At 69.2% G+C, this 57671-nt stretch carries 50 protein-coding genes (2 of these 50 running past the window's edge); 26 read left to right on the top strand and 24 right to left on the bottom strand.

Annotated features, from left to right (window positions below; all coding sequences use genetic code 11):
• On the top strand, positions 1–748 hold the 3' portion of the coding sequence (locus tag G6N51_RS12310) for an MFS transporter (protein WP_167528609.1). 548 nt of this gene lie to the left of the window's left edge; the window shows 748 of its 1296 coding nt (coding positions 549–1296); the start codon falls outside the window, past its left edge; it ends in the stop codon at positions 746–748.
• A 7-nt stretch (positions 749–755) separates the two neighbouring features.
• Here G6N51_RS12310 and dapD read toward each other — a convergent pair whose 3' ends face one another.
• Positions 756–1709: a 2,3,4,5-tetrahydropyridine-2,6-dicarboxylate N-succinyltransferase gene (gene dapD, locus G6N51_RS12305; protein ID WP_142275050.1), complete on the bottom strand. Its 954-nt coding sequence runs from the start codon at positions 1707–1709 to the stop codon at positions 756–758.
• A gap of 36 nt (positions 1710–1745) precedes the next feature.
• Between dapD and dapE the strand changes: the two genes are divergently transcribed.
• Complete coding sequence (gene dapE / locus G6N51_RS12300; protein WP_083173011.1) at positions 1746–2810, top strand: succinyl-diaminopimelate desuccinylase; 1065 nt, start codon at positions 1746–1748, stop codon at positions 2808–2810.
• Positions 2811–2820: 10 nt separating this feature from the next.
• On the opposite strand, the gene G6N51_RS12295 is transcribed toward dapE, so the two are convergent.
• The gene (locus G6N51_RS12295; RefSeq protein ID WP_167528582.1) at positions 2821–4932 is read right to left on the bottom strand and encodes an AAA family ATPase; all 2112 of its coding nucleotides are present in this window, start codon (positions 4930–4932) and stop codon (positions 2821–2823) included.
• 60 nt (positions 4933–4992) lie between these two features.
• Between G6N51_RS12295 and G6N51_RS12290 the strand changes: the two genes are divergently transcribed.
• From G6N51_RS12290 to G6N51_RS12260, 7 genes are all read left to right on the top strand, one after another.
• On the top strand, positions 4993–5556 hold the full coding sequence (locus G6N51_RS12290) for an LOG family protein (RefSeq protein WP_083173012.1): 564 nt from the start codon (positions 4993–4995) through the stop codon (positions 5554–5556).
• A 69-nt stretch (positions 5557–5625) separates the two neighbouring features.
• Positions 5626–7410: a long-chain-acyl-CoA synthetase FadD6 gene (fadD6, locus tag G6N51_RS12285; RefSeq protein ID WP_083173013.1), complete on the top strand. Its 1785-nt coding sequence runs from the start codon at positions 5626–5628 to the stop codon at positions 7408–7410.
• On the top strand, positions 7407–8384 hold the full coding sequence (gene folP / locus G6N51_RS12280) for a dihydropteroate synthase (RefSeq protein ID WP_372510155.1): 978 nt from the start codon (positions 7407–7409) through the stop codon (positions 8382–8384). Before fadD6 ends, folP begins: the two co-directional genes overlap by 4 nt.
• Entirely contained in the window at positions 8381–9358 is a 978-nt protein-coding gene (locus tag G6N51_RS12275) for a glucosyl-3-phosphoglycerate synthase (RefSeq protein ID WP_163750704.1), read from the top strand. The genes folP and G6N51_RS12275 overlap by 4 nt, the downstream gene beginning before the upstream one ends.
• Before the next feature lie 50 nt (positions 9359–9408).
• Positions 9409–9762 (top strand): DivIVA domain-containing protein, encoded by a 354-nt coding sequence (locus G6N51_RS12270; protein WP_083176646.1) that lies wholly within the window; start codon positions 9409–9411, stop codon positions 9760–9762.
• The gene (locus G6N51_RS12265) at positions 9759–10337 is read left to right on the top strand and encodes a DNA-3-methyladenine glycosylase I (protein WP_083176643.1); all 579 of its coding nucleotides are present in this window, start codon (positions 9759–9761) and stop codon (positions 10335–10337) included. The genes G6N51_RS12270 and G6N51_RS12265 overlap by 4 nt, the downstream gene beginning before the upstream one ends.
• 261 nt (positions 10338–10598) lie before the next feature.
• Positions 10599–10772, top strand: a complete 174-nt coding sequence (locus G6N51_RS12260; protein WP_003878471.1) for a DUF3117 domain-containing protein — start codon at positions 10599–10601, stop codon at positions 10770–10772.
• Positions 10773–10802: 30 nt separating this feature from the next.
• On the opposite strand, the gene glgA is transcribed toward G6N51_RS12260, so the two are convergent.
• Positions 10803–11966 (bottom strand): glycogen synthase, encoded by a 1164-nt coding sequence (gene glgA, locus G6N51_RS12255; RefSeq protein ID WP_083176641.1) that lies wholly within the window; start codon positions 11964–11966, stop codon positions 10803–10805.
• 329 nt (positions 11967–12295) lie between these two features.
• Between glgA and glgC the strand changes: the two genes are divergently transcribed.
• A complete protein-coding gene (glgC, locus tag G6N51_RS12250) occupies positions 12296–13510 on the top strand; it encodes a glucose-1-phosphate adenylyltransferase (protein WP_083176638.1) in 1215 nt (404 codons plus the stop codon).
• On the opposite strand, the gene G6N51_RS12245 is transcribed toward glgC, so the two are convergent.
• From G6N51_RS12245 to G6N51_RS12220, 6 genes are all read right to left on the bottom strand, one after another.
• Positions 13507–15213 carry a CocE/NonD family hydrolase gene (locus tag G6N51_RS12245; RefSeq protein WP_083176635.1) on the bottom strand — a complete coding sequence of 569 codons (1707 nt, stop codon included), beginning with the start codon at positions 15211–15213 and terminating at the stop codon, positions 13507–13509. The two genes, glgC and G6N51_RS12245, sit on opposite strands and share 4 nt — an antisense overlap.
• Positions 15214–15242: 29 nt before the next feature.
• Positions 15243–15917, bottom strand: a complete 675-nt coding sequence (locus tag G6N51_RS12240) for a methyltransferase family protein (RefSeq protein WP_083176632.1) — start codon at positions 15915–15917, stop codon at positions 15243–15245.
• Positions 15918–15924: 7 nt separating this feature from the next.
• Entirely contained in the window at positions 15925–17568 is a 1644-nt protein-coding gene (locus tag G6N51_RS12235) for an ABC transporter permease (protein WP_163750701.1), read from the bottom strand.
• Positions 17565–18479, bottom strand: coding sequence for an ABC transporter ATP-binding protein (locus G6N51_RS12230; RefSeq protein WP_083176548.1), 915 nt, complete (start codon positions 18477–18479; stop codon positions 17565–17567). The genes G6N51_RS12235 and G6N51_RS12230 overlap by 4 nt, the downstream gene beginning before the upstream one ends.
• Positions 18469–19119 (bottom strand): TetR/AcrR family transcriptional regulator, encoded by a 651-nt coding sequence (locus G6N51_RS12225; protein WP_083176542.1) that lies wholly within the window; start codon positions 19117–19119, stop codon positions 18469–18471. The genes G6N51_RS12230 and G6N51_RS12225 overlap by 11 nt, the downstream gene beginning before the upstream one ends.
• A gap of 72 nt (positions 19120–19191) precedes the next feature.
• The gene (locus G6N51_RS12220; RefSeq protein ID WP_083176546.1) at positions 19192–19860 is read right to left on the bottom strand and encodes an O-methyltransferase; all 669 of its coding nucleotides are present in this window, start codon (positions 19858–19860) and stop codon (positions 19192–19194) included.
• 202 nt (positions 19861–20062) lie between these two features.
• Between G6N51_RS12220 and sigE the strand changes: the two genes are divergently transcribed.
• The 4 genes from sigE (at position 20063) to tatB (ending at position 23478) form a co-directional block, all read left to right on the top strand.
• Positions 20063–20830 (top strand): RNA polymerase sigma factor SigE, encoded by a 768-nt coding sequence (sigE, locus tag G6N51_RS12215; RefSeq protein ID WP_083176540.1) that lies wholly within the window; start codon positions 20063–20065, stop codon positions 20828–20830.
• A gap of 133 nt (positions 20831–20963) precedes the next feature.
• Positions 20964–21356, top strand: coding sequence for an anti-sigma E factor RseA (gene rseA, locus G6N51_RS12210; RefSeq protein WP_083176538.1), 393 nt, complete (start codon positions 20964–20966; stop codon positions 21354–21356).
• Between the two features lie 187 nt (positions 21357–21543).
• Entirely contained in the window at positions 21544–23070 is a 1527-nt protein-coding gene (gene htrA, locus G6N51_RS12205) for a serine protease HtrA (protein ID WP_083176536.1), read from the top strand.
• Positions 23071–23478, top strand: a complete 408-nt coding sequence (tatB, locus tag G6N51_RS12200) for a Sec-independent protein translocase protein TatB (RefSeq protein ID WP_083176534.1) — start codon at positions 23071–23073, stop codon at positions 23476–23478.
• 112 nt (positions 23479–23590) lie between these two features.
• On the opposite strand, the gene G6N51_RS12190 is transcribed toward tatB, so the two are convergent.
• From G6N51_RS12190 to G6N51_RS12170, 5 genes are all read right to left on the bottom strand, one after another.
• On the bottom strand, positions 23591–24736 hold the full coding sequence (locus G6N51_RS12190; RefSeq protein ID WP_142275278.1) for an Mrp/NBP35 family ATP-binding protein: 1146 nt from the start codon (positions 24734–24736) through the stop codon (positions 23591–23593).
• 68 nt (positions 24737–24804) lie between these two features.
• Positions 24805–26070 (bottom strand): lytic transglycosylase domain-containing protein, encoded by a 1266-nt coding sequence (locus tag G6N51_RS12185; RefSeq protein WP_083176532.1) that lies wholly within the window; start codon positions 26068–26070, stop codon positions 24805–24807.
• Between the two features lie 106 nt (positions 26071–26176).
• Positions 26177–26719 (bottom strand): DUF1003 domain-containing protein, encoded by a 543-nt coding sequence (locus tag G6N51_RS12180; RefSeq protein ID WP_083176530.1) that lies wholly within the window; start codon positions 26717–26719, stop codon positions 26177–26179.
• The gene (locus G6N51_RS12175; RefSeq protein ID WP_083176528.1) at positions 26716–28023 is read right to left on the bottom strand and encodes a magnesium transporter MgtE N-terminal domain-containing protein; all 1308 of its coding nucleotides are present in this window, start codon (positions 28021–28023) and stop codon (positions 26716–26718) included. The genes G6N51_RS12180 and G6N51_RS12175 overlap by 4 nt, the downstream gene beginning before the upstream one ends.
• Before the next feature lie 70 nt (positions 28024–28093).
• Positions 28094–28711 carry a DUF4190 domain-containing protein gene (locus G6N51_RS12170; RefSeq protein ID WP_167528581.1) on the bottom strand — a complete coding sequence of 206 codons (618 nt, stop codon included), beginning with the start codon at positions 28709–28711 and terminating at the stop codon, positions 28094–28096.
• A gap of 172 nt (positions 28712–28883) precedes the next feature.
• Here G6N51_RS12170 and G6N51_RS12165 point away from each other — a divergent pair, with 172 nt between their 5' ends.
• The 6 genes from G6N51_RS12165 (at position 28884) to G6N51_RS12140 (ending at position 34348) form a co-directional block, all read left to right on the top strand.
• Positions 28884–29411 (top strand): general stress protein, encoded by a 528-nt coding sequence (locus G6N51_RS12165; protein WP_083174928.1) that lies wholly within the window; start codon positions 28884–28886, stop codon positions 29409–29411.
• Positions 29412–29485: 74 nt separating this feature from the next.
• Positions 29486–30844 (top strand): extracellular solute-binding protein, encoded by a 1359-nt coding sequence (locus G6N51_RS12160; protein WP_142275193.1) that lies wholly within the window; start codon positions 29486–29488, stop codon positions 30842–30844.
• Positions 30841–31752 carry a carbohydrate ABC transporter permease gene (locus tag G6N51_RS12155; protein ID WP_142275189.1) on the top strand — a complete coding sequence of 304 codons (912 nt, stop codon included), beginning with the start codon at positions 30841–30843 and terminating at the stop codon, positions 31750–31752. The genes G6N51_RS12160 and G6N51_RS12155 overlap by 4 nt, the downstream gene beginning before the upstream one ends.
• A gap of 4 nt (positions 31753–31756) precedes the next feature.
• Entirely contained in the window at positions 31757–32581 is an 825-nt protein-coding gene (locus tag G6N51_RS12150; RefSeq protein WP_142275192.1) for a carbohydrate ABC transporter permease, read from the top strand.
• Between the two features lie 4 nt (positions 32582–32585).
• The gene (locus G6N51_RS12145; protein WP_083174920.1) at positions 32586–33758 is read left to right on the top strand and encodes an ABC transporter ATP-binding protein; all 1173 of its coding nucleotides are present in this window, start codon (positions 32586–32588) and stop codon (positions 33756–33758) included.
• Entirely contained in the window at positions 33755–34348 is a 594-nt protein-coding gene (locus G6N51_RS12140) for a suppressor of fused domain protein (RefSeq protein WP_083174917.1), read from the top strand. The genes G6N51_RS12145 and G6N51_RS12140 overlap by 4 nt, the downstream gene beginning before the upstream one ends.
• 16 nt (positions 34349–34364) lie before the next feature.
• On the opposite strand, the gene corA is transcribed toward G6N51_RS12140, so the two are convergent.
• Positions 34365–35468, bottom strand: a complete 1104-nt coding sequence (corA, locus tag G6N51_RS12135; protein WP_083174934.1) for a magnesium/cobalt transporter CorA — start codon at positions 35466–35468, stop codon at positions 34365–34367.
• 192 nt (positions 35469–35660) lie between these two features.
• Between corA and G6N51_RS12130 the strand changes: the two genes are divergently transcribed.
• The 3 genes from G6N51_RS12130 to G6N51_RS12120 all read left to right on the top strand — a co-directional run bounded on the left by G6N51_RS12130 (position 35661) and on the right by G6N51_RS12120 (position 38786).
• Positions 35661–36650, top strand: a complete 990-nt coding sequence (locus G6N51_RS12130; RefSeq protein WP_083174914.1) for a malate dehydrogenase — start codon at positions 35661–35663, stop codon at positions 36648–36650.
• Positions 36651–36720: 70 nt separating this feature from the next.
• Complete coding sequence (locus tag G6N51_RS12125; RefSeq protein ID WP_083174912.1) at positions 36721–37920, top strand: NAD(P)-dependent malic enzyme; 1200 nt, start codon at positions 36721–36723, stop codon at positions 37918–37920.
• Complete coding sequence (locus G6N51_RS12120) at positions 37917–38786, top strand: glycine betaine ABC transporter substrate-binding protein (protein WP_083174909.1); 870 nt, start codon at positions 37917–37919, stop codon at positions 38784–38786. The genes G6N51_RS12125 and G6N51_RS12120 overlap by 4 nt, the downstream gene beginning before the upstream one ends.
• A 4-nt stretch (positions 38787–38790) precedes the next feature.
• Here the strand turns inward: G6N51_RS12120 and G6N51_RS12115 are convergent, their stop codons facing one another.
• The 4 genes from G6N51_RS12115 to G6N51_RS12100 form a co-directional block, all read right to left on the bottom strand.
• Positions 38791–39642 carry an SDR family NAD(P)-dependent oxidoreductase gene (locus tag G6N51_RS12115; protein ID WP_083174907.1) on the bottom strand — a complete coding sequence of 284 codons (852 nt, stop codon included), beginning with the start codon at positions 39640–39642 and terminating at the stop codon, positions 38791–38793.
• Between the two features lie 69 nt (positions 39643–39711).
• Positions 39712–40539 (bottom strand): SDR family NAD(P)-dependent oxidoreductase, encoded by an 828-nt coding sequence (locus G6N51_RS12110; protein WP_083174905.1) that lies wholly within the window; start codon positions 40537–40539, stop codon positions 39712–39714.
• Between the two features lie 83 nt (positions 40540–40622).
• Positions 40623–44351 (bottom strand): multifunctional oxoglutarate decarboxylase/oxoglutarate dehydrogenase thiamine pyrophosphate-binding subunit/dihydrolipoyllysine-residue succinyltransferase subunit, encoded by a 3729-nt coding sequence (locus tag G6N51_RS12105; protein WP_083174902.1) that lies wholly within the window; start codon positions 44349–44351, stop codon positions 40623–40625.
• A gap of 192 nt (positions 44352–44543) precedes the next feature.
• Positions 44544–45320, bottom strand: coding sequence for a hypothetical protein (locus tag G6N51_RS12100; RefSeq protein WP_083174900.1), 777 nt, complete (start codon positions 45318–45320; stop codon positions 44544–44546).
• Positions 45321–45536: 216 nt separating this feature from the next.
• Between G6N51_RS12100 and G6N51_RS12095 the strand changes: the two genes are divergently transcribed.
• Positions 45537–47519 carry an MFS transporter gene (locus G6N51_RS12095; protein WP_083174897.1) on the top strand — a complete coding sequence of 661 codons (1983 nt, stop codon included), beginning with the start codon at positions 45537–45539 and terminating at the stop codon, positions 47517–47519.
• 18 nt (positions 47520–47537) lie between these two features.
• On the opposite strand, the gene G6N51_RS12090 is transcribed toward G6N51_RS12095, so the two are convergent.
• Both G6N51_RS12090 and G6N51_RS12085 read right to left on the bottom strand, forming a co-directional pair.
• The gene (locus tag G6N51_RS12090) at positions 47538–50945 is read right to left on the bottom strand and encodes a TM0106 family RecB-like putative nuclease (RefSeq protein ID WP_083174890.1); all 3408 of its coding nucleotides are present in this window, start codon (positions 50943–50945) and stop codon (positions 47538–47540) included.
• A 52-nt stretch (positions 50946–50997) separates the two neighbouring features.
• A complete protein-coding gene (locus tag G6N51_RS12085) occupies positions 50998–51597 on the bottom strand; it encodes an LppP/LprE family lipoprotein (RefSeq protein ID WP_083174931.1) in 600 nt (199 codons plus the stop codon).
• Positions 51598–51905: 308 nt separating this feature from the next.
• Between G6N51_RS12085 and G6N51_RS12080 the strand changes: the two genes are divergently transcribed.
• Together G6N51_RS12080 and G6N51_RS12075 are read left to right on the top strand one after the other, a co-directional pair.
• Positions 51906–53606, top strand: coding sequence for a DEAD/DEAH box helicase (locus G6N51_RS12080; protein ID WP_083174887.1), 1701 nt, complete (start codon positions 51906–51908; stop codon positions 53604–53606).
• On the top strand, positions 53603–54742 hold the full coding sequence (locus G6N51_RS12075) for an acyltransferase family protein (RefSeq protein WP_083174884.1): 1140 nt from the start codon (positions 53603–53605) through the stop codon (positions 54740–54742). The genes G6N51_RS12080 and G6N51_RS12075 overlap by 4 nt, the downstream gene beginning before the upstream one ends.
• A 38-nt stretch (positions 54743–54780) precedes the next feature.
• Here G6N51_RS12075 and G6N51_RS12070 read toward each other — a convergent pair whose 3' ends face one another.
• The 3 genes in view from G6N51_RS12070 to G6N51_RS12060 are tightly spaced (at most 41 nt apart) and all read right to left on the bottom strand, a layout consistent with a single transcriptional unit that may run on beyond the window.
• Entirely contained in the window at positions 54781–55359 is a 579-nt protein-coding gene (locus G6N51_RS12070; RefSeq protein ID WP_083174881.1) for a TetR/AcrR family transcriptional regulator, read from the bottom strand.
• Entirely contained in the window at positions 55359–56612 is a 1254-nt protein-coding gene (locus tag G6N51_RS12065; RefSeq protein ID WP_083174878.1) for a cytochrome P450, read from the bottom strand. The genes G6N51_RS12070 and G6N51_RS12065 overlap by 1 nt, the downstream gene beginning before the upstream one ends.
• Positions 56613–56653: 41 nt before the next feature.
• Positions 56654–57671, bottom strand: partial view of an FAD-binding oxidoreductase gene (locus G6N51_RS12060; RefSeq protein ID WP_083174875.1) — the 3' portion only. It continues 350 nt past the right edge of the window; 1018 of the gene's 1368 nt are visible here — the last part of the coding sequence; its start codon lies off the right edge, out of view; the stop codon is at positions 56654–56656.

Here is a 57671-nt window from a genome sequence, read left to right as displayed (position 1 = left end):
GCCCTTCCTGATCAGCAGCGGTCTCATCGGCATCGCCCTGTATGTGCGGCTGAACATCGACGAAACCCCGCTCTTCGTGGAGGAGCAGGCCCGCGAGCAGGTGCCCAAGGCGCCGCTCGCGGAGCTGTTGCGGTTCCAGCGGCGTGAGATCGTGCTCGTCGCGGGCTGCTTCCTGGGCGGCATGGCCTTCGTCTACCTGGGCAACACCTTTCTCGTCATGTACGCCCACAACCACCTGGGTTACTCGCGTAGCTTCATCTGGGGCGTCGGCGCCCTGGGCGGGCTCACCAGCATGATGTTTGTGTCGTTCGGAGCCTGGATCTCCGATCGGGTCGGGCGGCGCCGGGTGATGCTATGGGGGCTGGCCGCGTGCCTGCCGTGGGCGTTCGCGGTCATCCCGCTGATGGACACCGGCGAGCCGGTGTTGTACGCGGTCGCCGTGCTCGGCATGTTCGCCGCCGCGGCGGTGGCCCACGGGCCCACGGGCGCCTTCGTTCCCGAGCTGTTCGCCACGCGCTACCGCTACAGCGGCGCGGCGGTCGCGATGAACCTTGCCGGTGTCCTCGGCGCCGCCGTGCCGCCGTTGATCGCCGGCACGTTGCTGGCGACGTACGGCAGCTGGGCGATCGGGCTCATGATGGCCACTCTCGTGGTGGCCAGCTTGGTCTCCGTCTACCTGCTGCCCGAAACGAAAGGCACCGCGCTGCGGGCCGCCCCGGCGGCCGAGGAAGTCGCCGCCGACCGGTAAGCGCGCCTCAGTTGGCGTGCAGGTCCTCGTTGAGGGCGATGCCCTGACCGCCGCGGGCCACCACCTCGACGGCGCCGCTGACCGAATTGCGGCGGAACAACAGGTTGTTGCCGCCGGACAGCTCCGCGGCCTTGAGCACCTGGCCGTCGGGCGTGGCGACCTTGGTGCCCGCGGTCACGTACAGGCCGGCCTCGACGACGCAGTCGTCGCCCAGCGAGATGCCCAGCCCCGCATTGGCGCCCAGCAGGCAGCGTTTGCCGATCGAAATGACCTCCGTGCCCCCGCCGGACAGCGTGCCCATGATGGACGCGCCGCCGCCGATGTCCGACCCGTCGCCCACCACCACGCCGGCCGAGATGCGGCCCTCGACCATCGACGCGCCCAGCGTGCCGGCGTTGTAGTTGACGAAGCCCTCGTGCATCACCGTCGTCCCGGGCGCCAAGTGGGCGCCCAGCCGCACCCGATCGGCGTCGGCGATGCGCACCCCGGCGGGCACGACGTAGTCGACCATGCGCGGGAACTTGTCGATGCCGTAGACGGTCACCGGCCCGTGCCGGCGCAGCCGCGCCCGGACCGCCTCGAACCCCTCGATCGCGCACGGCCCGCGGTTAGTCCACACGACATTGGTCAATACCCCGAACAGGCCGCCGGCGTTCAGCCCATGCGGCGCCACCAACCGGTGCGACAGCAGATGCAGTCGCAGGTAGGCGTCGTAGGCGTCGGCGGCCACGTCCTCGAGCGAACCGATCACCGTGCGCACGGCGATCGTCTCGGTGCCGCGGTCGTCGTCCCGGCCGACGAGCGCGGCCAGCTCCGAAGGCACATCCGACAGGGCGAGGCGCGACGTGCCGCCGGTGCCCGACTCGGTCAGTTCCGGTGCGGGAAACCACGTGTCGAGGATCGATCCGTCGGCGGCCAGCGTCGCCAGGCCGATGCCTACAGCTCCAGTCACGGCGGTCAGGTTACTTGCCGCTCGGCAGCGGATAACCTGGGACCCGTGCTGGACTTGCGCGCGGACCCGATAGAGCTGACCGCGGCGTTGGTCGACATCCCCAGCGAATCGCGAGACGAGGCGCGCCTGGCCGACGAGGTGGAGGCCGCGCTGCGCGCCCAGACGTCCGGCTTCGAGATCGTGCGCAACGGCAACGCCGTGCTGGCGCGCACCCGGCGCCGGCGGCCGTCCCGGGTGCTGCTGGCCGGACACCTGGACACCGTCCCGGTAGCCGGCAACCTGCCCAGCCGTCGGGAGAACGGCGACCTGTATGGATGCGGCGCCGCGGACATGAAATCGGGTGACGCGGTCTTCCTGCACCTGGCCGCCACCGTGGCCGAGCCGGTGCACGATCTGACGCTGGTGTTCTATGACTGCGAGGAAATCGACGCGGCGGCAAACGGTTTGGGCCGCATCGAGCGCGAGTTGCCGGACTGGCTGTCCGCCGACGTGGCCATCCTGGGCGAACCGACCGGCGGCTACATCGAAGCAGGCTGCCAGGGTACGCTGCGCGTCGTGGTCTCGGCCACCGGGACCCGCGCCCACTCGGCGCGGCCGTGGCTGGGCGACAACGCCATTCACAAGCTGGGCGCCGTGCTGGACCGGCTGGCCGGCTACTCCGCCCGCACCGTCGACATCGACGGCTGCGAGTATCGCGAGGGCCTGTCCGCGGTACGCATCGACGGCGGCGTCGCGGGCAACGTGATCCCCGACGCGGCGGCGGTGACGGTCAACTTCCGGTTTGCCCCCGACCGGTCGGTGACCGCCGCGCTCGAGCACGTGCACGAGGTGTTCGACGGGCTCGACGTGCGCATCGAGCAGACCGACGCCGCCGCGGGCGCGATGCCCGGGCTGTCGCAGCCCGCGGCCAAGGCCCTGGTCGAGGCAGCCGGGGGACGGGTCCGGGCGAAGTACGGGTGGACCGACGTCGCGCGCTTCGCCGCGCTGGGCATCCCGGCGCTCAACTTCGGCCCCGGCGATCCCAACCTCGCGCACCGGCGCGACGAGAGCGTCCCGGTCGCCAACATCACCGCCGCGGTGGCCATGCTGCGCGGTTACCTCACCGGCTGACGGCGGCTGATCAGGACCCGCACCGCTGCGCCTGCGCGGCGGCGTCGGCCGCCGCCGCGCGCATCCCCACCGCCGCCAGGTCGTCCGACACTGCGAGCAGCGCCGCCTCGTCGTGGGCCGCAAGGGCCTGCGCATGGGCGAGCGCGAGTTTTCCCGCAGCACAGTCGATTTCGGCGCCCAGCCGGGACAACGGATCGGCCGCGCGGGTGTCGCCGAGCCGCACGGCGTCGTGCCACACCCGCACCGCCACCGCCCGCTGGCCGCCACGTTCGGCCATCCGGGCGGCGTCACGGGCGGCGGCAACCGCACCGTGCGCGTCGCGCATCGAGGCCAGCCGCCACGCCCGGGCGACGCCCAGCTCCGGTGCGAACAGCGCCGACTTGGTTCCGTGCCGGGATTCGGCCCGCCCCAATGTCTTTCCCGCGGCGGCGATATCGCCCTGCTGGGCCAGCGCGCTGGCCAGCAGCGTCAACGACAGCGGCCCCCACGAATAGCCGGTGCGTTCCAACGTCGCGGCCGCCGGGCCGAGTAGCGCCGCCGCTTTGGCGAATTCACCGTCGGCGAGCAGCACGTGGGCCAGCAGCACCTCACCGATCGCACGGCCCGGCTGTTGCAGCTCGGCGAAATCGGTGAACTGCTGCGCGAGTTGGCGTGCCTCGTCGAGGCGGCCCGCCATCAACAAGGCTGTGGTCTGCCCAAGCCCGATCGTGAAGCGCAACAACCCCGGATGTTCGGCGGCCAGGGCGCGTTGGGCCAGCGGCTCGACGTCGTCGAAACGCCCCTGCCGGGCCGCGCACAGTGCCGCCGCGCTGGCCGCCCAGGCCACCGCCTGGTCGTCGGCGTCCGGCGTGGCCAGCACCTCGTCCGCGACCTTCACGGCGTGCCCGACGTTGCCGGCGTTCATCGCGAACGTGGCGCTCAGCGCGTCGAGCGTCGTGCGTGCGCCCGCGTCCGAGACGCGGCCGCGGATGGTGCGCAAGAACGCGGTTGCCCGCTCGGGCTCGCTGAGCATCCAGAACTGGTTGGCGGCGCGCAGCAGCGCCCAGTCCATCAGGGCGGCCTCGGTCAACCCGGAGGGGTCCACGCCGGCCAGCACCGCGTCGGCCTCGCGGCCGCGGCCCTGCCACGCCAGCGCGTGTGCGAGCGCCAGCCGCGCCGCCAACCCGCCGGACCGCACCAGCGCGGCGGAGGCCAGCCGTTCGCCGAGGGCGAGATCGCCCAGCCGCAGCGCCTGTTGCGCCGCGGACACCACCTCGGCCGTCGGCTGCGGGGCGTCGCTGTCCAGGGCCAGGACCGCCAACCGCAGCCGGTCGCTGAGGTGCTCCGACGGATGCTGGGACAGCAGCCGGACCACATCGGTGCGCCGTTGCCGCGCGCCGTCGCCGCCGAGCGCGGCGTGCGCCCGCTCGGCAAACAGCGGGTGGGCCGTGTAGACCACCGGTTCGTCCGAGGACCCGCCGCGCGCCCGCGTCTCCACCGCCCCGGCATCGGCCGCCTGCGCAACCGCGTCCGCGCCGGCGAGGGCGTCGAGGTCGGCGAGCGACAGCGGCTCGGCGACGGCGAGGTAGTCCAGCACCGCGCGGGCCGCGGTGGGTAGTTCGCCGAGGAACGCGTCGACTTCGCCCGGTGTGGTCGTCCCGCCGGGCGCTTCGATGTCGATGCGGGGGAGCAGGCCGTCGCTCCACAGCGCCGCGATGGCCTCGGGAGACGAATCGGCGCGGCCGGTGACGATCATCCTGGCCGCGCCGGAAAGCGCCGACTGGTACACCAGCGTGGCCGACAGGATGTCCAGGTCGTGGGCGTCGTCGACCACGAGCAGCAGGTCGTCACCGTCGAGCGAGGACCGGGCGGCGCGCAACAGCGCGGCCGGCTTGCCGACGTCGGCGATCTCGACGAGGTGGCTGAAGGCGCCGAAGGGAACCGCGCGTTCGGTCGGGGTGCCGGTGACCCAGCGGATGCGCGTGCCGGGATGCCGGCGGGCGAAGCCCTCGGCGGCCAACCGGGCCAACGTGGACTTGCCGCACCCGTCCGGTCCGAGCACGACGGCGCCGCGCGACGACAGCGCCGCCTCCAGCCGCTCGAGAGCCGACGCGTGCTGGGGGACGTTCCATCGAATCGGCATCGCCGGATTTTATGGCGCGCGGCGTGCCGCCCGCAGCAGGCTTGGTCTACCTTTCGTTGTATGCGCCCTGAACGCGAGCCGTCAGGCGACTGGGCGGTGTGTGTGTACTGCGCGTCCGGCCCGCAGCATCCCGAATTGCTCGCCGTCGCTGCCGAACTCGGCGAGGCGATCGCCGAGCGCGGTTGGACACTGGTGTGGGGCGGCGGCCGGGTGTCGGCGATGGGCGCGGTGGCGACCGCGGCGCGCGCCCGCGGGGGCCGGACCGTCGGCGTCATCCCCCAGGTCCTGATGCGCGTCGAGATCGCCGACATCGAAGCCGACGAACTGATCGTCACCGAGACCATGCACGAGCGAAAGAACGTCATGGAGGAGCGCGCCGACGCGTTCATCGTGCTCCCCGGCGGCGTCGGCACCCTGGACGAGCTGCTGGACTCGTGGACCACCGGCTACCTCGGCCTGCACCGCAAACCCATCGTCATGCTCGATCCGCTGGGGCATTACGAAGGCCTGTGGACCTGGCTGCGTGGATTGGTCGACAGCGGGTACGTCTCGCAGCCCGCGATGGACCGGTTGTTGCTGGTCGACAAGGTGAGCGCCGCCGTGAAGGCGTGTGCGCCCGACTGAGGGCGCCGGCGGTCTCGTCACCCCTACTAGGCTGTCCGCCGAGTTGTTTACGCAGAATCGAGGGATGACGTGGCCGACCACGACGGGGGAGCGCGCCCGGCGGTCAAACTGACCGATATCGCATCGCGGGCGCCGGGGCTGCTGGCCGATATCCCGGTGATCGTGCGCGGGGCGATGACCGGGCTGTTGGCCCAGCCGGGTTCGAAGAAGTCGATCGGCACGGTGTTCCAGGAACGCGCCGCCCGCTACGGCGACCGGATCTTCCTGCGGTTCGGCGACCAGCAACTGACCTACGGCGAGGCCAACGCCGCCGCCAACAGGTACGCCGCGGTGCTGGCCGCGCACGGTGTCGGCCACGGCGACGTCGTGGCGATCATGCTGCGCAACTCGCCCAACGCGGTGCTGGCGATGCTGGCCGCGGTCAAGTGCGGCGCCGTCGCCGGGATGCTCAACTACCACCAGCGCGGTGAGGTGCTGGCGCACAGCCTGGGCCTGCTGAAGGCCAAGGTGTTGATCGCGGAGACCGACCTGGTCAGCGCGGTCGCCGAGTGCGGCGGCTCGGGCGACACCGAGACCATGACGGTCGACGACCTGGAGCGATCGGCCGCCAGCGCCCCGGCCACCAACCCGGCGTCGGTGTCGGCCGTGCAGGCCAGGGACACCGCGTTCTACATCTTCACTTCGGGCACGACGGGATTCCCGAAGGCCAGCGTGATGACCCACCTGCGGTGGCTGAAGGCACTGGCGGCGTTCGGCGGCATCGGCCTGCGGCTGAAGAGCTCCGACACCCTGTACAGCTGCCTGCCGCTGTACCACAACAACGCGCTGACCGTCGCGTTGTCGTCGGTGATCAACTCCGGGGCGACGCTGGCGCTGGGCAAGTCGTTCTCGGCGTCGAAGTTCTGGGACGAGGTGATCGCCACTGAAGCCACCGCGTTCATTTACATCGGCGAGATCTGCCGGTACCTGCTCAACCAGCCGCGCAAGGCCACCGACCGTGCGCACCGGGTGCGGGTGATCGCCGGCAACGGGCTGCGCCCGGAGATCTGGGACGAGTTCACCGACCGGTTCGACATCGCCCGGGTCTGCGAGTTCTACGCCTCCAGCGAGGGCAACACCGCGTTCATCAACATCTTCAACGTGCCCAGGACCACCGGCGTCTTCCCGATGCCGCTGGCCTACGTGGAGTACGACCCCGACACCGGGGCCCCGCTGCGCGACGACAACGGGCGGGTGCGCCGGGTTCCCCCCGGCGAGCCCGGCCTGCTGCTGAGCCGGGTCAACCGGCTCCAGCCGTTCGACGGCTACACCGACAAGGAGTCGAGCGAAAAGAAGTTGGTGCGCAACGCGTTCCGCGAGGGCGACGTGTGGTTCAACTCCGGTGACGTGATGAGCCCGCAGGGCATGGGCCACGCCGCGTTCGTCGACCGCCTCGGCGACACGTTCCGGTGGAAGGGGGAGAACGTCGCCACCACGCAGGTGGAGGCGGCGCTGGCGTCCGACGAGTCCGTGGAGGAATGCACGGTTTTCGGCGTGGAGATTCCCCGCACCGGCGGCCGCGCCGGGATGGCCGCGGTCAAGCTGCGCGACGGCGCGGAGTTCGACGGCAAGTCGCTGGCCCGCGCGGTGTACGGCCAGCTGCCCGTCTACGCGCTGCCGCTGTTCGTGCGGGTGGTCAAATCCCTGGAGCACACCACGACGTTCAAGAGCCGCAAGGTGGAGCTGCGCGAGCAGGCCTACTGCTCCGACGTGCGCGACCCGCTGTACGTATTGGCCGGCCGCGACGAGGGCTACGTGCCGTACTACGACGAATACCCCGACGAAGTGGCCGACGGGAAGCGACCGCGGGGCTGAGTGCCCGCCCAGCCGCACGTGCGGCGCTCACCGTGCGGCCCGCCCGGGCACGGGATCCCCGGCCCGCGCCCGGCGCGGGGACCGGGCACCATAGACGTGTGCAATCCACCTGGTGCGGCCGTCCGGTCGCCGGCGATCGCCCGCTGATCATGGCGATCGTCAACCGCACCCCCGACTCGTTCTACGACAAGGGCGCGACCTTCAGCGACGAGGCCGCCAGGGCTGCCGCGCACCGGGCCGTCGCCGAGGGCGCCGACGTCATCGACGTTGGGGGGGTCAAGGCCGGCCCCGGCCAGGAGGTCGACGCGCAGACCGAGCTCGCCCGGCTCATCCCCTTCATCGAATGGCTGCGCGGCGCCTATCCGGACCAGCTGATCAGCGTCGACACCTGGCGGTCCGAGGTGGCCAGGGTGGCGTGCGCGGCGGGGGCGGACCTGATCAACGACACCTGGGGCGGCATCGACCCGGCCCTGGCCGAGGTCGCCGCCGAGTACGGCGCGGGCCTGGTGTGCTCGCACACCGGCGGTGCGCTGCCCCGCACGCGTCCGTTCCGGGTGAGCTATGGAACAAGCGCGCGCGGCGTGGTCGACGACGTCATCCGCCAGGTCACGGCGGCGGCCGAGGGCGCGATCGCCCGTGGGGTGGCCCGCGACCGCGTGCTGATCGACCCGGCCCACGATTTCGGCAAGAACACCTTCCACGGGCTGCTGTTGTTGCGTCACGTGGGTGATCTCGTTAAGACCGGGTGGCCCGTGCTCATGGCTTTGAGCAACAAGGACTTCGTCGGGGAGACTTTGGGTGTGGAACTGACCGAGCGGCTCGAGGGGACGCTGGCGGCCACCGCGCTGGCGGCGGCGGCCGGCATCCGGATGTTTCGCGTGCACGAGGTCGCCGCGACCCGGCGGGTGCTGGAAATGGTGGCCTCCATCCAGGGAGTGCGCCCGCCGGCGCGCACGGTGAGGGGGCTGGCATGACGGAGCTGGTAGACCTCGCCGGCGCGGGGGTGCTCGCCGCGCAGCCCGGCGACGTCTGGCTGTCCGACCGCAATTGGAACCGTCCGAGCTGGACCGTCGCCGAACTCGAGGCCGCGAAGGCGGGGCGAACCATCTCGGTGGTCCTGCCGGCGCTCGACGAGGAAGAAACCATCGAATCCGTGGTCGACAGCATCTCCCCGCTGGTCGACGGCCTTGTCGACGAGCTGATCGTGCTGGACTCCGGCTCGACCGACGACACCGAGATCCGCGCCGTCGCCGCCGGCGCCCGCGTCGTCAGCCGTGAGCAGGCCCTGCCCGAGGTGCCGATCCGGCCCGGCAAAGGGGAGGCGCTGTGGCGCTCGCTCGCGGCCACCAGCGGCGACATCGTCGTGTTCGTCGACTCCGACCTGATCAACCCGCACCCGATGTTCGTGCCGTGGCTGGTCGGCCCGCTGCTCACGGGCGACGGCATTCATCTGGTCAAGAGCTTCTACCGGCGGCCGCTGCAGGTTGGCGACGTGGGTGGCGCCGCGGGCGCCACCGGGGGCGGGCGGGTCACCGAGCTGGTGGCCCGGCCCCTGCTCGCGGCGCTGCGGCCGGAGTTGGGCGGCATCCTGCAGCCGCTCGGCGGGGAATACGCGGCCACCCGTGAACTGCTGACGTCGGTGCCGTTCGCGCCGGGCTACGGGGTGGAGATCGGCCTGCTGCTGGACACCTTCGACCGGCTGGGCGCCGACGCGATCGCCCAGGTCAACCTCGGCGTGCGCGCGCACCGCAACCGGCCGCTCGCCGAGCTCGGGGCGATGAGCCGCCAGGTCATCGCGACCCTGCTCTCCCGTTGCGGGGTTTCCGACTCCGGGGTCGGGCTGACGCAGTTCTTCGCCGACGGACCGGACGGGCAGGGCTACACCCAGCACACGTCGCCGGTGTCGCTGGCGGACCGCCCGCCCATGAAGGTCCTGCGGCCGCGCTGAGGCCCCGCTGCTTCATCGCGGTGTCGGCCTGATAGGGCAGTATCGACGACGTGGCGTTGGTGTTGCTCTACCTGGTAGTGCTGGTGCTGGTGGCGATCGTGCTGTTCGGCGCGGCGAGTCTGTTGTTCGGTCGCGGTGAGCAGCTGCCGCCCCTGCCGCGGGGGACCACCGCGACGGTGTTGCCGGCTTACGGGGTGACCGGTGCGGACGTCGATGCCGTCAAATTCACCCAGGTGCTGCGCGGCTACAAGACCAGCGAGGTGGACTGGGTGCTGGACCGGCTGGCCCGCGAACTCGAGGCGCTGCGCGGCCAGCTGGCCGCGGTTCACGCGCCCGTGCCCGCCGCGGAGGAGCCGGCAGCCGTGGAACCCGAGGACGGCGAGAACCGTCAGGACCAGATGTGAGCGATGACGGACTGATTCGGTGTGGGTGGGCGGTCATTCGGCCCGGGGCCGACTTCGAGATGTACCGCGACTACCACGACCAGGAGTGGGGCCGCCCGGTGCACGACGGGGTGGCGCTGTTCGAGCGGATGAGCCTGGAGGCCTTCCAGAGCGGGCTGTCGTGGCTGATCATCCTGCGCAAACGGGAGAACTTCCGGCGCGCCTTCGACGGATTCGACTTCGAGCGGGTCGCCGGCTACACCGATGCCGACGTGCAGCGGTTGATGGCGGATGCCGGGATCGTGCGCAACCGCGCCAAGATCGAGGCGACCATCGCCAACGCGCGCGCCGCCGCCGAGCTGGGCACGGCGGCGGACCTGTCGAAGCTGCTGTGGTCGTTTGCGCCGGAACCGCGTCCCCGGCCCGCCGACGGGTCCGAAATTCCGTCGGCCAGCGCCGAATCCAAGGCCATGGCCCGCGAGCTCAAGCGGCGCGGTTTCCGCTTCGTCGGTCCGACCACCGCCTATGCGCTGATGCAGGCGACCGGCATGGTCGACGACCATATCCGCGGTTGTTGGGTGCCTTCCGCCCGGTGACGATGCGGGCCGCGAGCGGCCCGCTGAGGAAACGGGCAATCAGGTCCCGCCCGGTGACCACCCTGGCGGGTATTCGGGGTTTGTCGGCCCGCTAAACCCGGAGAACCGGGTCTTTGTACAACTCGCGACCTGGATAGGGAACAATGGGGGGGTGATTTGGCAGTTCGATGTCGGGTATGGCTGGAAAATCGCTGGCGGGGCATGCTCGGCGCCGACCAGGTCCGCAAAGGCGGGCCAGCTCGAACCTGGAGGGAGCACTCGATGGCGGCGATGAAGCCCCGGACCGGCGACGGTCCTCTGGAAGCAACCAAGGAGGGGCGCGGCATCGTGATGCGGGTACCACTTGAGGGAGGCGGTCGACTGGTCGTTGAGCTGACGCCCGACGAAGCCGCGGCCCTCGGTGACGAACTCAAGGGTGTCACGAGCTCCAGCTAAGACCTGCCGGCGGACCGACCGCCGGACGCGCTACGCACACACCTTTCGATAGATCTCCAGGGTCTGCTCGGCGACGCGGGCCCAGGAGAATTCCTCGACGCAGCGCCGGCGTCCCGCCTCGCCGTAGCGCTTCGCCTTCTCGGGCTCGGCGACGAGATCGTTGACCGCGTCGGCCAGCCGGGTCCGGTAACCGGCCTGGTCGTCGGGGTCGTAATGCACCAGCGAACCGGTCACCCCGTCGACGACCACCTCGGGTATCCCCCCGACGTCGGATGCCACCACAGCCGTCGCGCACGCCATCGCCTCGAGGTTCACGATGCCCAGCGGCTCGTACACCGAGGGGCACACGAAAACTGTTGCCGCGGATAAGATTTCGCGCAACTCGCCGATGGGAAGCATCTCCCTGATCCAGACCACGCCCTGCCGGCTGTCGGCCAGCCGCGCCACCGCGGACTTCATCTCGTCGGCGATCTCCGGGGTGTCGGGGGCGCCGGCGCACAGCACCACCTGCACCGCGGGGTCGAACTGGTGCGCCGCCGCCACCAGGTGAGCGACGCCCTTCTGCCGGGTGATCCGGCCGACGAATGCCACGATCGGCCGGTGCGGGTCGACCCCGAGTTCGGCCAGCACCGACCCGGTTTGCATCGGGCCGGCCGGATGCCAGACGTCGGCGTCGACCCCGTTGCGGATGACGTGCACCAGGCTGGGATCGAGGGTGGGGTAGACCCGCAGGATGTCTTCGCGCATCGCGGCGCTGACCGCGATGACGGCGTCGGCGGCCTGGACCGCGGTGCGCTCCACCCACGTCGACACGCGGTAGCCGCCGCCGAGCTGTTCGGCCTTCCACGGGCGCAGCGGCTCGAGCGAGTGCGCGGTCAGCACGTGGGGGACGTCGTAGAGCAGTGCGGCCAGATGCCCGGCCATGCCGGTGTACCAGGTGTGCGAATGCACGACGTCGGCCGCCGACGCGGCGTTGGCCATGATCAGGTCCGCGGACAACGTCGACAACGCCGCATTGGCTCCGCCCAAGCGCGGATCGGGCTGGTGCACGAAGGCGTTCGGTCGCGGTGCGCCCATGCAGTGCACGTCGACCGCGCACAGTCGGCGCAGTTGGGCGACCAGTTCAGTGACATGTACACCGGCTCCCCCGTAGACCTCCGGTGGGTACTCCCGCGTCATCATCGCCACCCGCATACCCGCACCGTAGTTCGCCGACGACGAGGTCCGCGAGTCGGGCCGAGGAGGAGTCGAATCATTGAACTTGGGTGCCGACGACGAGGTCCGCGAGTCGGGCCGAGGAGGAGTCGAACCATTGAACTTGGGCGCCGACGACGAGGTCCGCGAGTCGGGCCGAGGAGGAGTCGAATCATTGAACTTGGGTGCCGACGACGAGGTCCGCGAGTCGGGCCGGGCGATCGGTGACCGGGCCGCGGAACCAAATACCTTGACGGACAGCCGCACAGAACACCGCCAATAGCGTCGTCCCCCTGGCAGCGTTTCCCGACGGCCGATAGGTTTGAACCATGAGGGAAGCGCCACACGTGCTGGGCATTGTCCTGGCCGGCGGTGAGGGCAAGCGGCTGTATCCGCTGACCGCGGACCGGGCCAAGCCCGCGGTTCCCTTCGGCGGCGCCTACCGACTGATCGACTTTGTGCTGTCCAACCTTGTCAATGCGCGCTATTTGCGGATCTGCGTTCTCACTCAGTACAAGTCGCATTCACTCGACCGTCACATTTCGCAGAATTGGCGGTTGTCCGGCCTGGCCGGTGAGTACATCACCCCGGTGCCGGCGCAGCAGCGGCTGGGTCCGCGCTGGTATACCGGCTCCGCCGACGCGATCTATCAGTCGCTCAACCTGATCTACGACGAAGACCCCGACTACATAGTCGTTTTCGGCGCCGACCACGTGTATCGGATGGACCCCGAGCAGATGGTCCAGTTCCACATCGAAAGCGGGGCGGGCGCAACGGTGGCCGGCATCCGGGTGCCGCGCAGCGAGGCCACCGCGTTCGGATGCATTGACGCCGACGACTCGGGCCGCATCCGCGATTTCGTGGAGAAGCCGCTGGATCCGCCGGGCACCCCGGACGATCCCGAGGCGACGTTCGTGTCGATGGGCAACTACATCTTCACCACCAAGGTGCTCATCGACGCGATACGTGCCGACGCCGACGACGACCACTCCGACCACGATATGGGCGGTGACATCATCCCGCGCCTGGTGGGCGACGGCATGGCCGCGGTCTACGACTTCAAGGACAACGAGGTACCGGGCGCCACCGATCGTGACCGAGGCTACTGGCGGGACGTGGGGACGCTGGACGCGTTCTATGACGCCCACATGGACCTGGTCTCGGTGCATCCGGTGTTCAACCTCTACAACAAGCGTTGGCCGATTCGCGGCGAGTCGGAAAACCTGGCACCGGCCAAGTTCGTCAACGGCGGCTCGGCCCAGGAATCGGTCGTGGGCGCCGGCAGCATCATCTCGGCAGCCTCGGTGCGCAACTCGGTGCTGTCGTCCAACGTCGTGGTCGACGACGGCGCGATCGTCGAGGGCAGCGTCATCATGCCGGGCGCCCGGGTCGGTCGGGGCGCGGTGGTGCGCCACGCCATCCTGGACAAGAACGTCGTCGTGGGCCCCGGCGAGATGGTCGGCGTGGACCTGGAGAAGGACCGGGAGCGCTTCGCCATCAGCGCCGGCGGCGTGGTCGCGGTGGGCAAAGGCGTCTGGATCTAGCCGGGGCGCTCCGCGCTCGCGCCGGGAATCTCCGGGATCAGCAGGTGCGCGTCGTGCTGCGGGCCCCAGTGCAGCGTGATCCGACCGCGCGGCGACCCGGCGTAGGCGCTGGGGAGCTGACCGGTGAGCGGGTTTCTGGGGCACAACCAGCGCCCCGCGACCACCAACCGCAGGCGATCACCGGCGCGGAACAAGGTCGCCGACGGGCCCAGCGCGACGTTGACCTCGACGACCTCCTGCGCGCGGACGGGCTGCGGGTCGGTGCACGCCGCGACGGGTTCCCACGGCCGCGAGAGGTCGGGATCCAGCGCGCGCAACGCGACCCGCTGCCAGCCGGTGCTCACCCGGTCGCGCCCGTAGCCGTACGACCCCTCGAACGCGACAAACCTTCCGTCGCGCCACTTCTCCACACCGACGAACAGGTTGGCGTCGCCGCACCCGTCCAGTCCGACCCACAACCGCGCGGCCATCGGGCCGGTCAACTCGACGTCGGCGGGGATCGTCCAGCTGAAAGATGCTGCCCCAGAACGTGATTCGAAGGCAACGCGGCCGCCCATGGGTGGCCGCCCAGCGATCAGCGCGCCGTCCCCGGCCAGATACAGCGGCCGCCAGCGGGTGCGCGCCAGCGGCCATTCGCCCTCTTCGCGGACCGCGGCGACGGTGTCGCGGTCTTCGCGGACCTCGAGTCGAACGCTGCGGGAGCCGGGCGACCCGTCCAGCACGGCACGGAAAAACCTCAGCTGCTCGGCCAGGGCGGGGCCGGAGTAGAACGTCGCCCACTTGCCGGCGCGGTGGGTGTAGAGGCGGGCGTGGCCCGAGCCGGTGTCCATGAACGCGCGCAGAGAGCCGCGGCCGTGCAGATTGTTGTCCGAGAAGCTGCCGCACACCAGCATGGGCACATTGATCGCCGAGAGGTCAGGGACCAGCGAGCGCCAGAACTCGTCGTGCAGCGGATGGGCGTCCTGCATCCGCTCCAGGTCGTAGGCCTGCCGCGTGCGGCGTCGCACGAGCCGAGACCACATCCGGGTGAAGCCCCGCTCCCGGACGCCGCCCGGGAAAGTCAGGTCGCGGTAGGCGTCGGTGAAGCCTTCCCAGGGGCAGATGGCCCGCAGGGCCGGCGGCTGCAAAGCCGCGACGGCGTACTGGCTGATGGCCAGGTACGACACCCCGAGCATGACGACCCGTCCGTCGCTCCACGGCTGGTCGGCGATCCACTGCACCACGTCATAGGTGTCCTCGGCCTCCTGGCGCGACAACAGCTTTCCGGTGCCCTCGGAGTGGCCGCAGCCCCGCGCGTCGGCGTTCACCACGACGAACCCCTGCGCGGCCCACCACGCCGGATCGGGTGCCTCCCAGCCGGTCAGCGCCGAGAAGGTCACCGGTTGCGGCTGGCGCAGTATCCGGTACTGCGCCGAAAAGGTCCACCTGTTGCGGCGCCGCTTCGGCAGATTGTCCTTGCCGTAGGGGTGGATGCTCAGAATGACCGGCCGGCCGGTGCCTCCGGCCTCTCGGAAGACGTTGAGCCGCAGGACTGTTCCGTCACGGGTCGGCACACCTACGTCGCGTTCGATGTGCAGGCCGGCCGGCGGATCGGTCACCGTGACGGGCGGCTTGGCGACGCCGCGCAGCCGGCCCGCTGCATACCGAAGCGCCCCGGGCCGCCGCCACGGCCGGTCCCGAATGGGCGCGGGATTGCGGGCCACGCGAACACCCTAGGCGGGCCGCCCGGGCGTCACCAGAGGTAGGGCACCAACCGATAGCGCACCCGTTGCCGATATTCCTGGTATCCGGGCAGCTCCTGGGTGAGCAGCTTCTCCTCGTCGAGGATGCGCAGCGCGAGCATGAGGCCACCGGGAATGATGAACAGCAGCCCCCAGTAGGAGCCGAGCGCCAAGGGCATGCCGACCATCATGATCACGTTGCCGACGTACATGGGGTGGCGCACGAACCGATAGAGACCGTCGGACACCAGCGTCTGGCCCGACTCCACGGTGACGGTGGCTGCGGCATAACCGTTTTGGACGATCACCAGCATGGCGACCCCGAGTCCCGTCGCCACCAGGACGTCGCCGACGATGGACAGCCACGCCGGCACCGGCGACCAGCCGAACCGGTGGTCGAGCGCGCTGACCACCATCGTTGCGAACAGGGTCAGGAATGAGCCGGTGATGATGAACTTCTGCGCGGGCCGGGGTTCGGCGCGCGGGCCGGCGTTCATGCGTCGCTGCAGGGCGGCCGGGTTGTTGCGCGCCAGGTAGATCACCGGGACGAGCGTTGCCGCCATGAACACGGCGATGAAAACCCATGCCTGCCAATAACGGAACGTGCCGGCCGGTAGAAAGAGGATCAATCCGAAAGAGAGGATCCCCCAGACAGATGTCGCCGTCACGCGAATACCGGTTTTCACGACGCTCCTAGCTACGCAGATCGCGGCGTCGGAAAGCCATGACACCGAGCGTAACCAGTCCGGTGTCAATGGCCAACAACCAAAGCAGTGGGACACCGGTGAAACTCGCGCCGACCCGGGGAATGTGCGCGAATGGTTCCAGGTCGAGCACCCACTGCGGGAACCCGGCCAACGAGCCGATCAGGTACAAGGCGATGAAGCCGACCAGCACGCCCCAGGCCACCGGCGTGAATCGCGGTGCGAGACCGAACAACGCGACCGTCACCGCGGAGAGCAGCCAGACTGCGGGCAGTTGGACGGCCGCGCTTCCCACCACGACGGCCACCTTGCCGCCCACGTCGCCGGCGGCGGCGCCGTAGACGAGTCCGCCGGCCAGGCCGCTGACCAGCATCGCCGCCGCGGATCCGAGCAGCGCCGCCAGCAGGTGGCTCGCCAGCCAACGGGTTCTGGAGACCGCGCCGGCCAGGGTCGTTTCGGCCCGCTGGCCCGCTTCCTCCTGGTGCGACCGCAGTGTCAGCGAGATGGCGAAGGCTGCAGCCGCCATGCCCATCATGCTGAACGCGACGGCGATGAACGCCTCCGCCAACGCGCTGGTGCCGCCCATCCGGACGACGATGTCGCGCGCGGCGTTGCTGTTGCCGAGCTCGGCACCGATGCCGTTCACCACGCTGCCCATCAGGACGCCATAGAGGCAGAGCCCCACCGTCCAGAGCAGGAGGGCGCCGCGATCCAGCCGCCACGCCAGCCCGGACACGTGGCCCAGCGCCGGCGCGGCGGAGCCGGGGCCGGGACGTTCGGCGAAGAGCCCGGCGCCGACGTCGCGGCCGGCCAGCAGCCGATACGCGACCGCGGTGAGCGCGACGGTCGTCGCCAGATGCAGCGCCAGCACCGCCCAGTGGTCACCAGCGTAGGGCCGGACTTGCAGCGACCATCCCAGCGGCGAGAGCCACGACAGCGCGCCGGAACCCGCGTCACCGAGGGCGCGCAGTGTGAACGCGGCCGCCAGGACCGCGAATGCGGCACCGCGGGCAGATCGCGCGCTCGGCGACAACTGCGCGGTCACCGCGGCGACGGCGGTGAACACCAGGCCGGAGCAGGCCAGCGCGGCGCCGAAGGCGAGCGACCCGGCCGGGGCGACGTCGGTGGTGAGCAGCCCCGCCGCGCCGATGACGCCGGTGGCGATGCTGGCGCCGAAGGACAACAGCAGCGCGGCGCTGAGGCTGGCGTAGCGGCCGACCGCCGTCGAGTCCAGGAGTTCGGTCCGCCCGGCTTCCTCGTCAGCGCGGGTGTGGCGGATGACGGTCAGGATGACGGCCACCGAGATCAGCAAGTGGAACATGCCGGCTTTCCAAATTCCAACGGCCCCAAGGCTGTCGTTGTAGACGTGCCCGTAGAGCGCGCGCTGTGCGGGGCTCGCCATGATGGAGGCGGCGAACCCGGCGCGGGCGGCCTGCGTGGGGTAGACCTTTTCGATGCTGCCGACGTACACCGTTGCCAGCGGTACCGACAGCAGCAACACCCACAGCGGCAGCGAGATCCGGTCGCGGCGCACGTAGAGCCGCAACATCCCGAGCGTTCCCGCGAAGTTCGGCCGGCGGGGCGGGGCGGGGTGGGCCGGACGGTGTGACCGGTCCAAGGTTGCGGTGCTCATGATGCCGACACCTTCTCCGTCGTGTCGTAGTGGCGCAGGAAGAGTTCCTCGAGCGTCGGGGGCTGGCTGACGAGGCTGCGCACGCCGGCGTCGCCGAGGGCCCGGATCAGTTCCCCCAGGCTTTCGCCGTCGACCTGGGCGCGCACCGTGTTGCCCTCCACGCTGACGTCCTCCACGCCTTTGATCCGGGTGAGATCGCCGGGGTCGCCGGTCATTTCGGCCTTGATCGAAGTGCGGCTGAGATGCCGCATCGAGTCCAGCGAACCGCTCTCGATGGTCTTGCCGGCGCGGATGATGGTCACCCTTTCGCACAGCGCTTCGGTCTCGGCCAGGATGTGACTGGACAACAAGACCGTCGCACCCCGGTCGCGCGACTCGGCGACGCACTGCTGAAACACGTTCTCCATCAACGGGTCCAGGCCGCTGCTGGGCTCGTCCAAGAGCAGCAGGCGGGCCCGCGACGAGAAGGCGGAGATCAGGGAGACTTTCTGCCGGTTGCCCTTGGAATAGGTCCGTGCCTTTTTGTGCGGGTCGAGGTCGAAGCGCTCGATCAGCTCGGCGCGACGCCGAAGGTCGATGCCACCGCGCATGCGGGCCAGCATGTCGATGGTCTCGCCGCCGGTCAGCGTCGGCCACAGTGTGACATCGCCTGGCACGTAGGCGATCTGGCGGTGCAGTTCCACCGCGTCGGTCCACGGGTCGCCGCCCAAGAGCCGCACGCTGCCGCCGTCCGCCTTGACCAGACCCAGCAGGATGCGGATGGTCGTCGACTTCCCGGCGCCGTTGGGGCCGAGGAAGCCGTGCACTTCACCTTCGCGCACGGTGAGGTCGAGACCGTCCAACGCACGGACCGTCCCGAAGTTCTTTGTCAAGCATCGGATTTCGATGGGCGCGACATTGTCAACCGGCATGGGTTTCTCCTTGATCTTCTGCGGCATCTTCTGCGGCCAGGAATGCGTCGTACATGGTGCGGTCGACCATCAGTCCTTCGGTGTAGATCTCCAGCGCGGGCAGCACCATCTCGCGGGCGTAATCGCGCAGGACCGCCCGGACATCCGTTGGCGTGTCGTGCATCTGCAGATAGAGCAGAAAGCCGCCGCCGCCGGTGATGCCCAGATACCGGGCCCGGGCGCGCGGGTCCCGACTCGGCTTTATCGTGCCGGCGCGCACGCCCTCGTCGAGGTACTCCTCGGCGTTGTCGATCATCCTGCGCCACAACATGTTCGCCAGCTCGCCGCCGGACTGCATGCTGCGAACCAGGTAGGCCATCATCGGCGCGTACGACTCGATCTCTGCCATCTGCGCGAACCACGTGGCGGGGTCATTGGACTTGAGCGCCTCGGACTTGCTGGTGCGGATCTCTTCGGCGATGTAGTCGTCGCACGCCTTGCGCAGGCCGTCCTTGGAGCCGAAGTGGTGGATCACCAGCGCGGCGCTCACCCCCGCCGCTTCGGCGATCGCGCGCAGCCCCACGCCGAACCCGTGCTCGCCGAACTGCTCGATGGCCGCGTCCCGGATCCGGGCGGCGGCGGTCAGGTCGGCTGAACGCATGTTCAGGACACTAAACGTGTGTTCAGTCGCAAGTCAAGGAGGTGCCGCGTCAAGAATTCGTAAAGGCCCGAACTAGTCGCGGACCGCGGCCAAAATGCCGTCGCCGAGCGGCACCAGCGCCGGGGTGAGCCGCTCGTCCTCGGCGATCAGTCGTGCCGCTTCCCGCACCGCGACCACCTCGGCGTCGCGGGCGGCGGGGTCGCCGGCGCGGCCGCCGAGGGCGGCCCGGTGCACGACGATGACGCCGCCGGGTCGCAGCAACCGCACGCCCTCCACGACGTAGTTGGGCTGGTCAACGGGGTCGGCGTCGACGAACACGAGGTCGTAGGACGCGTCTGCCAGCCGGGTGAGGACCTCTTGGGCCCGGCCGCTGATCAGCCTGGTGCGCGACTGCCCGATCCCGGCTTCGGAGAACGCCTGCTTGGCGAGCCGCAGATACTCCGGCTCGATGTCGATCGTCGTCAAGACGCCGTCGTCGCTCATGCCGGACAAGAGCCATAGCCCGCTGACCCCGGCGCCGGTACCCACCTCGGCGACGGCTTTGCCGCCGCTCAGCTTGGTCAGCAGGCTCAGCAGCGCACCCACCGCCGGCGTCACCGCTCCCGCGCCGATGTCCATCGCACGCTCGCGGGCAGCCGCCAGCAGCGCGTCCTCTGAAATCGACGCCTCGGCGTGCGCGAAGAGGGATTCGGCTCGACTGGGCGCCGGCTGGCCGGGGGTTTCTGCGTCGGTGCCGTCCATGCCCGCAGCGTATTCCACTTCGTTGCGCACCCCCGCGTGGCGCGCCTAAGCTGCAGCGTCACGACACGCCCGGCGACACCGCTGCGTTGAACTTCACCCCGCTGCGGATACGTCCAGCACAGCAATGGTAACGATCCGGTTTCTCAGGCTCAGCTCAGATTGCTCATATATCGCACATACGCCGATACGCGACGGTGTCCCTATGGATCGCGGAGCGCGTTGGCAGGGGAATAGGGACTGGCGGCCACGTGTTGCCGTCGGTGACGACGTGTCGCTTTTCGGCAGGGCGGATTCGGAGGATCTGATCATCACCACGCTTTTGGGCCCGACCAGCATGTCGCACGCGCAGGACTGCCCCACCGACGAGTGGGTGGAGCCGGCCGACGGGTTGCAGGGCACCGCGGTGTTCGACGCGACCGGGGACAAGTCCACGATGCCCTCGTGGGACGAGCTGGTGCGCCAGCACGCCGACCGGGTGTACCGGCTGGCCTACCGCCTCGCCGGCAATCAACAGGACGCGGAGGACCTGACCCAGGAAACGTTCATCCGGGTTTTCCGGTCGGTGCAGAACTACCAGCCGGGAACGTTCGAAGGCTGGCTGCACCGCATCACCACCAACCTGTTCCTCGACATGGTTCGCCGTCGCGCCCGCATCCGGATGGAGGCGCTGCCCGAGGACTACGAGCGGGTGCCCGCCGACGAGCCCAATCCCGAGGAGATCTACCACGATTCACGGCTTGGACCCGATCTGCAGGCGGCGCTGGATTCGCTGCCGCCGGAGTTCCGCGCCGCGGTCGTGCTGTGTGACATCGAGGGCCTGTCCTACGAGGAGATCGGCGCGACGCTGGGCGTGAAGCTGGGAACAGTGCGCAGCCGTATTCACCGTGGACGTCAGGCGTTGCGCGACTACCTGGCCGCGCAGCCCGAACTCGGTCCCGGGCGAGACACGCTGCACGCCCAGTCGGCGTAGGCGAAGAGCGCTCGCACCACCGCAGCCGGGTTCGCGGCCCGCGACGAGCCAGCGGCTTTGCCGTCTGTTGACGCGGTATTGCGCACCGCCCCGCGCTACATTCGAGGGGTAGGCGCAACGAAAGGACCCGGTCATGGCCGATCGAGGACATGTCTTCCGACGCGCGTTCTCCTGGCTTCCCGCTCAGTTCGCCTCCCAGAGCGATGCGCCCGTCGGCGCGCCGCGCCAGTTCGGCTCCACCGAGCACCTTTCCGTCGAGGCCATCGCGGCCTTCGTCGACGGTGAGCTGCGCATGAACGCGCACCTGAGGGCGGCGCATCACCTGTCGCTGTGCCCGCAGTGCGCGGCCGAGGTCGACGATCAGAGCCGGGCCCGGGCGGCGCTGCGCGACTCGCACCCGATTCGTATCCCGAGCACGCTGCTCGGGATGCTCGCCGAGATTCCTTACGATTCGCCCGACGACGCGACCGCCCGGGCGGACCGATTTGCTGACCGCGATGCCCGTGAGCAGCGCAAGCGTCCGTAGCTCGGCACCTTCTCGTCGAACCCCCCGTGGCTGATCCGGCCGAATTTTGCGCACCCCGCCCGTGCGCTCATGGGCGAGGTGCGCCGAACCGTGGATACTAGGGTGGACGCAACCACTCCGGTGTCGCATCTATCGCCCGGCGAAGGGCCCGTCTCGAGCGCTCAAGAAGAGGATCCAAAGGGGTAACGTGACCTCCGATCAAGGCTTCGACCAGAAGCAGGACAGCGGCAAGAACCGCGGCAACCGCTTAGCGCCGCGTCCCATCTCGCGTCCGCCGGTCGATCCCGCGTCGCGTCAACTCTTCCGCCGCCCCGACGGGCTGCGCGGGTCCTTCGTCGCCGATCGTGTCCGCCCGCAGAAGTATCGGGACCAGGGGGAGTTCAGGCCGCACGATGAGCCGGCCGATCCCGTACTTCAGGAGGCGTTCAGCCGGCCGGTCGGCAGTCCCGACTCGCTGCAGCGCCACCCCGTCGACGCCGGCGCGCTGGCGGCCGAGAAGGACGGTGCCGAGCCGGAGGAACTGGACGATCCGTGGCGCGACCCGTCGGCGGCGGCCGCGCTGGGCACTCCGGCGGTTGCCCCGTCGGGGCCGCGGGTGCCGCAGGGCTACGGCGGCAAGCTCGGTGTGCGCGATGTGCTCTTCGGCGGCAAGGTGTCCTACCTGGCGCTGGCCGTCTTGCTGCTGATCGCGCTGCTCATCGGCGTGATCGGCGGGGTGGTCGGCCGCAAAACGGCCGAAGTCGCCGAGGCGTTCACCACCTCGAAGGTGACGCTGTCGACCAACGGCAACGCTGAAATCCCGGCGGGCCGCTTCGCCAAGGTGGCGGCCGCGACCGCCAACGCGGTGGTGACCATCGAATCCAAGAGCGACCAGGAGGGCATGCAGGGGTCCGGCGTGGTGGTCGACGGCCGGGGCTACATCATCACCAACAATCACGTGATCTCGGAAGCGGCCAACAACCCCAGCCAGTTCAAGACCACCGTGGTGTTCAACGACGGCAAGGAAGTCCCCGCCAATCTGGTCGGCCGCGACCCCAAGACCGACCTGGCCGTGCTCAAGGTCGACAACGTCGACAACTTGAGCGTCGCCCGGTTCGGCGACTCGGACAAGGTGCGCGTTGGCGACGAGGTGCTCGCGGCGGGCGCGCCGCTGGGCCTTCGCAGCACCGTCACGCACGGCATCATCAGCGCGCTGCACCGGCCCGTCCCGCTCTCCGGGGAAGGCTCGGACACCGACACCGTCATCGACGCTCTGCAGACCGACGCGTCGATCAACCACGGCAACTCCGGTGGCCCCTTGATCGATATGGATTCGCAGGTGATCGGCATCAACACGGCGGGTAAGTCGTTGTCCGACAGCGCCAGTGGGCTCGGCTTCGCGATCCCGATCAACGAGGCGAAGCAAGTCGCGCAGACGCTGATCAAGGACGGCAAGATCGTGCACCCGACCCTGGGGATCAGCACCCGGTCGGTGAGCAACGCCATCGCCTCCGGGGCCCAGGTCGCCAACGTGAAGGCGGGAAGCCCCGCGCAAAAGGGCGGAATCCTGGAGAACGACGTCATCGTCAAGGTCGGCAACCGCACGGTTGCCGACGCCGACGAGTTCGTCGTCGCCGTGCGCCTACTGACCATCGGCCAGGATGCCCCGATCGAGGTGGTCCGCGACGGCCGGCACGTCACCCTGACCGTCAAGCCCGATCCCGACGGCAGCTAGATGTTCGGCAGCCTGAGCTGGGAACACATCCTGGTCCTTGTCGTGGTCGGGCTGGTGGTGCTCGGCCCCGAGCGGCTTCCCGGTGCCATCCGCTGGACGTCGGACGCGCTGCGGCAGGCGCGTGATTACCTCAGCGGGGTGACCACGCAGCTGCGCGAAGACCTCGGGCCCGAGTTCGACGACCTGCGCGTTCCGCTCAGCGAACTGCAGCGACTGCGGGGGATGACGCCGCGCGCCGCCCTGACCAAGCACCTGCTCGACGGCGACGATTCCTTCCTCACCGGGAACTTCGACCGGCCGGCCAACGGCGCTGCGGCCACGCCTTCGGAGCCGTCGCCGCCGCAACTGGGCGTACCGCCTGCGGGCGGGCGCCCCGGCCCCGCGCCGTTCGACGCCGACGCGACCTAGCGTGGCGATCGCAAGCGCGGCGAAGCCGGGCGAAGCGGGTCGCCACCATCAGGCCTCGCGTGGCGATCGCAAGCGCGGCGAAGCCGGGCGAAGCGGGTCGCCACCATCAGGCCTAGCGTCGCGTCGGATCGAGCCCGAGTGAGACGCCCGCCAATCCGCGCTGCCGCGATGACAAGGTGTCGGCCACGCTGCGCAATTCCTTGCCCGCGGGCGAGTCGGGGGCGCTGAGCACAATCGGGGTGCCGGAATCGCCGGCGGCCACCAGCGCGGGGTCCAACGGAATCTGGCCCAGCAGCGGCACGTCCGCACCGACCGCGCGGGACAGGCGTTCGGCCACCTGCCGGCCGCCGCCCTCGCCGAACACCTGCATCGTCGAGCCGTCGGGGAGGGTCAGACCCGACATGTTCTCCACCACCCCGGCGATGCGCTGCCGGGTTTGCATCGCGATGCTGCCCGCCCGCTCGGCGACCTCGGCCGCGGCCAGCTGCGGAGTCGTCACCACCAAGATCTCGGCGCTGGGGATCAGCTGAGCCACCGAGATCGCGATGTCGCCGGTGCCCGGCGGCAGATCCAGCAACAGCACGTCCAGATCACCCCAGTAGACGTCGGCCAAGAATTGCTGCAGCGCCCGGTGCAGCATCGGCCCGCGCCACACCACCGGCGTGTTGCCCTCGGTGAACTGGGCGATGGAGATGACCTTCACCTCATGCGCGATGGGCGGCAGGATCATCGACTCGACCTGCGTGGGGCGGTCGGTGGTGCCCATCATCCGCGGGATGGAGTGGCCGTGGATATCGGCGTCGAGCACGCCGACCGACAGGCCGCGGGCCGCCATCGCGGCGGCCAGGTTGACGGTGACGGTGGACTTCCCCACCCCGCCCTTGCCGGAGGCGACCGCATAGACCCGCGTCAGCGAGTTCGGCTGGGCGAAAGGGATGACCGGTTCGCGGGCATCGCCGCGCAACTGCTTGCGCAGTTCGGTGCGCTGCTCGTCGTTCATCACGTCCAGGGTGACTTTCACGGCCCCGGTGCCCGGGACGTCGGAGACGGCCTGGGTGACCCGGTCGGTGATCTCGGTCTTCTTCGGGCAGGCGGCGGTGGTCAGATAGATCGCCACGTGCACGCCGCCGCCGGGCTCGGTGTCAATGCTCTTGACCATCCCGAGTTCGGTGATGGGGCGCCGTAGTTCGGGGTCGATCACCTTGCCCAGTGCGGTGCGGATTGCTGCGCTCAAGTCGGCAGTGTCATGAGGGGACATCACCGCCGAGTGTAGGCGCGAGCGAGATGGCAGCGCTTGGGGGCGACCCGGGATCAGCGCCGGGCCGGTCAGCCGTTCGCCGGCCCGGCCGGTTTGGGTGCCGGCGACGCCTGGGCGGGTGCCGCCGGCGGCGCGGCCGCTTGCGGGTCCGGAGGTGGCGGCGGTGCCATCGGCGGCGCCCACGGCGGCGGGGCCAGCGGCGGCGCCCACGGCGGTGCGGCATTCGGCGGCGGGTTCTGGGGGCCGACGCAGATCACCGTGCAGCCGGGCAGCCGGGCCGGGGCCTGCTGGGGCGCGGGCGTCATCCACGGGAACATCGGCGGTGGACCGGCATTCTGCGGTTGGGTGAGGTCGATCAGCGGCATGCGCGCCAGCGGATCGTCCATCGGCAACCCGTTGACGTTCATCGGCAGGTTGGGGCCGAGTCCCTCGGGATGCTCCAAGTGCGCGTCGCCGAGCGGAGGCGGCGGACCCGTCATCGGAGGCAGATCGACGGGAACCACGCCGGTGGCGTATGCCGAGGCCCAGCCCAGCACGTTCTGGGCGTACGCCACTGAGTTGTTGTAGCGAAGGATCGCGGCCATCACTTGCGACGGGTCGCGGAGGTTGAGGCCGCCGCTGCACAGGTAGCGCGCCGCTGCCAGCGTGGCGTCGAAAAGGTTTTGGGGATCGGCAACACCATCGCCTTTGCCGTCGGAGGCGTACCGCGCCCAGGTGCCGGGCAAGAACTGCATCGGCCCCATCGCGCGGGCGTAGGTGGGGCGATTGCCGGTGCTGCTCTGCAGGATGATCTCGTTACCCGGCAACGTTCCGTCCAGCGCGGGGCCGTAAATCGGGACGACCGCAGTGCCGCGCGCGTCGACCGCGCCGCCGCCGGCATGGCCCGATTCGATGCGCCCGATCCCGGCCAGCAAGTTCCAGCTCACGCCGCAGTTCGGGGCGGCCACGGCCATCTTTTGCTCGGCACTGCGATAGGCCGCCAGTGCGATGCTCGGAATGCCAAGCGCACCAGGTGCATTCACGATCATTGCCGGCGGTGGCGCCGACAAGGCGGGCTCGGCGACGTGGAAGGCGACCGGGGAACGGTCGGCGGTGACGACGGCCGGTCCCGAGAGGTCGGGAACGGATGGGGAGACGGCGGCCACCGGGGCGATGTTGGCGTGCACCGGGGGCAGCTTCTCGGGAAGGGAGGGCGCCGCCCCGCTGACTGCTCCCGCGAAGACCAAGGGGGCGATGGTGGCTACGCCGAACGCACGCGAGCGTGTGACCTGAAGTGCTCTCAGCCGCTCCGCTGCGGCGGCCGGGCGTGCACCCCGGCTTCCCCCAATGCGCACTCGACCGTCCTAGGTGTGTGAGCTGGTCAACTGCTCTCTCAGCCGTGAACTAGATCACCATACATAACTCTTGTGACCAGAGTGGCGCAATGGTCGGAACAGGTTCTCAGCCCGATTTCTTAAGGTCGCGGTCCCCGCCGTCACCGCCCTGGACCGCGTCGGGGCCAGCGGAATCGGGCGAAAGATTCTCCAGCATGCTGCGCAGGTTTTCGAGTTCGTGACGCAGATATTCGCGGGTCACGACCTCGCCGACCGCGAGCCGCACCGCGGCGAGTTCGCGGGCCAGGAACTCGGTGTCCGCCTTCGTCTGGGCCGCCCGATGGCGATCCTGTTCCAGCGCGACCCGGTCCCGATTCTCCTGACGATTCTGGGCGAGCAGAATCAGCGGCGCCGCATAGGCGGCCTGCGTGGAGAACGCCAGGTTGAGCAAGATGAAGGGATACGGGTCCCAGCGCAGCCGCACCGCGAACAGGTTCAGCGCGATCCACGCCAGCACGAGGATCGTCTGCACCAGCAGATAGCGGCCGGTGCCGAAGAAGCGTGCGATGGATTCGGTGATCTGGCCGACGGCCTCGGGATCCAGGCGCGGCGAGTACCTGCGCGACGTCCGCGGGGTGTAGAGCCGACGCGGCGCCGACGACCTGCTCAACGCGATCCTCCCAGTTCTTCGAGCCAGCCCGTCGCGTCGAGCGCCTGTACGTCCACCCGCCAGTCGTGCGGCAACAGGTGATCGAGGAGATCGTCCACCGTCACCGCCCCCAACAAATGGTTCTGGTCGTCCAGCACCGGTCCGCACACCAGGTTGTAGGCGGCCAGGTAGCGGGTCACCGCAGCCAGCGGCGTCTCCGGCGTCAGGGTGAGCAGGTCGGTGTCGACGATCCCGCCGACAAGTTCCGCCGGCGGTTCGCGGAGCAGCCGCTGCAGCTGCACACAGCCCAGGTAGCGGCCGGTGGGTGTGGACGTGGGCGGGCGCGCCACGAACACCATGGACGACAGGGCGGGGGTGAGGTCGGGGTCGCGGACCCGGGCCAGCGCCTCGGCGACCGACGTGTCGGGCGTCAGCACCACCGGATCAGAGGTCATCAGGCCACCGGCGGTGTCGGGGGAATGTGCCAGCAGCCGCCGCACCGGGGCCGAATCATCGGGATCCATCCGGGTCAGCAGCATCTCGGCGTCCGTCGGGTTGAGCACGCCCAGCAGGTCGGCGGCATCGTCTGGATCCATCTCCTCGAGCACGTCGGCCGAGCGTTCGGTGCCCAGCTCGGAAAGCACGTCGGCCTGGTCCAGCTCGGGCAGCTCCTGCAAGACGTCGGCGAGCCGGTCGTCGTCGAGCGCTTTGAGCACCTCGTAGCGCCGCTTGGGTGGCAGGCCTCGGATGGCGTCGGCCACGTCGACCGCCTTCCAGCCCTCGAACTGGTCCAGCAGCCCCGCGACCGCCTGGCCCGGCAGGGCCAGCGCCGACGGGGTCAGGCCCTGCACGTGATGCCAGTCCACCACGTGCACGGGGCCGCGCCGGCCCAGCCGCCGTTGGCTGCGCACGGCGACGCGGCTCACCATCCAGTCGCGGGTGCGGGTCTGTTCGATACCCAGGTCGGTGACGACGACGTCGAGGCCGGCCAGCTCGGGCAGCGCGGGGTCGTTGACCCTGACCTGGGTGTCGAGCACCTGACCGATCGCCAGCACCTCACCCGGGCGCTGCTCGAAGTGGCGCAGGGAGACGCTGCCGGTGTTGAGCGTGACGGCCTCCGGCTCGATCGTGGCGACCCGGAGCATCGGGATGAAGACGCTGCGCCGCGTCGCCAGATCGACGACCAGTCCCAGGACGCGCGGTTGCTGACGCACGATGCTGATGCTGACCACGACGTCGCGGATCCGGCCGAAGGACTCGCCGAGCGGACCCAGCACCAACATCCGCGAGAGCCGGGCGATGTAGACCCTGTTGACCGATGCCATGGGAAAAGCCTAGGCAGCCGCCGCCGTGATGGCAGACGGCGGCGGGGTTTGCCGCCGTTAGGGGCTGATGCTAACGCGAGTGCATCGCGAACAGGACGACGATCGTGGTGACCACCAGGGTGGCGATGCCTATGACGATGCCGGCGATCGCGAGACCGTAGCCGTCTTGCTGGGTGCGCTTGATCTGGTTAACCGCGACCGCGCCGAGCACAATCGCCACAATCGAGCCCAGACAGCAGCAGAACACCCCGGTGAACGAACAGATGAGCGATGCGATCGCGAGCTTGTTCGTCCCCGGTTTCACCCCGCTCGGCAGCCCGTAGCCCCCGTAGTCCGGCGCGGGGTAGTAGCCGCCCGGGTAGGGCGGCGGCCCGTAGCCGCCGGCCGGCCCACCGAATTGCGGCTGCCCCTGCTGGTACGGCGGCGGGCCATAGCCGGCGGCCTGGTCGTACCCGGGCGGTGGCCCGTACCCGGGCGGGGGCGGGGTGTACGGGGCGGCATAACCGGGGTGGTACTCGGCCGGATAGCCCGGCGGCGGATACGCCGGCGGCGGGTAGTCGGGTGCCGGCGCCGATGCCGGCGGTTCCCACGGCGTCCCTGGCTGCTCGGGCGCCCCGCCGCCGGCCGGGGACGGTTTGGCCTGGTCATCGTTGGCGTGTTCGCCGAAGCCATCGCCGGGCGCTGTCATGGTTTTCAACCTAGCCGATGTGCGGGAGGTGGACGGGCCGCGAACCGCCCCCGGGTCAGCACTGGCGTCATCGGGGGGTTCGGCTTGTTTCCGCAGGTTGACGCGCGGTCGCTGGATAGGCTGGGAGGCCCCGAGATGTGACGTTGGCCCGGGCGGAGGAGAATGAGCAGCGATGACTAGTCCTTTCCAGCCCGGTCAAGTTCCCGGCGCGACGCCCCCGGGCGCGGCCGCCCGCCGGCATGGCGTCCCGGGGTTGCCGACGCCGCCCAAGGGCTGGCCGGTCGGGTCCTATCCCACCTACGCCGAGGCGCAGCGTGCCGTCGACTACCTCTCCGAACAGCAGTTCCCGGTTCAGCAGGTGATGATCGTCGGTGTCGACCTGATGCAGGTCGAACGGGTCACCGGCCGGCTGACGTGGCCCAAAGTGCTCGGTGGAGGCGTGCTCAGCGGGGCCTGGCTCGGGCTGTTCATCGGGTTGGTACTCGGCTTCTTCAGTCCGAGCCCGTGGGCCGCGCTGGCCACCGGCCTGGTCGCCGGCGTCTTCTTCGGCTTGATCACCTCCGCCGTGCCGTACGCGATGGCTCGCGGGACAAGGGATTTCAGTTCGACCATGCAGCTGGTGGCCGGCCGCTACGACGTGCTCTGCGATCCGCAGAATGCGGAGAAGGCACGGGATCTGTTGGCGCGCTTGGCGATTTGACGACGCGCGCGAGGGACTCGGTGGTGAACTGTCGCGTGCGCCTGCGCCGGGCGGGGGTCATCGCGTTGTCGGCGATGACCGTCGCCGCGGCGGTGTCGGCCTGCGGGTCCGTCGGCAACGGTGTGGTGATCACGTTCTTCACGCCGGCCACCGATTCGGTCACGTTCAACGTTGTCGCCCAGGAATGCACAAAGGCATTGGGAGGCCGGTTCGCCATCCGGCACGTGAGCCTGCCGAGGGGTCCCGGGGAACAGCGCGTGCAGCTGGCGCGGCGACTGAGCGCCCACGACCGCGGGCTGGACGTGATGGCGCTGGACGTGGTGTGGACCGCGGAGTTCGCCGAGGCGGGGTGGGCGCTCCCGCTATCCGACGACCCCGAGGGGCGGGCCGACGCCGACGCCACCGATGACACGCTGCCCGGCCCGGTGGCGACGGCCCGCTGGAAGCACCAGCTATATGCCGCGCCCGTCATCACGAATACGGAACTGCTTTGGTACCGACCCGATTTGGTGAGGCAACCGCCGCTGGACTGGGACGCGATGGTGGCCGAGGCCACCCGGTTGCACGCTGCTGGTCAGCCCGCCTGGATCGCGGTGCAGGCGAACGAGGGCGAGGGCCTGGTGGTGTGGTTCAACACACTGCTGGCGAGTGGCGGGGGTCAGGTGCTCTCCGAGGACGGCCGTCGGGTGACCTTGACCGACACGCCCGCGCACCGGGCCGCGACCGTCAACGCGCTGCGGATCCTCAAGTCGGTGGGCACCGCCCCTGGGGCGGACCCTTCGATCACCCGGACCGACGAAGGCACGGCGCGCCTGGCGGTCGAACAGGGCAGGGCCCCACTGGAAGTCAACTGGCCCTATGTGCTGGCCTCCATGTTGGAGAATGCGGTGAAGGGCGGTGTCCCGTTCCTGCCGCTGAACCGGAACCCGGCCCTGGCGGGCAGCATCAACGACGTGGGGACGTTCGTGCCGAGCGACGAACAATTCCGCATTGCCTACGACGCGAGCCAGAAGGTCTTCGCCTTCGCGCCGTATCCGGGTGTGGCGCCGGGCCGGCCGGCCAAGGTCACGATCGGCGGGCTGAATCTGGCCGTGGCCAGCACCACGCGCCACCGCGCGGAGGCGTTCGAAGCCGTGCGCTGCCTGCGCAGCCCGTCGAGCCAGAAGTACGTGTCGATGGAAGGTGGCCTGCCCGCGGTGCGGACGTCGTTGTACTCCGACCCGCAGTTCCAGACGAAGTATCCGATGTACACCGTGATTCGCCGGCAACTCACCGACGCCGCCGTGCGGCCGGCCACGCCGGTCTATCAGGCGTTGTCGCTGCGGCTCTCGGCGACGCTGAGCCCCATCACCGGCATCGACCCGGAGCGCACGGCCGACGAACTCGCCGCGGAGGCGCAGAAGGCCATCGACGGCAAAGGGTTGTTGCCGTGACCGCGATTGGCGTTGCGCCGCGCCCGCGTAGCCGAAACCGGCTGTCGGAACGGGGTCTTGCCTTCGCGCTCGTCGCGCCGGCGGCGATTCTGATGCTTGCCGTGACGGCCTACCCGATCGGCTATGCGGTGTGGCTGAGCCTGCAGCGCAACAACCTCGCCACCCCCAACGACACCGCGTTCGTCGGATTGAGCAACTACCAGACGATTCTGACCGACCGCTATTGGTGGACCGCGCTCGCCGTGACCCTCGGCATCACCGTGGTCTCGGTGGCGCTCGAGTTCGTATTGGGCCTGGCGCTGGCCTTGGTCATGCATCGCACCCTGATCGGAAAGGGCCTGGTGCGCACCGCGGTGCTCGTCCCGTACGGCATCGTCACCGTGGTCGCCTCGTACAGCTGGTACTACGCATGGACGCCGGGAACCGGCTACCTGGCCGACCTTTTACCGCACGGTGGGGCGCCGCTGACACAGCAGCTTCCATCTCTGGGCATCGTGGTCCTCGCCGAGGTCTGGAAGACGACGCCCTTCATGGCCCTGCTGCTGCTCGCCGGCTTGGCGCTGGTGCCCGAGGACCTGCTGAAGGCCGCCCAGGTGGACGGCGCGGGGCCGTGGCGCCGGCTGATCCGGGTCACCCTGCCGATCATCAAGCCGGCGGTGGTGGTGGCGTTGCTGTTCCGGACGCTGGACGCCTTCCGCATCTTCGACAACATCTACGTGCTGACCGACGGGGCGAACAACACCGACTCGGTGTCAATCCTGGGTTACGACAACTTGTTCAAGGGGTTCAACGTCGGGTTGGGCTCGGCGATCAGCGTGCTGATCTTCGGTTGTGCGGGCGTCATCGCGCTCGTCTACATCAAGGTGTTCGGCGCGGCGGCGCCCGGAGGTGACGTCGATGGCCGCTGAAGCGCTGGGCGCGCGGCGCGCCGCCGCCTGGGCCGTGATCGACACGGTGGTGGTGGTGTACGCACTTCTTCCGGTGTTGTGGATCCTCAGCCTCTCGCTCAAACCGTCGTCAACGGTCAAGGACGGCAAGCTGATTCCGTCATCGGTATCCTTCGAGAACTATCGCGGCATCTTCCGCGGCGACCTGTTCAGCTCGGCACTGGTCAACTCGATCGGCATAGGGTTGATCACCACCGCGATCGCGGTGGTGCTCGGCGCGATGGCGGCCTACGCGATCGCGCGGCTGAGCTTTCCCGGCAAGCGGGTGATGATCGGCGCCACCCTGCTGGTCACCATGTTCCCCGCGATCTCGCTGGTCACCCCCCTGTTCAACATCGAACGCTTCGTCGGCCTGTTCGACACCTGGCCGGGACTGATCCTGCCCTACATCACATTCGCTCTGCCGCTTGCCATCTATACGCTGTCGGCGTTTTTCCGGGAGATTCCCTGGGATCTGGAGAAGGCCGCCAAAATGGACGGCGCCACACCCGCGCAGGCGTTCCGCAAAGTGATCGTCCCGCTGGCCGCGCCGGGGGTGGTGACAGCGGCCATCCTGGTGTTCATCTTCGCCTGGAATGACCTGCTGCTGGCGCTCTCGCTGACCGCCACCAAGGCCGCGATCACCGCGCCGGTGGCCATCGCGAACTTCGGTGGCAGTTCACAATTCGAGGAGCCCACCGGATCGATCGCGGCCGGTGCCGTCGTGATCACGGTCCCGATCATCGGTTTTGTTTTAATCTTCCAACGACGAATCATCGCCGGGTTGACCTCTGGCGCGGTGAAGGGATAGCGCGATGGCCGAGATTGTGCTGGACCATGTCAGCAAGAGCTTCCCGGACGGCGCCACGGCGGTGCGGGACCTCAGCATCACCATCGCCGACGGCGAATTCCTGATTCTGGTCGGTCCTTCGGGCTGCGGCAAGACGACGACACTGAACATGATTGCCGGCCTTGAGGACATCTCGTCGGGGGAGCTGCGCATCGGCGGCGAGCGGGTGAACGAGAAGGCGCCCAAGGACCGCGACATCGCGATGGTCTTCCAGTCCTACGCGCTGTACCCGCACATGACCGTGCGGCAGAACATCGCGTTCCCACTGACGCTGGCGAAGATGAAGAAGGCGGAGATCGCCCAGAAGGTGGAGGAGACCGCCAAAACCCTTGACCTGACCGAACTGCTCGACCGCAAGCCCTCCCAGTTGTCGGGCGGCCAGCGGCAGCGCGTCGCGATGGGCCGGGCGATCGTGCGCCACCCCAAGGCCTTCCTGATGGACGAACCGCTGTCCAACCTGGACGCCAAGCTCCGCGTCCAGATGCGCGGCGAGATCGCCCGCCTGCAGAAGAGGTTGGGCACCACGACCGTCTACGTCACCCACGACCAGACCGAGGCGATGACGCTGGGCGACCGGGTGGTGGTGATGCACGGTGGGGTCGCGCAGCAGATCGGTACCCCGGACGAGCTCTACGAGCATCCGGCCAACCTGTTCGTCGCGGGGTTCATCGGCTCGCCGGCCATGAACTTCTTCCCGGCCACGATGACGGCCGTCGGGCTGACCCTGCCGTTCGGGGAAGTGATGCTCTCACCGGAAGTTCAACAGACGATCGCGCAGCACCCGGTGCCGGAGAACGTCATCGTGGGGGTGCGGCCCGAGCACCTGCAGGACGCCGCGCTGATCGACGCGTACCAGCGCATCCGGGCGCTGACCTTCGAGGTGAAGGTCGACCTGGTCGAGTCACTGGGCGCCGACAAATTCGTGTATTTCTCCACCGCCGGGTGGGCGGCGCGCTCGGCCCAGCTGGACGAGCTTGCCGCTGAGGCCGACGCGCACGAAAACCAGTTCGTGGCAAGGGTTCCCGCGGAATCCAAAGCGGCGATCGGGCAGCCCGTCGAGCTGGCCTTCGACACCACGAAGCTCGCGGTATTCGACGCCCGTTCCGGCGCGAACCTGACGGCGTCTGCGGAGCGGTGACCCCGATCCTGGATCAGGTGCGCGCGCACCTGCACCGCCACTTCGCCGGCGTCCAGAGCGATTCGGCGAGCGTCACCTTCCTGGGCACCGAACCCATCGAGGTGCTGCGTCTCCGCGGGAGCGACGGGTTGGTGCATTACGTGTCACTGGGATGTTCGCGGTATCCGATGACCGACCCGGCGCAGATCATCGATGACCAGACGCGCGGCCCGCGCGCCGAAGTGGTGCTGCGCCTGCGCGATCCGGGGCCGGTCACCGGTATCGCCCGCAGCCTCGCGGTGCTGGCGGCGACGCCGGCCGTCGAGGGTCTGGTGCTGACCGCCGACGCGTTGGTCGACCTCGGCTCCCCACTGTGGGCGCGGCCCAGTGCACGGGTGCCGTTCACCGCGGTGTTGTTGGGCCCCAGCGACATCGACGATCTGCCGCTGGAACCGCCGCGTGACCCGGTGCGGTTCCTGTTGGCCACGCCCATCACCGCGACCGAAGCGGCCTGGGTGCGGTTGAAAGGCGCCGAAGCCATGCGGCAGGCGTGGCAGAACGACGGCGTCGACGTGCTGAACCCCAATCGTCCCGCCGCACAACCCGATTGACCGATGGACCGCCGCGCTAGAGCCAATTGTTGCGCCGGAACTGGAAATACAGCACCAGGCAGGTCAGCGTCATCGCAGCCATGACCCCCGGGTATCCCCACGTCCAGTTCAACTCGGGCATGAAATGGAAGTTCATGCCGTAGATGGCGGCGACCATGGTGGGCACCGCCAAAATACCGGCCCAGGCCGCCATCTTGCGCATGTCGTTGTTCTGCTGCATCCCGACCCGGGCCAGTGCCGCCTGGATCAGCGAATTAAGCATGTCGTCGTAGCTGGCGATGTGGTCGGCGGCCTCGGAATGGTGGTCGGCGAGGTCCCGCAGGTAACGCCGCACCTCCTTGGCGATGAGGTCCTTGTTCTCCACCTGGATTCGGTGGAACGCGCCGGATAACGGGTTGACGCACCGGCGAAGTTCGACGACCTCACGCTTGAGCAGGTAGATGGGTTCGACGTCGATCTTGCGGCCCGGCGCGAACGCCACCTCCTCGATGGTGTCGATGTCCGATTCGATGAGATGACTGACCGCGAGGTAGTGGTTCACCACCTCGTGCGCGATGGCGTGCATCACCGCGTACGGACCCAGCCGCAGTTGCTCGGGATCGGCCTCCATCCGCTTGCGCACCTCCGACAGCCCTCCGTGTTCGCCGTGTCGGACGGTGACGACGAAGTCTTTCCCGACGAAGACCATGACCTCGCCGGTTTCGACGATCTGGCGTGCTTGGTCCACCGATTCGTGGGGGACGTAGTTGACCGTCTTCAGCACCAGGAACAGGGTCTCGTCATAGCGCTCCAGTTTCGGCCGCTGGTGTGCGCACACGGCGTCCTCGACGGCCAGGGGGTGCATCCCGAAAAGGTCCGCGACTTCCTGCATCTCGGTGTGGTCGGGTTCGCGCAGGCCGACCCACACGAACGCCTCGTGGCCGAGCATTTCGATCTGGTGCACCTTTTCGCGCGCCGCGGCGTAGCTGAATGTCCCGGGCAGCCTGTGACCTTCGGTGTAGACAGCGCAGTCGACCAACGTGTCGTTGGGGGCCTGCGGTTGGGGAATTGGAGGCGTCGCACGAGGCTCGTGCGCGAGGGGACGAAGCGCTTCCGGCAAGGCGTCGAAACCCTGGAACACATGCACCTCCGATCGCTGCGCAGGTCTGACCGGCGGTGCTCCATGCTACGCGTCCCGGCTGTCCGAAGCGCCACGATCCGGCCGCGTGGGACGAGCCCGGCCCATGGACCGGAGGTTGGCCGCCGGGGACGGTGCGCTAGTTTCGAGCCGAGACCGAATCTGCATGACCATCTCCACAAGGAGTAATTCGACGTGAGCGCAAGTCCACTCAAGGTTGCCGTCACCGGTGCCGCCGGCCAGATCGGCTACAGCCTGTTGTTCCGCCTGGCGAGCGGTGCGCTGCTGGGCCCCGACCGCCCGATCGAGCTGCGTCTGCTCGAGATCGAGCCGGCGCTCAAGGCGCTCGAGGGCGTCGTGATGGAACTCGACGACTGCGCGTTCCCGCTGCTGTCGGGCGTTGAAATCGGCGCGGACCCCAACAAGATCTTCGACGGTGTGAACCTGGCACTGCTTGTGGGCGCCCGCCCGCGCGGCCCGGGCATGGAGCGCAGCGACCTGCTGGAAGCCAACGGCGCGATCTTCACCGCGCAGGGCAAGGCCCTGAACTCGGTGGCCGCCGACGACGTCCGCATCGGCGTGACCGGCAACCCGGCCAACACCAACGCGCTGATCGCGCTGAGCAACGCCCCCGACATCCCGAAGGAGCGGTTCTCGGCGCTGACCCGTCTGGACCACAACCGGGCCATCTCGCAGCTGGCCAAGAAGACCGGCGCCAAGGTCACCGACATCAAGAAGATGACCATCTGGGGCAACCACTCGGCCACCCAATACCCCGACATCTTCCACGCCGAGATCGGCGGCAAGAACGCCGCCGAGGTGGTCAACGACCAGAACTGGATCGAGAACGACTTCATCCCGACCGTCGCCAAGCGCGGTGCGGCGATCATCGACGCGCGCGGCGCATCCTCGGCCGCCTCCGCCGCGTCGGCGACCATCGACGCCGCCCGATCCTGGCTGCTGGGCAGCCCGGAGGGCGACTGGGTTTCCATGGCGGTCTTCTCCGACGGCTCGTACGGCGTGCCGGAGGGAATCGTGTCGTCGTTCCCGGTGACCACCAAGGACGGTGACTGGTCGATCGTCCAGGGTCTCGAGGTCGATGACTTCTCGCGCGGCCGGATCGACAAGACGACCGCCGAGCTGGTCGACGAGCGCAAGGCGGTCACCGAGCTCGGCCTCATCTGATCTACCGGGCGGCACTGAGACGCACGTCACCAATTAGGCCTACTAATGGGTAGTCAGTACCCTGAAGCGCGTGTCCGAATTGGTTGAATCGATACAGACGCTCGCGGAACACAGCGCGATCACCGACGCGGAGATCTTCGAGGCACACGTAGGCGGCAAGCTTTCCGTAGGCCCGACGGCCCCGGTCGACACCCGGCGCGCCCTGTCGATCGCCTATACCCCGGGCGTGGCGCAGGTCAGCCGGGCGATCGCCGCCGATCCGACCCAGGCCGCCCGCTATACGTGGGCGAACCGGCTGGTCGCCGTCGTCAGCGACGGCAGCGCTGTGCTGGGCCTGGGTGACATCGGCCCCGCGGCCTCGCTGCCGGTGATGGAGGGCAAGTGCGCGCTGTTCCGGGCGTACGGCGGGCTGAACGCGATCCCGATCGTGCTGGACACCAAGGACCCCGACGAGATCGTCGAAACCCTGGTGCGTCTGCGCCCGACGTTCGGCGCCGTCAACCTCGAGGACATTTCCGCGCCCCGCTGTTTCGAGATCGAGCGCCGGGTCATCGAAGCGCTGGACTGCCCCGTGATGCACGACGACCAACACGGCACGGCGATCGTCGCACTGGCCGCGCTGATGGGTGCCACCAAGTTGCTCGGCCGGGACATGACGTCGCTGCGGGTGGTGGTTTCCGGCGCGGGCGCCGCGGGCGTGGCGTGCACGAATCTCCTTCTGGCGATGGGTGTTTCCGACATCACCGTGCTTGACTCGCGTGGGATTCTGCACGCCGGGCGCGACGACATGAACAGTGTGAAAAGCGTGTTGGCCCAGCGCACCAACCCGGACGGTCTCACGGGCAGCATGGCGGAGGCGCTGCGCGGCGCCGACCTGTTTCTCGGGGTATCGGGTGGCGTGGTGCCCGAGGAGATGATCGCGACGATGGCGCCCGATGGGATCGTTTTCGCGCTGTCCAATCCCGACCCGGAGATCCACCCTCAGGTCGCGGCCCGATATGCGGCGGTGGTGGCCACCGGCCGCAGCGACTTCCCGAACCAGATCAACAACGTGTTGGCCTTCCCCGGCGTGTTCCGTGGGGCGCTCGACGCCGGGGCGCGCCGGATCACCGAAAAGATGATGGTTGCCGCGGCCGAAGCGATCTTCTCGGTCGTCAGTGATGACCTGGCGTTCGACCGGATCGTGCCCAGCCCGCTGGACTTGCGCGTCGGGGACGCGGTCGCCACGGCGGTGGCCCTGGCCGCCGACCCCGCCGACATCGCGGGGTGAGAAACGGCTGTCTGGCGGCGTCGCTGCTCGCCGCCTTACTGATTGTGGCCGGCTGCGGCACCGACAGCGGCGACCACCGCGCCCGTCCGGAACTGGCGGTCGGCTCCGCGGCGGATCCCGAGTCGACGCTGCTGGCCGGTGTGTACGTGGCCGCCTTGCGCTCCTACGGTTTCGCGGCGCGCGCCGAGACCGCCGACGATCCGATGGCCCGCCTGGACTCGGGCGCGTTCACCGTCGTCCCGGCCTTGACCGGCCGCACGCTGCAGAGCCTGCAGCCCGGCGCGGTGGCGATGTCCGACGCGGAGGTGTACCGCGCGATGGTGGCCGCGCTCCCCGAGGGGGTCGCCGCGGGTGACTACACGACGGCCGCGGAAGACAAGCCCGTGCTGCTGGTGACGGGCTCGACGGCCAAGTCGTGGGGTGGCAGCGACGTGAGCGCGGACCTGAGCACGCTGCCCAAGCATTGCGCCGGCGTGGCCGTCGGCGCCGTCACCGGGCGTCCGGCCCCGTCGACGGTCGGTACGTGCCGGCTTCCCGTACCGCGCGAATTCCCGGACGAGACAACGATGTTCGCCGCGGTGCGGGCCGGGCAGCTGACGGCGGGGTGGACGAGCACCGCCGACCCCGGCCTGCCCGCCGACCTGGTCGCGCTGGCCGACGGCAAGCCTGCCCTGATCCGGGCCGAGAACGTGGTGCCGCTGTATCGGCGTAACGCGCTGAGCGATCGGCAACTGCTGGCGATCAACGAAGTCGCCGGAGTGCTGGACACCGCGGCCCTGGTCGACATGCGGCGGCAGGTGGCCGCTGGAGCCGATGCGCAGGCGGTGGCCGGCGGGTGGTTGGCGGAGCACCCGCTGGGCCGTTGAGCGTCTAGCGTTTCGGCAGCAACCGCGTCACTACGCCCTTCACCCGACTCATGACGGGCCCGCCCAGTAGCCGCTCGGGTTCCGAACCCGTCAGCCGCACCACCAGATCCATGGCCTTGACGTCGGGCCCGACCAGCACGCGAGCCTTGTTTCTGCGCACGCCCGCGACGATGACCTGGGCCGCCCGTTGCGGTGTGGTCTTGGCCTGTTGTTCCTCGAACAGTTCCGCCAGGCCATCCTGGTCGAGCCCGTCGGCGAAGATGGCGTTGCGGGCAAAGCCCGTCTTCACGCCGCCGGGGTGGACCGTCGTCACCCGCACCGGGTGGCCGGCCCGCACCATCTCCAGCCGCAGCGCCTCGGTGAAGCCCCGGACGGCGAACTTGGCCGACACGTACGCCGCCTGCCCGGGCGCCGAGAACAGGCCGAGCGCGCTCGAGATGTTGATGATGTGGCCGTCGCCGGAGGCGATCAGGTGCGGGAGGAACGCCTTGGTGCCGTTGACGACGCCCCAGTAGTCCACGTCCATCACCCGTTCGATGTCCTTGAATTGGCTGTCTTCGATGGACCCGACGAACGTGATGCCCGCGTTGTTGTAGACCTGGTTCACCTTGCCGAAGTGCTCGCGGACGGCGTCGGCGTAGGCCAGGAACTCCTCGCGCTCGGTGACGTCGAGGCGATCGGCTTTGACCGCTGCGCCGATGGCCTTCAGCTGGGCCTCGGTTTCCGCCAGCCCCGCGGTGTCCACGTCGCTGATCGCCAGTTTGGCACCCGCGCGGGCGAGTTCGAGGGCCAACGCCTGGCCGATTCCCGAACCCGCGCCGGTCACCACGGCAACCTTGCCGGCAAACCCATGCATGCGGTACTCCCTCGTGGCGGCGTGCTGCGCCAGGCTATCGGGTGCCGGCGAGCAACGCTATGAATTCCCTCACTGCTTGGGCATCAACCGGCCCATGACGGGCCCGAACAGCTGCTGATATCCGGGCCCCGTCAACCGCACCAAGGCGTCCAGCACCTTGGCGTCCGTGCCGACCAGCACCCGGGCCTTCTTCTTGCGCACCGCCTCCAGGATGATCTGCGCGGCTCGTTGGGGGCTGGTCTTGGCCAGCCGTTTGTCGAACAGGCTGGCCAGCTGGGCCTGGTCGAGCCCCTCGGCGGCGGTGGCGTTGCGGGCGATCGCGGTTTTGATGCCGCCGGGGTGCACCGTGGTCACCGCGACCGGGCGGCCGGTTGCGGCCATCTCCTGTCGCAGCGCCTCGGTGAAGCCCCGGACCGCGAACTTGGCCGAGTTGTAGGCCGCCTGCCCGGGCACGGCGAAAAGCCCGAACACGCTGGAGACGTTGATGACGTGCCCGTCGCCGGACGCGATGAGGTGGGGAAGGAACGCCTTGGTGCCGTTGACCACGCCCCAGAAGTCGACGTCCATCACCCGTTCGATGTCCTTGAACTGGCTGACCTCGACGTCGCCGGTGAAGGCGATGCCCGCGTTGTTGTAGACCTGGTTCACCTTGCCGAAGTGCTCGCGGACCGCGTCGGCGTAGGCCAGAAACGCCTCACGCTCGGTCACGTCGAGGCGGTCGGCCTTGACCTCGGCTCCGATCGCCTTCAGCTGGGCCTCGGTCTCGGCGAGGCCCTCGACGTCGACGTCGCTGATGGCAACCTTGGCGCCCGAGCGGGCCAGCTCGACGGCCAGCGCCCGCCCGATACCCGAACCCGCGCCCGTCACCACGGCGACCTTGCCGGCGAACCCTTGCATGAGCACCCTTCCTTGTCGGCCCCGTTTACGTCGAGGCTAGCCGGTACCGGGGGTCCCTGATATCGGCGGGTGGGGCAATGCGATCAGCGGAACGCCGTGTCGAGGATCTCCTGCTGCTCGACCGCGTGCACCTTCGACGAGCCGGACGACGGGGCGGACATGGCGCGGCGCGAGATCCGCTTGAGCCCGGTCAGCTTGTCGGGCAACAGCTCCGGCAGCTCTAGGCCGAACCGCGGCCACGCGCCCTGATTGGCCGGCTCCTCCTGTACCCAGAAGAACTCCTCGACGCTGGGGTAGCGGTCCAGCGTCTCGTTGAGCCGGCGCTTGGGCAGCGGGGCGAGTTGCTCGATGCGCACGATCGCGACGTCGTCGCGGTTGTCCTTGGCCTTGCGCGCGACCAGCTCGTAGTAGATCTTCCCGCTGGTCAGCAGGATCCGCCTGACCTTGCCGCGGTCCCCGATGCCGTCTTCGTAGGTCGGCTCTTCGAGCACCGAGCGGAACTTGATCTCGGTGAAGTCCCTGACGTCGCTGACGGCGGCCTTGTTGCGCAGCATCGACTTCGGCGTGAAGACGATCAGCGGCCGCTGCACGCCGTCGAGGGCGTGCCTGCGCAACAGGTGGAAATAGTTGGACGGCGTCGAGGGCATCGCGATCGTCATCGAACCCTCCGCCCACAGCTGCAGGAAGCGCTCGATGCGGCCCGAGGTGTGGTCGGGGCCCTGACCTTCGTGGCCGTGCGGCAGCAACAGCACCACGTTGGACAGCTGGCCCCACTTGGCCTCACCCGAGCTGATGAACTCGTCGATGATCGACTGGGCGCCGTTGACGAAGTCGCCGAACTGCGCCTCCCACAGCACCAGGGCGTCCGGATTGCCCACGGTGTAGCCGTATTCGAAACCGACGGCGGCGTACTCCGACAGCGGTGAGTCATACACCAGGAACTTGCCGCCGGTGGGGGTGCCGTCGGGGTTGGTCGCGAGCAGCTGCAGCGGGGTGAACTCTTCGCCGGTGTGGCGGTCGATGATCACCGAGTGCCGCTGGGAGAAGGTGCCACGCCGGGTGTCCTGGCCCGACAGCCGGACCAGTTTGCCCTCGGCGACCAGCGAACCCAGGGCCAGCAGCTCGCCGAAGGCCCAGTCGATCTTGCCTTCGTAGGCCATCTCCCGGCGCTTTTCCAGCACCGGCTGCACCCGCGGGTGCGCGGTGAAGCCCTCGGGCAGGGCGAGGAACGCGTCCCCGATCCGGGACAGCAACGCCTTGTCCACCGCCGTGGACAGGCCCGCGGGAAGCATCTGGTCGGCCTCGACCGATGCGCTGGGCTGCACGCCGTGCTTCTCCAGGTCCCGGACCTCGTTGAACACCCGCTCCAGCTGGCCCTGGTAGTCGCGCAGCGCGTCCTCGGCCTCCTTCAGGGAGATGTCGCCGCGGCCGATCAGGGCTTCGGTGTAGCTCTTGCGGACCCCGCGCTTGGTGTCCACGACGTCGTACATGGCGGGGTTGGTCATCGACGGGTCATCGCCTTCGTTGTGGCCACGCTTGCGGTAGCACAACATGTCGATGATGACGTCCTTCTTGAACTTCTGCCGGAAGTCCACGGCCAGCTGTGCCACCCATACGCACGCCTCCGGGTCGTCGCCGTTGACGTGGAAGATCGGCGCCCCGATCATCTTGGCGACGTCGGTGCAGTATTCGCTGGATCGCGAATACTCCGGCGCGGTAGTGAATCCGATCTGGTTGTTGACGATGATGTGGATGGTGCCGCCGACCCGGTAACCGGGTAGGTCCGCCATGTTCAGCGTCTCGGCGACGATGCCCTGGCCGGCGAACGCGGCGTCACCGTGCAGCATCATCGGCACCACCGAGAAGGCCTTCTCGTCGCCGTCGTCGTGGGCGCCGCGGTTGAGCAGGTCCTGCTTGGCCCGGACCAGGCCCTCGAGCACCGGGTCCACGGCTTCGAGGTGCGACGGGTTGGCGGTCAACGACACCTGAATGTCGTTGTCGCCGAACATCTGCAGGTAGACGCCGGTGGCGCCGAGGTGGTACTTGACGTCACCGGAGCCATGGGCCTGCGACGGATTGAGGTTGCCCTCGAACTCGCTGAAGATCTGCGAGTACGGCTTGCCGACGATGTTGGCCAGCACGTTGAGCCGCCCGCGGTGTGGCATCGCGATGACCACCTCGTCGAGGCCGTGCTCGGCGCACTGGTCGATGGCCGCGTCCATCATCGGGATCACGCTTTCCGCACCCTCGAGCGAAAAACGTTTTTGGCCAACGTATTTGGTCTGCAGGAAGGTCTCGAAGGCCTCGGCGGCATTCAGCTTGCTCAGGATGAACTTCTGCTCGGCCACCGTCGGCTTGACGTGTTTGGTCTCGACTCGCTGCTGCAGCCACTCCTGTTGCGTGGGCTCGAGGATGTGGGTGTATTCCACCCCGATGTGCCGGCAGTAGGCGTCGCGCAACAGGCCCAGCACGTCGCGCAGCTTCTTGTACTCGCAACCGGCGAAGCCGTTGACCTTGAACACCCGGTCGAGGTCCCACAGCGTCAGGCCGTGGTTGAGAATCTCGAGGTCGGGGTGGCTGCGGAACCGGCTGCCGTCCATCCGCAGCGGGTCGATGTCGGCCATCAGGTGGCCGCGGTTGCGGTAGGCCGCGATCAACTCCATCACCCGGGCGTTCTTGTCGACGATCGAGTCCGGGTTGTCGGTGCTCCACCGCACCGGCAGGTACGGGTTGCCCAGTTCGCGGAAGATGTCGTCCCAGAACGCGTCCGACAGCAGCATCTCGTGGATGGTGCGCAGGAAGTCGCCGGATTCCGCGCCCTGGATGATCCGGTGGTCGTACGTCGAGGTCAGCGTGATCAGCTTGCCGATCCCGAGCTCGGCGATGCGTTCCTCGCTGGCGCCCTGGAACTCGGCGGGGTACTCCATGGCGCCGACACCGATGATGGCGCCCTGGCCGCTCATCAGCCGCGGCACCGAGTGCACGGTGCCGATGGTGCCCGGGTTGGTCAGCGAAATCGTCACTCCCGCAAAGTCTTCGGCGGTCAGCTTGCCGTCCCTGGCCCGCCGGACGATGTCCTCGTACGCGGTGACGAACTGCGCGAACCGCATGGTTTCGCAGGCCTTGATGCCGGCCACCACCAGGGAACGCTTGCCGTCCTTGCCCTGTAGGTCGATGGCCAGGCCGAGGTTGGTGTGCGCCGGGGTGACCGCGGTCGGTTTGCCGTCGATCTCGGCGTAGTGCCGATTCATGTTCGGGAACTGCTTGATCGCCTGCACCAGTGCGTAGCCCAGCAGGTGGGTGAAGGAGATCTTGCCGCCGCGGGTGCGCTTGAGCTGGTTGTTGATGACGATCCGGTTGTCGATGAGCAGCTTGGCCGGTACGGCGCGGACGCTGGTGGCGGTCGGGACATCCAGCGAGGCGGACATGTTCTTGACGACGGCGGCCGCGGCGCCGCGCAGGGTTTGCAGCTCGTCGCCTTCGGCCGGTGGCGGAGTCGGGGCCTTGGGTCTGGCCGGGGCCGCCGTGGGGGCGCCGGCGGCGCCGTTGCCGGCGGCGGGCTGGGCGGGCGCCGCGGTCTGCGTGGGCGGCGGGGCGACCGGCGCGGGCGGCGCCTGCGGGGCGCTGGGCGCGGCCCGGCCATCACCGGTGCCCGCCGCGCTCGAGGGTGATTCGCCGGTCGGCTCGGGGTTGTAGTCGACCAGGAACTCATGCCAGCTCGGATCGACCGACGAGGGGTCGTCGCGGAACTTGCGGTACATCTCCTCGACCAGCCACTCGTTTTGCCCGAATGGTGAACTTATGTTGCTCACGACCGCCGTTCGCCTCAATTCCTCTGTCCTGCAAGCGCTTTAAGCAGCTGGTGCGCAGCGCCTGTGCGTTTGTCGATCGCGGAGTGTGGAGCACCTCACATCAATGCCGGTGCTCAACGTTTCCGCCCTATAAAGGCTAACCTTTCGCCAGCGATTCGCCAGGGAGACGGGGGTGGCAGGGACCGCCGCCCGTCAGCCGGCTTCGGGGAACGGCGGCACCAGGTGCAGCGCGCGTGGCCAGCGCGCCGGCGGCGTGCCGAACGCCCGGTCGGCGTTGCGGATGATCTTCTTGCCGGCGAAATAGTTGCCGACGGCCCCGACGACGATGCCGATGCCCACCGGCAGCAGCTTGCCGAACATCAGGACGCCGCGTCGCAGCGTGTACCGCTTGACCCACGACTTGAGCAACCGCGAGTTCAGCAGGGACATCGACGACAGCGGCACGGCGGCCACGGTCTCGGAGATCCAGCCGCCGTTGGTGCGGGCCGGGCCGAAGAGCTGGGCGACCGTCTCCTTGCTGTTGTCGCCGACCAGCACCGAGAGCACCAGAGCCCGGCGCCGTTCGCGGTGGTCGGCGGGGATGTCGTGCACCACGGCGACGGCCAGCACGAAGAACGCGGTGGCCTCCAGGAACGTCACCGTCTCCGCCGCGGCGGCGGACAGCGCGCTCAACGTGCCGATGCCGGGGATGGTCGCCGCCGCGCCCACCGCCATGCCGCTGGCAGTCACGATGCCGACGTAGCGTTTCCGCAGCTTGGCCAGGATGTCGGCGGGGCTGCTGTTCGGGTGCGCGTTGCGCAGGCGGGCCACATACGCCTCGGCCGCCGGGCCCTGGATCCGCGAACTTCGCTCGATGACCTGCGCCAATGCCCGTGCGGACGCCTTGGGCGTGCCGTCGGTGGGCGGCGCATGATCCGCGTGCGACATGCTGAAAAACCGGTTCGAAGACCGCTTCCGTCGGGCCCGCATCTTGCCTCTCCTGCAAATGGCGTCTTACCAGGCTAACGCGCCCGCACCCGAACACCGACCGAACACGAACCTTCGCCTGGTGTACCCGGGATCGGGTCCGTGCCTGCCCCCGATCGCCGCAGCGGCAATAATGCAGGCTGGACGTCGTGACGGGCGGGCCGGTCGACCAGGCGCCGCGCGGCCACGCAGCGTCGGGAGCGGAAACGAGGTGGGTAGATGACCACGGCGACGCCTCCGTCGTCCGGGGGAGCCCGGCGCGCGGCGCCGGACCCAGCTCACGTCGCCAACCGCTGGAACCTGCTCACCCAGAACTCGCCGCAGTCGCAGAAGCCCTGGAACGCGCTCTGGGCGATGATGATCGGCTTCTTCATGATCATGGTCGACTCGACCATCGTCGCCATCGCAAACCCGACGATCATGACCAGGCTGCACATCGGCTACGACACGGTGGTCTGGGTGACCAGCGCCTACCTGCTCGGTTACGCGGTCGTGTTGCTGGTGGCCGGGCGACTCGGTGACCGATTCGGCCCCAAGAACCTCTACCTGATCGGTCTGGTGGTGTTCACCGTCGCGTCGGTGTGGTGTGGGCTGTCGGGCAGCGCCGCCATGCTGATCGCCGCCCGAGTCGTCCAGGGCGTCGGCGCCGGGGTGCTCACCCCGCAGACCTTGTCGACCATCACCCGGATCTTCCCGCCGGAGCGGCGGGGCGTCGCCGTGAGCCTGTGGGGCGCCACCGCGGGGGTGGCCAGCCTGGTAGGGCCGCTGGCCGGCGGCGTGCTGGTCGACGGGCTGGGATGGCAGTGGATCTTCTTCGTCAACGTCCCGATCGGCGTGCTGGGGCTCGCGCTGGCGTACTGGCTCGTCCCGGTGTTGCCCACCCAGTCGCACCGGTTCGACCTGGTCGGCGTCGCGCTGTCCGGGGTGGGAATGTTCCTGATCGTGTTCGGACTGCAACAGGGCCAGGCCGCGCACTGGGAACCCTGGATCTGGGCGATGATCGTCGCCGGCATCGGGTTCATGACGGTGTTCGTGTTCTGGCAGTCGATGAACACCGACGAGCCGCTGATTCCCCTGGCGATCTTCGGCGACCGCGACTTCGGCCTGTGCAACGTCGGGGTGGCCATCGTCTCGTTCGCGGCGACCGCGATGATGCTGCCCCTGACGTTCTACGCGCAGGCCGTCTGCGGGCTGTCGCCGACGCGTTCGGCCCTGCTGATCGCGCCGATGGCGGTCGCCAACGGCGTGTTCGCTCCGTTCGTCGGCCGGATGGTGGACAGATACCACCCCCGGCCGGTCCTAGGCTTCGGATTCTCGGTGCTGGCGATCGCGCTGACCTGGCTCACCTTCGAGATGTCGCCGGCGACGCCGATCTGGCGGCTGGTGCTGCCGTTCTTCGCGACGGGCGTCGGGATGGCGTTCGTGTGGTCGCCGCTGACCGCCACCGCGACGCGCAACCTGCCACCACGCCTGGCCGGCGCGGGATCGGCCGTGTACAACTCCGTCCGCCAGCTCGGCGCGGTGCTCGGAAGCGCCGGCATGGCCGCGTTCATGACGGCGCGAATCGGCGCCGAGATGTCCTCGCAGCCGTCCGCCGGCCCCGGCGGCGAGGGGACGGCCACGCTGCAACTGCCCGAATTCCTGCGCGACCCGTTCGCGGCCGCCATGTCGCAATCCGTGCTGCTGCCCGCGTTCATCGCACTGTTCGGGATCGTGGCCGCCCTGTTCCTGGTGGGCTTCGCATCGCCGGCCGCGGCCGGCGGTCCGCCCGAAGCGGGCGACATGTTCGACGACGACTACGACGACGACGACTACGTCGAGTGCATCCTCGTGCGCGGACCCGAACACGAAGCCGTGGCCCCACCGCGCGCGGCGTACGGTGCCGAAAGCCGCGCCGAGCCGCCAGCCGACCGGGTCTTCCGCACGCGCCGAGCGCCCGCCGATGTGCGGACCAGTCCGCGCGACGACCCCGTTCCGCATGGCGGACCAATTGGGTTCGCGCACAACGGCTCTCATGTCGACGCCCGTCAGCGCTTCCGTCCGGTCACCGAGCCGTCGGCACGCGCCTACCGATCTGCCCCGAGCGACCGGGCGGCGCCTCCCGCGGAACGGCCGCCCGACGGTTCGACGCGAGGTCAGCGCCACCGCCGCGATCCCGACGACAACCCGACCGGCTACGGCCGCCATTCGTCCGGCCCCTAGGCGTGGGCCGGGCTACGGTCAGACCGGCTCCGTCAGCGCCAGGAACGCGCCCAAGTCGATCAGGCCCGCGGGCGTGCTGGGCAGGTATTCGGTCAGTGACGCCGAGCGCACGATGACGGTCGCATACTGGGCCCGGCTGATGGCGACATTGAGCCGATTCCTGTTGAGCAGAAACGAGATTCCGCGCGGTACCACGTCGGCGGAGGAGGCCGTCATCGACATGAACACGACCGGCGCCTGCCCGCCCTGGAACTTGTCGACCGTGCCGACCCGGATTCCGCCGAGCCCGGCGACGGTCAACCGTTGACGCAACAGTGCCACCTGGGCGTTGTAGGGCGCCAGCACCAACACGTCGGATGCGGTCAGGGGCCGCGTGCCGTGTTCGTCCGTCCACGACGCGCCCAGCAGCCGATCGATCTCGGCGGCGATCGCGTCGGCCTCTTCCGGGCTCTCGGTCGAGTTGCCGTGGTGCCCGACGGTAAGCGTCTGAACGCCGGGCGGGTATCCGGACAGCCGTCGGGCGGCGCTGCATTCGTGGGAATGCAGCCTGCCTTCGTAGGACAGCGCGGAGACCGCGGCGCAGACCGCCGGATGCATGCGGTACGAGCGGTCCAGGAAGTAGCCGCGTTGGTCCGGCAGGGTGCGCTGACCGTCCACCAGCCAGTCGAGCGCCGAGGTGTCGACCGGGTCGGGATGGGTTCCCTGGCTGACCTGCGGCAGCTGCTGGGGGTCGCCGAGCAACAACAGGTTGGCGGCCGCCGGCGCGACCGCGATGGTGTTGGCCAAGCAGAACTGGCCCGCCTCGTCGATCACCAACAGGTCGAGGCTGTCCGGGGGTATCCGGTTGGCGTTGGCGAAATCCCATGCCGTGCCGCCCACCACGCAGCCCGCGGTGTCGGCGATGAACGGGGCGTAAGCGCTGCCGTCGATCTCTCGCCAGCGTGGGGCGCCGTGCTCGTTGCGTTTCTTTGCGACCCGCGCCGGGTCCAGCCCGGTGTCGACGACGCAGTCCAAGAGGTTCTCCACGGTGGCATGCGATTGCGCCACCACGCCGATGCGCCAGCCATGCTCGGTCGCCAACCGCTGGACGACGCGGGCGGCGGTGTGCGTCTTGCCGGTGCCCGGCGGCCCGTGTACCGCCAGGTACGACGAGTCCAGGTCCAGCAGTGCGGCGGTGATGTCGGCTGCGGTGTCGGCGCCACGCGGCAGCCCGTTGCCGCTTCGGGTGCGGGGCGCGCGGCGCAGCAGGATGTCGACGACGGCGCTGCGGGGAAGCCGCGGCAGGCCGGCCGCGACGGCGGTGGCGGTGGCTTCGATCGACTCCCGCAGCGCGGTCGTCGGAATCGGCGGGCCCGGGGTGAGGGCGAATGGGAGTTGGTGAAATGGCTTGCCGTCGTTGCCCACTCGCTCAACGATGGTCACCTCGGTGGGCAGCGCCGGATCGTCGGCCTCGATCACCGTGGCGCGTCCGGCGGCCCGCCGGTCGGGATCGTCGGACATGCCGGGTGGTGCCGGGGGGTCGTAGAGCGCGAAGACGTCGCTCATCAGTTCGCCGCGCGCCAGCTCGCCGCGCAGCCGCACCCGCCGCTGCGGCTTGCGGGCGCGGGGCGGGATGTTCCAGTCGACGCTGACCGACGCGTGCTCGGCGATGAAGACGTCGGTGTCGTCCGCCCACTCCTCGACGGGGAAGTTCAACCGGTCGAAGTGTGCCCACCAGAACGGTTTGTCCTCGCGCCGGTGGTAGCCGCGCGCCGCGGCCAGCAGCGCCACGGCCGTCTGCTCGGGCGTGCGCCCGCCGGCGGCGGCGTCACCGGTGGACCTCGACAACGTCGCCGCGAGCCGGTCACGGTCCTCGACGGTGTTGCCGCCCCGCACCGGCTGGGCGCCGATCGGCAGGACCCCGGATTCGTAGGCGCGCAACATCAACCAGTTCCGCAGTTCCTGGGTCGAGCGGCAATCGTAGTGGTTGTAGTCCTCGATCTCCTTGAGCACGGACGCGGCCTCGTCGCTGCGGCCGTCGGCCCGCAGTTCGCAGTACCGGGCGTAGGAGGTGATCGAACCGGTGGCCGTCGTGACGTCACCGGCCCGCAGCTGCGCTCCCATGTAGAGCGGCTCGAGTGCCTTGAGACTGAACGACTCCGCGCCCACGCGAATGCTCTTGCGCACCAAGGGGTAGAGGTCGACGAGCGTTCCGCTGCGCAGCAGTTCGTCGACCTGGTCCTCGCCGACGCCGTAGCGGCCGGCGAGCCGCAGCAACGCCGTCTTTTCATACGGCGCGTAATGGTAGATGTGCATGTTCGGCCGGCGTCTGCGGCGCTTGGCGACCATCGCCAGGAAATCGGCGAGGGCCTTGCGTTCGTCCACCCGGTTGTGCGCCCACAACGGGCGAAACGTGCCGGACGGCCCGGCTTCCAGGACGCCGAACAGGTATTCCAGACCCCATTCCCGCCCGTCGAGCGTCCACAGCGGGTCGCCCTCGAAGTCGAAGAACAGATCGCCCGGGTCGGGCTCGGGCAGCAGCGTCAGCGGCTGCGGATCGACGATCTCGAAAAGTGGCGTGCCGCTTTCACGTTGGCGGACTTGAAGTCTCGCCTGGGCGGTCAGCTTGCCGACCGCTCCGGGCGAAAGGTCCGGCACGGGGCCGGTATGCCGGGCCAGCTCGGGCACCGTGGTGATGCCGGCGTCGATCAGCTTGTCCCGCTGGCCCACTCGCATCCCCGCGACCAGCAGCAGGTCGTCGGAGGCGCGCACCTGCTCGGTGCACAACGCACAACGGAAACAGGCGCTTACACGCTCGTCGTCCCAGCGGACCGGGGCGCGGCCGGCGTGGTGCTCGTCGAGGAGCCGCTGCAGCCGCACGCGCTGCGCGCGGTAGACCGGAACCAGGTCGCGGACGCGGTAGCGGGCGGCCGTCCCGTCGCCCAGGTGCAGTTCGGCCTCGGGCGCCACCGGCACACCCGAGGCGTCCAGCGCGTCGGCGTAGGCGGCCAGCTGCAACAGCGCGGTCACGTTGGCCGATCGGGCCAGCTTGGTGTCGATCACCCGGTACCGGTCGTCCTCGCGCACCAGGAAGTCGGCGAAGCCGACGAAGCGGCCGTCGAACATGGCGGCCTGATAAATCGCGGGCGCGCCGCCGGCCATGGCGCGCCGGGTCGCCTCGGCGGCCGCCGCGAGGCCGGCCAGCGTGTAGGCCGGGCGGCCGATGACCGCGACGCCGTCGCCGAACTCGTCGCGCAGCCGGTCCAGTTCGCGTCGCTCGTGTTCGTTTCCGAGGGCAGCGGTCCGTGCGAGGAGGTCGTCCTCGGTCGCGGCGGCGGGGCCCCGGCCCAGCTTCGCGTCGAAATCCCGCAGCAGTGCGTACTCGCACCGGGCCGCCGCGGCGAGATCCGACGCGCTGTACACGATGCTGTCGCCGGTGACGAACACAGCAGCAACTGTAGGGGAGGGGACCGACGGAAACGCGGTGTCGCCGGTGGGCCTAGTGGCCCGGGGCGTTACCGATCAGCTCCACGCCGTTGCCGTTCCAGTGGAACCGCACATCGGTGGTCAACCCGTTGATGCCGCTGGGGTAGGTCAACGCCACGGTGTCGCCGGTGGTCTGCGCCGCGTCGACGCCGTTGAACCCATAGGTGTCGGGAACCCCCTGCGGGATGAACTGCCCGAGGTGGAACAGCACCGCGCGGGTGGTGGGGTTGACGGCGTTGGTGTTGGCCTTGATGATCACCGCCGACAGCTGGGCGCACTGGTTGTAGTTGCCGGCCAGCGGCTCGGGGTTCCAGCCTTGCTGGCTGCGCGGGTCGCGCGGCAGCTCGGAGACCACCTTCGCGATGGTGGGCGCGGCGAGGTTGACCGCGCACGGGTCGGCCGGCGCGGCGCTGCCGCCCGGCGGCGCGGCGGCGACGGAGGGCTGGGCCGGCGCGGTGATGGACGGCGTGTCGGTAGTGGTCGTAGCCTGCGGCGTCTTCGCGACCGTGGAGTCTCCCGACCCACAGCCGGTCAACGTCATAGCGATCAACGCGGCAGCGGCCGAGCCGGCCAGCCGCTCGGTACGGCGGGGTGGCGATGACACATCGGGCACCGTACCGTCATCGCGCGCGCGGGTGCGAGAGGCGTGGCCGGGCACGCACCGCTGAGCTCGCGATCACCGCGGGCCTGCATGGTGGTGACCCGCAGCGCTCAGTACCGCTGAGCTCGCGATCACCGCGGGCCTGCATGGTGGTGACCCGCAGCGCTCAGCACCGCTGAGCTCGCGATCACCGCGCGCCTGCATGGTGGTGACCCGCAGCGCTCAGCACCGCTGAGCTCGCGATCACCGCGGGCCTGCATGGTGGTGACCCGCAGCGCTCAGCACCGCTGAGCTCGCGATCACCACTAGACTCCTGGGCGATGAACCTCCCGGACAGCTCTCCTGAGGCTGCCTCTCCGACCTTTGCCGACCTGCAGATCCACCCCTCGGTTCTGCGGGCGATCGCCGACGTCGGCTACGAGTCACCGACGGGCATCCAGGCCGCGACGATCCCGGCGCTGATGGCGGGCTCGGACGTCGTCGGGCTGGCGCAGACCGGCACGGGCAAGACGGCGGCGTTCGCGATCCCGATCCTGTCCAAGATCGACGTCACCAGCACCGCGACCCAGGCGCTGGTGCTGGCCCCCACCCGGGAGCTGGCCCTGCAGGTGGCCGAGGCGTTCAGCCGCTACGGCGCCCATCTGCCGAAGATCAACGTGCTGCCGATCTACGGCGGCTCCTCCTACAGCGTGCAGCTGGCCGGGCTGAGACGCGGCGCCCATGTGGTGGTCGGCACCCCCGGCCGGGTCATCGACCACCTCGAGCGCGGCACCCTGGACCTGTCGCGGGTTGACTACCTGGTGCTCGACGAGGCCGACGAGATGCTCACCATGGGCTTCGCCGAAGACGTCGAACGCATCCTGGCCGACACCCCCGAGTACAAGCAGGTTGCCCTCTTCTCGGCGACCATGCCGCCGGCGATCCGCAAGCTCACCACCAAGTACCTGCACGACCCGTTCGAGGTCACCTCCAAGGCCAAAACCGCCACGGCGGAGAACATTTCGCAGCGCTACATTCAGGTCGCCGGCCCGCGCAAGATGGACGCGCTGACCCGCGTCCTGGAAGTGGAGCCGTTCGAGGCGATGATCGTCTTCGTGCGCACCAAGCAGGCCACCGAGGAAGTTGCGGAAAAGCTCAGGGCGCGAGGCTTTTCCGCGGCCGCCATCAACGGCGACATCCCACAGGGCCAGCGCGAGCGGACCGTCGCCGCGCTCAAGGACGGCGGCATCGACATCCTGGTCGCCACCGACGTGGCCGCGCGGGGGCTCGACGTGGAGCGCATATCGCACGTGCTCAACTACGACATCCCGCACGACACGGAGTCCTACGTGCATCGCATCGGCCGCACCGGCCGGGCCGGGCGTTCGGGGACCGCCCTGCTGTTCGTTTCCCCGCGGGAGCGCCACCTGCTCAAGGCGATCGAAAAGGCGACGCGCCAAACGCTCACCGAGGCCGAGCTGCCCACCGTGGAGGACGTCAACGCCCAGCGGGTGGCGAAGTTCGCCGACTCCATCACCGCCGCGCTGGGCCGTCCGGGCATCGACCTGTTCCGCAAGCTGGTGCAGGACTATGAACGCGAGCACGACGTCCCGCTGGCCGACATAGCGGCGGCGCTGGCGCTGCATTCCCGCGACGGCGAAGAGTTCCTGATGGCGCCCGAGCCGCCACGCGAACGCCGCGAGCGGACGGCCGAGCAGCGCGAGCGTGCCGAAAAGTCAAGGCAAACAAGGCCACTCGCCACATACCGCATCGCGGTGGGCAAGCGGCACAAGGTCGGCCCGGGCGCGATCGTCGGCGCCATCGCCAACGAGGGCGGCCTGCATCGCAGCGACTTCGGTCACATCGCGATCGGCCCGGACTTCTCGCTGGTGGAATTGCCCGCCAAGCTGTCCCCGTCGACCCTGAAGAAGCTCGAGCGCACCCGCATTTCGGGGGTGCTGATCAACCTTCAGCCGGACCGGTCGGCGAGCAAGCCGCGCAGCCGGGACGGCGGGAAGCCGCGCAGGAAACACACCGGATGACCCTGTCCGAAGAACAAGACGCCCAGGGCGGACTGGAGCAGACCGCCCACGTCGACCGGGTTGCGTCGCTGACCGGAATACGCGCCGTCGCCGCCCTCCTCGTCGTCGGCACGCACGCGGCCTACACCACCGGCAAGTACACCCACGGTTATTGGGGCCTGGTCGGCTCCCGCATGGAGATCGGCGTGCCGATCTTCTTCGTGCTGTCCGGTTTCCTGCTGTTCCGCCCGTGGCTGAAATCCGCCGCCACCGGCGCGCCGCCGCCGTCGCTGAGTCGCTATGCGTGGCATCGGGTTCGGCGCATCATGCCGGCCTACGTCATCACTGTGTTGTTCGCCTACGTGCTGTATCACTTTCGAGAGGCCGGACCCAATCCCGGGCACACGTGGCTCGGGCTGGTGCGCAACCTGACGCTGACGCAGATCTACTGCAACGGCTACCTGGGTAAATACCTGCATCAGGGCCTGACCCAGATGTGGAGCCTGGCCGTGGAGGCCTCGTTTTACGTGCTGCTCCCGCTGCTGGCATACGTGCTGTTGGTGCTGGTCTGCCGCCGGCGCTGGCAGCCGAGGCTGCTGCTGGGAGCGCTGGCGGGGTTGACCCTGATCAGCCCGGCCTGGCTGGTCCTCGTGCACACCGACCACTGGTTTCCCGACGGCGCGCGGCTGTGGCTGCCCACCTACCTGGCGTGGTTCCTCGCCGGGATGTTGCTGGCCGTCCTGCAGGCGATGGGCGTGCGCGGCTACGCCTTCGTGGCCATCCCGCTGGCCGTCGTCTGCTATTTCATCGTCTCCACTCCCATCGCCGGTGCACCCACGACATCGCCGGCGACGTTGAGCGAGGCGCTGTTCAAGACCTGCTTCTACGCGGTGATCGCCGCGCTCGCGGTGGCGCCGCTGGCCCTGGGCGACCAGGGCTGGTACTGGCGGCTGCTGGCGACCCGGCCGATGGTGTGGCTCGGCGAGATCTCCTACGAGATCTTTCTGATCCACCTGATCACCATGGAGTTCGCCATGGTCTACATCGTGCGCGCGCACGTCTACACCGGCTCGATGCTGAACCTGTTCCTGGCAACGATGGTGCTGACCATCCCGCTGGCCTGGCTGCTGCACCGCTTCACCCGCGTGCGGACCTGAGCCGTTCGCGCGGCGGGTGTGACGACGGCGAGGCGCGCCTAGCCGCGGGCGGGCACCGGCGTCACGATCGGGACGACGAACTCTTCGATCATCGCTCGCTCGTCGGCGTCGTCTCGACCGGGGAACTGCAGCAGCGATGTGATCACTCGCACCACCCAGCGCGCCCGGCGCTCCACGATGGCGGGGTCTTCCGGCCCGAGCGAGCCGATGAACGCGGCGGCCAGGGCGGTGATGACCTCGGACTGCCCGGCCACCTCGGCGCCGATCGGGGGCCGGGTGATGGCGAACCACGACGCCAACGCGCGGCTGCCGCGAACCATCCGCAGCGTCGCGGCGATGCTCGCGACAAGGCGTTCCCGGGGATCGTCGATGCCGCCGATCTGCTCTTTGATCGCGCGGCTGAGCCGTCGGGCTTCGCGGTGCACGTAGGCGGTCCGCAACGCCTCGCGGTTCTCGAAGTACCGGTACAGCGTCGCACGGGAACACCCTGCGGCCCTGGCGATGTCGTTCATGCCGATCGAAGCCTGGTCACGTTCGGTGTAGAGCCGCTCGGCGGCGTCGAGGATCCGGTCTGCGGCCGCCTCGGTGCGGTGCGCGCCCAGCCAGTCGTTCGGCATCAGGACTTCACCCGAATAGGTACCGACAGCGGGCGCCGCACGTAACTGCCGCCCGACCAGACGATCGCGGACTCGTCGATCTCGAAATCCGGGCAGCGGGTGAGTAGTTCGGTCAGGGCGACGCGGGATTGCATCCGCGCAGCCGCCGCGCCCAGGCAATGGTGGGCGCCCTGGCTGAAGGTCATGATGTTGCGCGGGCGCCGGGTGACGTCGAGATCACCGGCGTCCGGGCCGTATTGGCGCTCGTCTCGGTTGGCCGACCCGTACAGCAGTAACACTTTGCGCCCGGCGGGGATGGTGGTGTCGCCGATCGTGACGTCGCGGGTGGCCGTGCGGGCCAGTCCCTGCACCGGCGAGGTCAGCCGGAGCAGCTCCTCGACCGCGTCGGGAATCAGCCCCGGATCGTCGACCAGCAGCCGCCGCTGGTCAAGGTGGTGATGCAGCAAAGGCATTGAGCCGCCGAGCATTCCGGTGGTGGTGTCGTTGCCGCCGGTGACCATGGTGAACGTGAACGCCAGCACCGACAGGGTGCCGGCGATATCGCCGTCGGCGCCCACCCCCGCGGCCACCAGATGCGAGATGGTGTCGTCCTCGGGCTCGGTTCGGCGGCGCTCGATCAAGCCGGTGAAGTAGGCCATCATCGACCCGACCGCCTCACCCACCGTTTCCAGCGCCCCGGTTAATCCAGCTTCCAGGCCGCCCTCGGCGGTGTTCGCCGCGACGATGACGTCCGTCCATCCGTCGAATTGCGCCCGATCCGCTTCGGGGACCCCGAGGTAATGGGCGACGACCATCGAAGGCAACGGCTTGAACAGCTCGGTGACGATGTCGCCGCCACCGTCGGCACGCAGCCGCTCGACCCGCTCGACGACGAATTCGCGGACCTTGGGTTCCACCGCCTCCACCTGTCGTGGCGTGAAGCCGCGTGACACCAGCTTGCGAAACTCGGTGTGTACCGGCGGGTCCTGCATCACCATCGGTGGATTATCTTGCAGCCCAATCATTTCCAGGTCGCCGTAGTTGACGGTCAGCCCCTGTGCGGAGGAGAACGTCTCGTGGTCGCGCGCCGCGGCCCAGACGTCGGCGTGCCGGGACAGCACGTAGTAGTCGCGCTCGGGCCGTTTGGCCGGGACGACGTGGTGCACCGGATCGTGGTCGCGAAGCGCGCGGTACATCGGCCACGGATCCGGCCAGCTGTCGGCGGTGGCCAGTTCGAACGCGACCGGTGCATTGTGAGACATAACCGCACTCATGTCTCATTGGTACGACAATCGGGATGATATGTCAACGCCGGCTAGATGCCCGCTCCCGGGTTGAGGATGCCCTGCGGGTCGAGCGCCTGCTTGATGCGCCTGTTGAGATCCATCACCTCCGGTCCGAGGTAGCCGGCCAGCCACGGCCGCTTCAACCGGCCGACGCCGTGCTCGCCGGTGATCGTGCCGCCGAGGCCGACGGCGAGGTCCATGATCTCGCCGAACGCGAGATGGGCGCGCTCGGTCATTGCGGGGTCCGCGGGGTCGTAGACGATCAACGGGTGGGTGTTGCCGTCACCGGCGTGGGCGATCACCGAAATCGTGAGGTCGCGCTCCGCGGCGATGTGCGCGATGCCGGTGACGAGCCGGCCCAGCGCCGGCAGCGGCACCCCGACGTCCTCGAGTAGGAGCGATCCCTTGGCTTCGACCGCGGGGATGCAGAACCGGCGGGCGGCGACGAACGCCTCGCCCTCGTCGGGATCGTCGGTCGAAAACACTTCCGTCGCACCGCTTTCCGCGAACACCGCGGCCATGATCTCGGCGTCCTCGCTGCCGGCCCGGCCACGCTCGTCGCTGCCGGCCACCAGCATGGCCGCCGCCCCGCGGTCCAGGTCCATGCGCAACGTGTCCTCGACGGCGTTGATGGCCACCGAGTCCATGAACTCCAGCATCGACGGGCGAAGCCGCGCGGTAACCCCGAGCACCGCGTCCACGGCCGCCTCCACCGACGCGAACGACGCCACCACCACGCTGGACGCGTTCTGCTTGGGCACCAGCCGCAGCGTGACCTCGGTGACCACGCCCAGCGTGCCTTCGCTGCCGACGAACAGCTTGGTCAGCGACAGACCCGCGACGTCCTTGAGCCGCGGCCCGCCGAGCCGGACCGCCGTGCCGTCGGCCAACACCACCTGCATGCCCAGCACGTAGTCGGTGGTGACGCCGTACTTGACGCAACACAGCCCGCCGGCGTTGGTGGCGATGTTGCCGCCGATGCTGCAGATCTCGAACGACGACGGATCCGGGGGATACCACAGGCCGTGCTCGGCGACCGCCTTCTTG

The sequence above is a fragment of the Mycobacterium paraseoulense genome, assembly GCF_010731655.1.
In the GTDB taxonomy this organism is placed as follows: domain Bacteria; phylum Actinomycetota; class Actinomycetes; order Mycobacteriales; family Mycobacteriaceae; genus Mycobacterium; species Mycobacterium paraseoulense.
The sequence above is the reverse complement of the archived record's forward strand: the minus strand, read 5'-3'. Positions and strand labels throughout refer to the sequence as shown.

Excerpts from the sequence above, each read along its gene's own strand:
- glgA (WP_083176641.1), bottom strand. The coding sequence starts at position 11,966 with ATGCGGGTGGCGATGATGACGCGGGAGTACCCACCGGAGGTCTACGGG.
- G6N51_RS12095 (WP_083174897.1), top strand. The coding sequence starts at position 45,537 with ATGACCACGGCGACGCCTCCGTCGTCCGGGGGAGCCCGGCGCGCGGCG.
- G6N51_RS12295 (WP_167528582.1), bottom strand. The coding sequence starts at position 4,932 with ATGCCGATTCGATGGAACGTCCCCCAGCACGCGTCGGCTCTCGAGCGG.
- G6N51_RS12260 (WP_003878471.1), top strand. The coding sequence starts at position 10,599 with ATGGCGGCGATGAAGCCCCGGACCGGCGACGGTCCTCTGGAAGCAACC.
- G6N51_RS12115 (WP_083174907.1), bottom strand. The coding sequence starts at position 39,642 with ATGCATGGGTTTGCCGGCAAGGTTGCCGTGGTGACCGGCGCGGGTTCG.
- G6N51_RS12165 (WP_083174928.1), top strand. The coding sequence starts at position 28,884 with ATGACTAGTCCTTTCCAGCCCGGTCAAGTTCCCGGCGCGACGCCCCCG.
- G6N51_RS12275 (WP_163750704.1), top strand. The coding sequence starts at position 8,381 with ATGACGGAGCTGGTAGACCTCGCCGGCGCGGGGGTGCTCGCCGCGCAG.
- glgC (WP_083176638.1), top strand. The coding sequence starts at position 12,296 with ATGAGGGAAGCGCCACACGTGCTGGGCATTGTCCTGGCCGGCGGTGAG.
- G6N51_RS12065 (WP_083174878.1), bottom strand. The coding sequence starts at position 56,612 with ATGAGTGCGGTTATGTCTCACAATGCACCGGTCGCGTTCGAACTGGCC.
- sigE (WP_083176540.1), top strand. The coding sequence starts at position 20,063 with ATGGATCGCGGAGCGCGTTGGCAGGGGAATAGGGACTGGCGGCCACGT.
- G6N51_RS12070 (WP_083174881.1), bottom strand. The coding sequence starts at position 55,359 with ATGCCGAACGACTGGCTGGGCGCGCACCGCACCGAGGCGGCCGCAGAC.
- G6N51_RS12230 (WP_083176548.1), bottom strand. The coding sequence starts at position 18,479 with ATGCCGGTTGACAATGTCGCGCCCATCGAAATCCGATGCTTGACAAAG.
- G6N51_RS12235 (WP_163750701.1), bottom strand. The coding sequence starts at position 17,568 with ATGAGCACCGCAACCTTGGACCGGTCACACCGTCCGGCCCACCCCGCC.
- G6N51_RS12290 (WP_083173012.1), top strand. The coding sequence starts at position 4,993 with ATGCGCCCTGAACGCGAGCCGTCAGGCGACTGGGCGGTGTGTGTGTAC.
- G6N51_RS12160 (WP_142275193.1), top strand. The coding sequence starts at position 29,486 with ATGACCGTCGCCGCGGCGGTGTCGGCCTGCGGGTCCGTCGGCAACGGT.
- G6N51_RS12100 (WP_083174900.1), bottom strand. The coding sequence starts at position 45,320 with ATGCGGGCCCGACGGAAGCGGTCTTCGAACCGGTTTTTCAGCATGTCG.
- G6N51_RS12075 (WP_083174884.1), top strand. The coding sequence starts at position 53,603 with ATGACCCTGTCCGAAGAACAAGACGCCCAGGGCGGACTGGAGCAGACC.
- G6N51_RS12190 (WP_142275278.1), bottom strand. The coding sequence starts at position 24,736 with ATGTCCCCTCATGACACTGCCGACTTGAGCGCAGCAATCCGCACCGCA.
- G6N51_RS12225 (WP_083176542.1), bottom strand. The coding sequence starts at position 19,119 with ATGCGTTCAGCCGACCTGACCGCCGCCGCCCGGATCCGGGACGCGGCC.
- G6N51_RS12145 (WP_083174920.1), top strand. The coding sequence starts at position 32,586 with ATGGCCGAGATTGTGCTGGACCATGTCAGCAAGAGCTTCCCGGACGGC.
- G6N51_RS12080 (WP_083174887.1), top strand. The coding sequence starts at position 51,906 with ATGAACCTCCCGGACAGCTCTCCTGAGGCTGCCTCTCCGACCTTTGCC.
- G6N51_RS12110 (WP_083174905.1), bottom strand. The coding sequence starts at position 40,539 with ATGCAAGGGTTCGCCGGCAAGGTCGCCGTGGTGACGGGCGCGGGTTCG.
- G6N51_RS12220 (WP_083176546.1), bottom strand. The coding sequence starts at position 19,860 with ATGGACGGCACCGACGCAGAAACCCCCGGCCAGCCGGCGCCCAGTCGA.
- rseA (WP_083176538.1), top strand. The coding sequence starts at position 20,964 with ATGGCCGATCGAGGACATGTCTTCCGACGCGCGTTCTCCTGGCTTCCC.
- G6N51_RS12170 (WP_167528581.1), bottom strand. The coding sequence starts at position 28,711 with ATGACAGCGCCCGGCGATGGCTTCGGCGAACACGCCAACGATGACCAG.
- tatB (WP_083176534.1), top strand. The coding sequence starts at position 23,071 with ATGTTCGGCAGCCTGAGCTGGGAACACATCCTGGTCCTTGTCGTGGTC.
- G6N51_RS12175 (WP_083176528.1), bottom strand. The coding sequence starts at position 28,023 with ATGGCATCGGTCAACAGGGTCTACATCGCCCGGCTCTCGCGGATGTTG.